The following is a 57,671-nucleotide window of genomic DNA, read 5'->3' as shown; positions in this document are numbered from 1 at the left end:
TTCGTCGACGGGCCCGACCACGCCCTCAACACCGGCCGACGCAGCATCACGCTGATCGTCCGCAACGCATCCGACCGCCCCATCCAGGTCGGCTCGCACTACCACTTCGCCGAAACCAATGCGGCGCTGGATTTCGACCGCGGCGCCGCGCGCGGCATGCGCCTGAACATCGCCTCGGGCACCGCCGTGCGTTTCGAGCCCGGCCAGCAGCGCACCGTCGAACTCGTCGACCTGGGCGGTGCCCGGGTCGTGCACGGCTTTCGTGGCCAGATCCAAGGAGCACTCTGATGGCGACCATGGGACGACGCGCCTACGCGGAAATCTTCGGCCCGACCACCGGCGACCGCGTTCGCCTGGCCGACACCGGCCTCATCGTCGAAGTCGAGAAGGACTACACGCTGGCCGCCGGCAGCTACGGCGAGGAAGTGAAATTCGGCGGCGGCAAGACCATCCGTGACGGCATGGCCCAAAGCCAGCGCACCCGTGCCGCGGGCGCCATGGACACCGTGCTGACCAACGCCCTCATCCTCGACCACTGGGGCATCGTCAAGGCCGACATCGGCCTGAAGGACGGCCGCATCGCCGCCATCGGCAAGGCCGGCAACCCCGACACCCAGCCCGGCGTCGACATCGTCATCGGGCCCGGCACCGAAATCATCAGTTGCGAAGGCAACATCGTCACGGCCGGCGGCATCGACAGCCACATCCACTTCATCTGCCCGCAGCAGATCGAGGAGGCACTGGCCTCGGGCGTGACCACCATGCTGGGCGGCGGCACCGGCCCGGCCACCGGCACGCTGGCCACCACCTGCACGCCCGGCCCCTGGCACATCGAGCGCATGATGCAGGCCGCCGACGCTTTTCCCATGAACCTGGGTTTTCTGGGCAAAGGCAATGCCAGCCAGCCCGAGGCGCTGCACGAGCAGATAGAGGCCGGCGTCGTCGGACTCAAGCTGCACGAGGACTGGGGCACCACGCCCGCGGCCATCAGCAACTGCCTGGATGTGGCCGACCTCACCGACACCCAGGTCGCCATCCACTCCGACACCCTCAACGAATCGGGCTTCGTCGAAGACACCATGGCGGCGACCAAGGGCCGCGTGCTGTGCGCCTTCCACACCGAAGGCGCGGGCGGCGGTCATGCCCCGGACATCCTGCGCGTGGTGGGCGAGTCCAACTTCCTGCCGTCGTCGACCAATCCCACCATGCCCTACACCGTCAACACGCTCGACGAACACGTCGACATGCTGATGGTCTGCCACCACCTCGATGCCGGCATCGCCGAGGACCTGGCCTTCGCCGAAAGCCGCATCCGCAAAGAGACCATCGCCGCCGAAGACATCCTGCACGACCTCGGCGCCATCAGCATGATGAGCAGCGACAGCCAGGCCATGGGGCGGGTCGGCGAAGTCATCCTGCGCACCTGGCAGACGGCGCACAAGATGAAGGCCCAGCGCGGCACCTTGCCCGAAGACAGCGCGCGCAACGACAACTTCCGCGTCAAGCGATACGTCGCCAAATACACCATCAACCCGGCGATCGCGCATGGCATGAGCCACGAGATCGGCAGTCTCGAAGTGGGCAAATGGGCCGACATCGTGATCTGGAAACCGGCCTTCTTCGGCGTCAAGCCGGCCATGATCGTCAAGGGCGGCTGCATCGCCATGGCGGCGATGGGCGACCCGAACGCCTCGATTCCCACGCCGCAGCCCGTGCACTACCGCCCGATGTTCGGCAGCTATGGCGGCGCACTGGCGCGGGGCTCGCTCACCTTCGTCTCGCAAGCCGGCCTGGCGGCGGGCGTCGGCGAGCGCTACGGACTGTCGAAGACGCTCAGCGCCGTTCGCGGCATCCGGCAGGTGCGCAAACAGGATCTCATCCACAACGGCTACGTGCCCAAGATGGAAGTCGATCCGCAGACCTATGCCGTGCGGGCCGACGGCATACTGCTCACCTGCGAGCCGGCGACCGTGCTGCCGCTGGCACAGCGCTACTTCCTCTTCTAGGAAGCACGGGCATGTCAGCGCGCGGGCGGCAAGGGGCAGCTCAGGTCGCCCTCCGGGCAGGCCAGGTAGGCCTTGAAGTCGGCATTGCGCGACTGCGTGAGCCGTGCCAGGCATTGCGCGGTGACCATGGGCTCGGCACTGCCGCCGGCCACGCCGGATGCGGCAAAACCGCATTCGGCGTCCCGGAACACCAGCCAGGACTTCTGGGTGCGCGACAGGCGCATCAAGGCACTCGACTGGCCCTTGAGACGCGCGCGCATGTCCTGGTAGAGGCGGTTGAGTTCCTGGTCGGCCGCACGGTGCGCGTCCGCGGCGCAGCGATTGAGCGCGGACTGCGTTGCCGCATCGGCACACGCCGTCGCGGCTGCACGAGCCGGAGCCTGCGCGTTGGCCGGCAGCAGCGGCAGCCCCGCCAGGCACAGCACCCCCACCCCGGCACCCCAGCGCAGGGCGCGACGACAAGCTGACCCTAAAGCCATGGATAAACTCTCCTGTTCACAGACCGGCCTGCCAGGCACGGCAGCCCCGATCGCTGTATCGTAGCGGATGGCCCGGTCACGGGCCTGCATCCCGTTGCCCCGCCCTTGCATCACGCCATGACCCAACTGATCAAAGTCAACAAACTCCTGCCCCAGGGCCACGGCCTGGCTCCCGTCCTGCTCAAGCGTGCCGCCACGGTCGAACTCGACTGGGATGTGCGCCAGAAAAGCCGTTTCGATGCGACCGACTCCCTGGGCCGGGCCCTGGGCATCTTCCTGCCGCGCGGCACCGCCGTACGCGGAGGCGACGTCCTGGTGGCCGAAGACGGCTCGCTGATCCGCGTCGCCGCGGCCCCCCAGCCCGTGCTGGTGATCACGCCCTGCAGCAGCCACGGCACACCCTTCGACCTGGTGCGTGCGGCCTATCACCTCGGCAACCGCCATGTGCAGATCGAGCTGACACCCACTCACCTGAAGATCGAGCCCGACCACGTGCTGGCCGACATGCTGCGTGCCATGCACCTCATCGTGCGGTCATCCACCGAGGCTTTCGAGCCGGAGGGCGGAGCCTATTCGTCTCATGGCGGCCATGGCCATGGCCATTCGCACGCGCATGAACATGAACATGAACATGGGCACGGTCACGGCCATGACCACGCTCATGACCACGGGCACCCGCAGGACGCCGCGCCGCATGTCCACGACGAGCACTGCAAACACGATCACGACGCCGATCACCCCCATGACCACCGGCACGACCATGGCCATCGCCACTGACAGCGCCGCCGGCAGCGCGATCGGCGGCACATCCGCAGCGCCGTCCGCTTCGGCCCTGTCCGTTGCCGCGTCGGCAGCCAACGGGATCGACACCCCAGCCGGCCGCGATGCCCACAGCCTGCTGCAACTGATCTGGCTGGCCTCGCCGGCCCTGCCCATCGGCGGATTCTCGTATTCCGAGGGGCTGGAGGCCGCCGTCGAGTGGGCCGGCGTCAACGGCGAATCGACCGCCAAGGACTGGATCGCCGGGCAGATGCAGCTCAGCGTGGCACGCAGCGACCTGCCCGTCATGCTGCAGGCCCTGTCGGCCTGGCGCAACCGGGACACGGCCCGTGTCCACGCGCTCAATGCCTGGGTGCAGCAGACCCGTGAAACCAGCGAGTTGCGCCTGCAGAGCGAGCAGATGGGCCGATCGTTCGTCGAGTGGCTCAAGCTGCACCACGCCGACACGGTGCAGGCCTTCCAGGGCCTCGATGCGACCTATCCCATTGCCTATGCGTTCGCTGCGGCGCGCACCGCCGCCAGCCCGGGCGATGTCGGCCTGTCCTATCTTTTCGGCTGGGCCGAGAACATGGTGGCCGCAGCCGTCAAGGCCGTGCCGCTGGGCCAGAGTGCCGGCCAGCGCATCCTGGCCGCTCTGGCGGCCGACATGCCGCGCACCGTGGCCCAGGCCCTGCGCGTGGACGACGACAGCCGCCAATCCTTTTCACCCATGCTCGCGATTCTCTCGGCGCAGCATGAAAACCAGTACTCACGACTCTTCCGATCATGACCGCCGCTTCCGCTCTCCACCATATTCCCAACCGCACCAAGACCCTGCCCCCGCTGCGCGTCGGCATCGGCGGCCCCGTCGGCTCCGGCAAGACCACGCTGCTCGAAATGCTGTGCAAGGCCATGCGCCAGCAGTACGACCTCGTCGCCATCACCAACGACATCTACACCAAGGAAGACCAGCGCCTGCTGACCGTCAGCGGCGCACTGCCGGCCGAGCGCATCATGGGCGTGGAGACCGGCGGCTGCCCGCACACCGCCATCCGCGAAGACGCCTCGATCAATCTCGAAGCCATCGACCGCATGCTGGGCCAGTTTCCCGATGCCGACGTGGTCTTCATCGAGTCCGGCGGCGACAACCTGGCCGCCACCTTCAGCCCCGAGCTCAGCGACCTCACGATCTATGTGATCGACGTCGCCGCCGGCGAGAAGATCCCGCGCAAAGGCGGCCCCGGCATCACCAAGAGCGACCTGTTCGTCATCAACAAGACCGATCTCGCGCCCTATGTGGGGGCCAACCTCGACATCATGGAATCCGACACCCGCCGCATGCGCGGCACGCGCCCCTTCGTCATGACCAATCTCAAGACCCAGTCGGGCCTGGCCGAAGTCGTGGCCTTCATCGAACAGCGCGGCATGCTGAAGGCCGGCTGAGGCGACCCAGGCCGGCATCCAGCCGGCATCGCGGCGAAGAAGGACCCGGCCTGCGCGTCAGCGGCCCGTGCCCTGGCCTGCCGCCGGCTTCCGATCGCTGACCGGCACGCCGTCGCTGCGCACCCGCTTGAGCAGCGCGCCGCAATCGCTGTCCTGCCCCGGTCCGGTCTCGATCAGGGGGATGATCGCCGCCAGCGGGTTGATCAGCCCCAGCAGGATGGCGCCGCCGCCGCGCAGCAGCAGGCGGCCCTTGTCCGGCGAGATGCTGGGATCGCTGAAGCTGCCTTTCACGTAGAACGGCACCCGCAGCGACAGCAGGCTGGGATCCTTGGCCACCGGCTTGATCGCCAGATCCAGGCTTTCCTGCTTGAAGTTGGCCCCGCCGGTCACCTGGATCACCGTGTCCTTGGTATCGAAGACCGCCGCGCGGGTGCTCAACAACCCGTCTTTCCAGCCGGTATCGATCAGGGCGCACTGGATCTCGACATTGCGATCGCCCCGCACCAGCAGGCCCAGCGACTGCGAGATGTCCAGCCCCACCACTTCGAGCAACAGATTGCTGACCGACCCGCGCCCCATGGCCAGTTGGACTTCGCCGTTGGCCGTGCCGAGCATCTCGGCAAACGACTCGCCCCGGCCATCGAGCGCAATGCGGCCATTGACCGACCCCAGTGCCGCCTTGTCGGTGTCGCGCACCTGCGGCAGCAGACGGGCAAGCTGCATGCGGCGGATGTTGATGCGTGCGGCCGCTGGCATGCGGGTCTCGCGGCCATCGATGGAGAAACTGCCCGACAGCGCACCGCCCGCCACGCCCAGCGAGAAAGGATCCAGCGTCAGCCGCTTGTTGTCGAGCTTGACGTGGAGGTTGAGGTCGTCGATCGGCCACTCGCCCACATTGCGAATGGCTCGGCCCTCGAACTTGATGTCGGCATCGAGCGTGTCCCACTTCTCGGAGCTGAATTTCTGCTGCGGCAGGATCTTGCCCGCGCTGCGCCCCGTCGCGCCCGCCGTCTTGGGTTTTTCCTTTTCGCTGCTCGGCGGCGGGGTCGATGTCGAAGGGGTCGGGGTGAGCCCGATGACCGGGCCGAGGTCCTTCAAGTCGAGCCGCTGCGAAATCAATTGACCCCGGATCAGGGGGCGCTGTCCATGCACTTCGCTGGGCTCGTAGGCCAGGCTGCCGCCGAGATCGCTGCTGCCCACCTGGCTCTTGAATTCTTCGTAACGCCAGATCTTGTCGTTCAGCCTCACCCGGCCGGACGTGCGGTACGGCGGGCTGTCGGGCAGGCCGACGCCCACGATGCGATACCACTCGCCCAACGACTGGCCTTGCACCGAAACCCGCAGATCGGCAGAGGTCGGGCCGGCCAGAGGCGCCAGCGTGCCGGCAGCCGACACCCGGGTGCGTCCCACCGTGGCCGACACATCCAGCCGATAGGGCTCGGTCATGGCCGCCAGCTTGAGCACATCGTCGCCCTCGGCCTGCGCCTGGAGCGGCAGGCCATGCCACGTGCCCTTGGCCGTGGCGCGGATACGCGACAGCGCTGGAGCCCCGCTGGCCTCACCGGTCTTTTCGGCCGACGGCGCCACCGGCTTGGCGTTCTGGCCAGCCGCTGCCGCATCCGCCGACTTTGCATCGGCCGTCTTCAGCTCGTTGACGGGCACCATCAAGGTCTGCAAGTCGACCTGCACATCGGTCTGCAGGTGCTTCTGCACAAAATGCAGACGCCCCTGATCCAGCATCACCCGGCCCAGTTGCACCGCCGATTCGCCGTCGCTCTGCTGGGTATCGAGATACCAGTTGCGCTGGTCGGTCTTCGACGTCTCCAGCCACAGGTCGGGCTTGAGCACACGGACCTCGGGGATGTCGACCCGCCGGCTCAGCAGCGGCCTCAATGAAATCCAGGCCTGAACCTGTTCGGCGGTGAGCATGTCGGGCCGCCCCGTCCAGTCGGGATTGGCAAACCGCAGGCCATTGACCTCGAACCAGGCGCGGTGCCAACCCCAATGCCACCAGATGTCGCCTTCGATCTTCAGCGCGCGTCCGGTCGCAGCCTGCACGCGCTGCTCGATGGTGCCGCGCAGCACATTGAGTTTCCAGGGGATGGTGAACGACCACGCGATCAGTCCCAGCACCAGGGCCAAGAACAGAATCCAGCGGAAGCGGCGTGTCTGATGTATTTTTTTCTGTCGTGCCATGGTGTCTCCAGCATGAACAGCCAAGCAACGACAGCCACGAGCCAGGAACGCACAGGAACGGCGGCGTGGCCGCCACCCGGGCGTTCACCTTGGCCTGATCGAACAGCCTGACCGGTGAAACGTGAGCCCTCGATTTCAGTATCGCCCTCGCGGCGCTTCTCCACCTATCGGCAACACGGCCCGCAGCCTGTAGGCAGGTGCCGACACCTCGCCCCAAACAAAAACGGCCTGCACAAGGAAGTGCAGGCCGTCGGGCAGGCAGGGGCGCAACGGCTCACGCGCGGCAGGACACAGAGTCCGTGCCCCGCCGGCTCATGCCTCGGCGTGCCGTCGCGGTCTCGGCGGACCCGCGACACGCCGTCGCATCGTCAGGCCAGCTTGATGGTGACGTCGATGTTGCCGCGGGTGGCGTTGGAGTACGGGCACACGATGTGGGCCGCATCGACCAGCTTCTGTGCGACTTCGCGGTCCACGCCGGGCACGGAGACGGTCAGTTCGACTTCGATGCCGAAACCGGTGGGAATGGCACCGATGCCGACTTGGCCGGAGACCGAGGTCTCGGCCGACAGCGCCACCTTCTCGCGGCCGGCCACGAACTTCAGCGCGCCCAGGAAACAAGCCGAATAGCCTGCAGCGAACAGTTGCTCGGGGTTGGTGCCTTCACCGCCGGCGCCGCCCAGTTCCTTGGGGGTGCTCAGGGTGACCGTCAGACGCTTGTCGGAGGTTTGAGCCTGGCCTTCGCGACCGCCGGTGGCAGTGGCTTGAGCAACGTACAGAACTTTTTCGATGGACATGGATATCTTCCTAATCAGAGGGACAGATGAGAGCTAAGCGACAACAGGACGACCCCCTCCGGCAGCCGACCGCGTCAAAGAGTGAATTGCGAGCCCGGCCAAAACCGAGCAGCAACCGGAGCATCGCGCATCCAAATATCCGGTGTCGGATATTAGTGGGGTGTTTTCGGCTGCGGTACATGCACCTTCTTCAAAACACACAAATGTTAACATAGTTAGCGATTGAATAGTGCACTATTCAATTGGATCGGGCTGAATCGCTGTACCGAATCGCGAAGTCACACAACAGCATCCCAGACATCTCCTGGCACGATGGCAAGCGCACTATTAACCAGGCAAAATACCTTCATCCATCTCAAAACAAGAAAACAACCGCCTCCAGGCAAGGTAAAGCCCCCATGAAATCGTCCGACCGCAGTTTCGTCCGCCGCATCGACCTCATGTCGCTGCAGCTGTTCGTCGCGGTGTGCGAGCTGGGCAGCATCGGGCGGGCCGCCGAGCGTGAATTCATCGCCGCATCGGCGGTCAGCAAGCGCCTGAGCGACCTCGAAGCCGCCACCGGCACCACCCTGCTCTACCGCCACAGTCGCGGCGTCCGTTTGACGCCCGCCGGCGAAAGCCTTCTGCACCATGCACGCACCGTGCTGTTCGGTCTCGAGAAGATGCAAAGCGAGCTCGACGAGTACACCGACGGCGTGCGGGGCCACGTGCGGGTCCACGCCAACATCTCGGCCATCGTCGAATTCCTGCCGGAAGACCTCGGCGACTTCATCCGCCGGCACGACGGCATCAAGATCGACCTCGAAGAGCACCTCAGCGCCGACGTGCTGCATGCGGTGGCCGAAGGCGCTGCCGACATCGGCATCTGCTATGCGGGCGGCAGCGCAGGCGGCCTGCAGAGCCTGCCCTACGGGCACGACCGGCTGATGCTCATCGTGCCGGCCTCGCACGCGCTGGCATCGCGCACCGACATCGACTTCCACGACGTGCTCGAGCACGACATCATCGGCCTGCATGCGGGCAGCAGCATCAGCCTGGCCATGCAGCAGGCGGCCGTTCGCGCAGGCCGGCCGCTCAAGCTCCGCATCCAGGTCACCGGGCTCGATGCGATGTGCCGCATGATCGACAACGGCATGGGCATCGGCCTGCTGCCCGATCGCGCATTTGCGCTGATGCAGGGCGTGGGACAGTTGCACGCCATCCGCCTCAACGACGCCTGGGCCGCGCGCGAACTGCGTATGGTGGCCCGTGATTTCGGCACCCTGCCCACACCGGCCCGCATGCTGGTCGATCACCTGAGCGCCGCCGCACGCCACGACCACGACCGCCTGCCGGCCAGCGACACCGTCACGCCGCCGGCCGGCAAAGCCGCCGCGTCCCAGGCTTCACGCCAGCCTGCACCGTCGCCTTCGGCCGGCGCGGCGCTGCTGCCGCAGGCCTAGTTCTTTCTCCTTTCTCTCCCCACGACCCCACACAACAAGGACCGCACCATGGGACGCACGCTTTACGACAAGATCTGGGACGAACACGTCGTCCACACCGAAGAAGACGGCACGGCCGTGCTCTACATCGACCGGCATCTGGTGCACGAGGTCACCAGCCCCCAGGCCTTCGAAGGCCTGCGCGAGACCGGCCGCAAGGTCTGGCGCGTGAGCTCCATCGTCGCCACCGCCGACCACAACACGCCGACCACCGGCTGGGAGCACGGCTACGACGGCATCACCGATCCGGTGTCCAAGGAACAGATCACCACGCTCGACAAAAACATCGCCTCGGTGGGTGCGGCCGCGTTCTTTCCGTTCATGTCCAAGCGCCAGGGCATCGTGCATGTCATCGGCCCGGAAAACGGCGCCACGCTGCCCGGCATGACGGTGGTCTGCGGTGACTCTCACACCTCCACGCACGGCGCGTTCGGCGCACTGGCCCACGGCATCGGCACCAGCGAGGTCGAGCACGTCATGGCCACGCAGACCCTGCTGGCCAAGAAGGCCAAGAACATGCTGATCAAGGTCGAGGGCACGCTGCCGCGCGGCTGCGGCGCCAAGGACATCGTGCTGGCCATCATCGGCAAGATCGGCACGGCCGGCGGCACGGGCTACACCATCGAGTTCGCCGGATCGGCCATACGCGCGCTGTCGATGGAAGGCCGCATGACGGTCTGCAACATGGCCATCGAAGGCGGTGCACGCGCGGGCCTGGTGGCGGTCGACCAGAAGACCATCGACTACGTGAAGGGCCGTCCTCTGGCGCCGCGCGGCCTCGAGTGGGATCACGCCGTGGCCTACTGGAAAACGCTGCACACCGACGCCGATGCGCACTTCGACGCCGTGGTGGAGCTCGATGCCGCCCTGATCCTGCCGCAGGTCACCTGGGGCACCTCGCCCGAGATGGTGCTGGCCGTCGATGCCGTGGTGCCCGATCCCGACAAGGAAAAGGATCCCAACAAGCGCAACGCCATCGAGCGCGCGCTGACCTACATGAACCTCCAGCCCGGCAAGCCGCTGGCCGACATCCACGTCGACAAGGTGTTCATCGGTTCGTGCACCAACAGCCGCATCGAGGACATGCGCGAGGCCGCCGCCGTGGTCAAGAAACTGGGCCAACGCGTGGCCAAGAACGTCAAGCTCGCGATGGTCGTGCCCGGCTCGGGCCTGGTCAAGGAACAGGCCGAGCGCGAAGGCCTCGACCTCATCTTCAAGGCTGCCGGTTTCGAATGGCGTGAACCCGGCTGCTCGATGTGCCTGGCCATGAACGCCGACCGTCTGGAACCGGGCGAGCGCTGCGCCTCGACCAGCAACCGCAACTTCGAAGGCCGGCAAGGCGCCGGCGGCCGCACCCACCTCGTGAGCCCGGCCATGGCGGCCGCCGCGGCCGTGCACGGCCACTTTGTCGACATCCGCCAGTTCGCCTGAGCCTGCACCGAACGGACACCTGCATCATGAAACAATTCACCATCCACCAAGGCCTCGTGGCGCCCATGGACCGCGAGAACGTCGACACCGACGCCATCATTCCCAAGCAGTTCCTCAAGTCCATCAAGAAGACGGGCTTCGGCGTGAACCTGTTCGACGAGTGGCGTTACCTCGATCCGGGCTACCCCGGCCAGGACCCGGACAGCCGCAAGCCCAACCCCGACTTCACGCTCAACCAGGCCCGTTATCAGGGCGCCTCCGTCCTGCTGGCACGCAAGAACTTCGGCTGCGGCTCCAGCCGCGAGCATGCGCCCTGGGCACTCGACCAGTACGGCTTTCGCTGCATCATCGCGCCCAGCTTCGCCGACATCTTCTTCAACAACAGCTTCAAGAACGGCCTGCTGCCCATCGTGCTGCCGGAAGCCACGGTGGCCCAGCTGTTCGACGAGCTGTATGCGTTCCCGGGCTACCAACTGACGATCGACCTCGAGCGCCAGGTCATCGTCAAGCCGCAGGGCGAAGAGATCCCCTTCGACGTGATCGCGTTCCGCCGTTACTGCCTGCTCAACGGCTTCGACGACATCGGCCTGACCCTGCGCCATTCCGAAAAGATCAAGGCCTACGAAGCCAACCGGCTGGCCACCAAGCCCTGGCTCGCCCACACCATGCAAGGCTGAACCCGGCCGGCAGCGCCTCGGGGCTGCCGGCCCCTGTCTCGTTTTTTCCCCTGTCTTCGCTGTCAATCCGGCCCCGTGCCGCAACACCATGAGCAAAACACACAAGATCGCCGTCCTGCCTGGAGATGGCATCGGAACCGAAATCGTCGCCGAGGCCGTCAAGGTTCTCCAGACACTCGACCTGTCGCTTGAGCTCGAACAGGCCCTGGTCGGCGGTGCCGCCTTCGATGCACACGGCCACCCGCTGCCCGAGTCCACCCTCAAGCTCGCGCAGCAGGCCGATGCCGTGCTGTTCGGCGCCGTGGGCGACTGGAAGTACGACCAGCTCGAACGCCAGTTCCGTCCCGAGCAGGCCATCCTGGGCCTGCGCAAGAACCTCGGTCTCTTTGCCAACTTCCGCCCCGCGATCTGCTACGAACAGCTCACGCACGCCTCGAGCCTCAAGCCCGAACTCGTGGCCGGCCTGGACATCCTCATCATCCGTGAACTGACGGGCGACATCTACTTCGGCCAGCCGCGCGGCCGCCGCACCGCCACCGACGGTCATTTCCCCGGTGCGCCCGAAGGCTTCGACACCATGCGCTACTCGCGCCCGGAAATCGAACGCATCGCCCGCGTGGCCTTCGAAGCCGCACGCAAGCGCAACAAACGCGTCACCAGCGTGGACAAGGCCAATGTGCTCGAGACCTCGCAGCTCTGGCGCGATGTCGTGATCGAGATCGCCAAGGACTACCCCGACGTCGCGCTCGACCACATGTACGTCGACAACGCGGCCATGCAGCTCGTCAAGGAACCCAAGAAGTTCGACGTCGTCGTCACCGGCAACCTGTTCGGCGACATCCTCTCGGACGAAGCCGCCATGCTGACCGGCTCCATCGGCATGCTGCCCTCGGCCTCGCTCAACAGCCAGCGCCAGGGCCTCTACGAACCCAGCCACGGCAGTGCGCCCGACATCGCCGGCAAGGGCGTCGCCAACCCCCTGGCGACCATCCTCAGCGCCGCCATGATGCTGCGCTACTCGCTGGGTGAAGAAGCCGCCGCCGACCGCATCGAACGTGCCGTGCAGCAGGTGCTGTCCCAGGGCCTGCGCACCGGCGACATCTACAGCGAAGGCACCACGCGCGTGGGCACCGTGCAGATGGGCGACGCGGTGGTTCAGGCCCTGCGCTGAAGCGCATCGACGGGGTTTGCCGGCCCCCGCGCGGCCAGGCGGGGCCTAGCGCTGCGTGAGCGACAGCGCCTCGTCCAGCGCGCCGACCAGCCAGTCGATGTCATGCGCCTGGAAAGCCAACGGCGGGCGCAGCTTGAGCACATTGCCATGCGGCCCGGCCACCGAGGTGAGCACGCGGCGCTCGCGCAGGTGCTCGACGACATCCAGCGCGCGGGCGCGGTCGGGCTGCCGGCTCAGCGGATCGCCGACGATCTCGAATCCGATGAACAAGCCCGCCCCGCGCACGTCCCCCACCCCGGAGTGACGCGTCGCCAGGCGGGCCAGTTCGGCCTGCAGCAGCCGGCCCACGTGCAAGCTGTGCGCCTGCAGCTTTTCCTCGTGGATCACGCGCAGAACCGCCTGCGCGGCAGCGATGGACACCGGGTTGCCGCCGAAGGTGTTGAAGTAGGGCAGGCTGTCGCTGAAAGCGGCCAGCACGTCCGATCGCGCAAACAGGCCCGAGACCGGAATGCCATTGCCCATGGGCTTGCCCGTGGTCACCACATCGGGCACGACGCCATGGCGCGCAAAACCCCAGAAAGCCTCGCCCGTACGGGCAAAGCCGGGCTGCACTTCGTCGGCGATGAACAGTCCGCCGTTGCGATGCACGACGTCCACGGCCTGTTTCAGGTAACCGGCCGGACCGGGCAGCACGCCATCCGAAGAAAAGATCGAATCGGCCAAGAAGGCCGCGAAGCGGATGCCGTGCGCGGCCAGGTCGTCGATCTGTTTCTGGATCTCGGCGACCAGCCACGCCCCCAGATCGGGCGCGTCCACGCGGTAGCGATCGGGCGCCGGCACCCGCCGTGTCGTGGAAGCCAGCGGCTGACCCGACCCCAGCGCGGGCGAGACGCCTGAGCTCAGCGCGCTGGTGCCGTGGTAGGCCTCGCGGCTGACCACGATGCCCGTGCCGCCGGTAGCGGCCCGTGCGACACGGATGGCCAGGTCATTGGCCTCCGAGCCCGTGCACATGTACATGGCCTTGTCGATCTCTGCCGGCAACGTGCCCAGCAGCGCCTCGGTGTAATCGAGGATGCCCTCGTGCAGATAACGCGTGTGGGTGTTGAGCTGCTGCATCTGTTCGTGCACGGCCGCCGTCACCGCCGGATGGCAATGGCCGATGCTGGCCACGTTGTTGTAGACATCCAGGTACTGCTGCCCCTGTGCGTCCCAGAGGTACTGCCCCTGACCCCGGACGAGATGAACAGGCCGGCGATAGAAAAGCCGGTAGGAATCGCCCAGCAGCCGCCCACGCCTCTGCGTCAGTGCTTTTGCCTGCGCATCCAGCGCCGCGGCGTCTTCGGCACGAAAGCTGTTGGTGTCCATGATGGTGGAGCGGGTAGCCAAGGTCATTGTCGGTCTGCAGGGAATGAAAGGCGCGAAGTGTCGCGCCCTGGAAGGGTGATCGGCGCGAAGCCTCAGCGGCCCGGTCAATCGCTGCCGGCCTTTCATGCGGCCGTCACAAAGCGTTGCCATATTGCGCACTTGTGCATTTTATTGTTTTTCAACAATTCGCACAAAGACAACGAAATACACAGGGCACGCGTGACCGGAAGCCGCCTGGGCGGTGGATCCGCTGCGCATGCCGACCCCGTCAATCCATCGCATGGAGCCCGTCATGACCCGTCTCACCCCATCCCGCCTGCACACCAGGCTTCTTCTCGCTGCCCTCACGATGGCAGCCGGCGCCGCGCATGCCGGCTCGATCACGGTCTACACCTCGCTGGAGGAAGACGAGATCAAGGACTACGTCGCCGCCGCGAAAAAGGACATGCCCGACATCGACGTCAAGGTGCTGCGCCTGTCCACCGGCGATCTCGGGCCGCGCATCCTGGCCGAGGCCGCCAACCCCCGTCACGATGTGATCTGGGGCTGGGCACTGACCAACATGCTGGACCCGCGTGTCGGCAGCCTGCTCGAGCCGTATGCGGCCAAGGGGTCGGACAAGCTCGACACACGTTACCGCGCCGGCGACGGCACCTGGTTCGCCGCCACCGGCTACATGGCTGCCTTCTGCGTCAACACCGAAGTGCTCAAGGCCAAGAACCTGCCGGTGCCCACCAGTTGGAAAGAGCTGGCCGATCCCCGCTACAAGGGTGAAGTGGTGATGCCCAACCCGGTGTCTTCGGGCACGGGCTACCTGCAGATCGCGGCACTGCTGCAGAAGGACGGCCAGGCTCAGGGCTGGAAGCTGCTGGAGTCGCTCGACGGCAATGTCGCCCAGTACATCAAATCCGGCTCGCGCCCCTGCAAGGCGGCGCGCGCGGGCGAGTTCGCGATCGGCACCTCGCTGGCCTTCGCGGCCATGCAGTCGATCGCCGAGGGCTATCCGGTCCGGATGGTGATTCCCAGCGACGGCGCGGGCTATGAACTCGAGGCATCGGGTCTGATGAAAAGCTCGGCCAACAAGGCCGATGCCCAGCGGTTTCTCGACTGGACGCTCACGCCCGGTGCCGCAGCGCTCTACGGCAAATACAAAGAAATCGTGACGATCGCCGGCGTGCCGCAATCGCAGGCCGCCCGTGCAGCGGGACTGCCGGCCGACCTCTCCAAGGTGCTCTACCCGATGGACTTCGCGAAATCCGCGAAGGAGCGGGAAACCACGCTGGCCGACTGGCAAAAGCGCATCGGCCGCTGAGCGGCTTCCCATCCATCGTCACACCCCCCATGAGATCCTCCATGAACAACAGCCCACGTCCCACCTGGCAATTGGCGGCCAGTTGCCTGCTGGCCGCCGGCGCCCTCGCCGCCTGCGGCGGCAGCGACGACAACGACACCGCCGAAGGACCGTCCCCCACCACGCCCACTTCGCCGGTCGTCTCCGATGAACCCGGCCGCAAGGTGCTGATCGTCGATGCCGACGGCATGTCCTACGCCTCGCTCAAGGAGGCACTCGCCAACGGCACTGCCGCAGGCTTCGACGGCCTGCAGGTCGCCCCTGCCTGGACCGGCGGCCGGACCGCCACCTTGACCGAGCAGGCGACCAGCGCCCGCCCCAGCTGGGCCAGCTTGCTGACAGGCGCCTGGGCCTTCTCGCACACGGTCAGTTGGGAGCAGGACCGCAGCGACAGCCTCTCGGGCACGACGCTGTTCAGCGCGCTCAAGGCCTCACGCCCCACCAGCCGAACGGCGCTGGTGGACGACAGCGCCGGTCATTGGGCCGCACTGCCCCAGGCGCAGCGCCAGGCCATCGACGGCCTCGGCGACTGCTCGGCTGCTGACGTCGACCCGACCTGCGCGGTCGACCGCGCGGCGGCCTTCGTGCAGCAAGGCTACGACCTCACCGTCGTGCACCTGGCCGCACCGCAGACCCGGCCCGCACAGTCGCTGGCCGCCATCGGCCAGGCGATCGCCACGCTGCGCGCTCAACTGGCGCAACGGCAGGCGGCCTATCCGAAGGAAGACTGGCTGGTTCTCGTGACCACGGGTTACGGCGCCGATCGCTACGGCAGCTCGACCGGGGCGCAGACCACGGGCAGCAAGACCATCTTCATCGCGGCCAATCAGGAACTCGCATCGCTCGGCGCTTCGGGCAGCGAGGCCCCGGCCGATCCGCAGGCGCTCTACCGGCATGCCGCCATCGTGGACATCGCGCCCACGGCGCTGCGCCATCTGCAGGTCGAGACCGAGGCCCAGGCCTATGCCTTCGACGGCCAGGCCCTGCAGGCCAGTCCGTCGATCCGCAACGCGACCGGCGCGGTGGGCCAAGACAAGGCCAGCGTGGAACTGGCCTGGGCGCTGGATTCGACCCCGGCCGGCCGCTTGCAGTTGCTGCGCGACGGCGTGGCCATCGCAGACCTGCCCGCCGATGCGCGCAGCTACATCGACGACGCCTTCGATGCCATCGAGGACGGCCAGCACACCTACCGCTACACGCTCGCCGCGGGCGACGCACGGCAGTCCTGGCCCGTGCGCATCGAGTACGTCAAGCCGATGGCACTGGCCGCCACGCTGACCACCGGCCTGACGTCGTACTACAGCTTCGACGGCGGCACGCCCGCCGATTCCCTGTCGCTGTCGACGCTCAGGCCTTGGGATGCGAATGCGGACGGCGGCTCCGCCATCGGCGACGACAACTACCTCGGCAAATGGAAAGCCAAGGCCTGGCGTATCGACACCAGCCGGGTCGGTGCCAACGGCGTCGCGGGCTACACATTGCGCCAGAACGGCGGCGACATCACGGACAACAACCAGTTCACCATCGGTCTGTGGTTCCGCACCACCGATCTGTGCAAGGCCAGCCTGAGCAACGGCGTGCCGATCGTCTCCAACAAGAACTGGAACAGCGGCGGCAACGCCGGCATCACCATCGGGCTCTGGAACGGCTGCGAAGTGCGCTTCAACCTCGGCGGCTCGGGCCGCATCGACAACTCGGGCAATGCCGTGAGCGACGGTCAATGGGCCTACCTCGCACTGGCCGTGGACCGCACCGCAGGCACCTTCACCAGCTATGTGTTCGATCCGGTCAAGGGCACGCAGAAGCAGTCCACGGCCTTTTCCGCAGCGCTGGGCGCGAAGGTCGCGGGCCTGGGCAACGGCTTCTCGCTCGCCGAGGACGGCACCGGCCGGTACATCACCGCCGAAAACTCCGCAGGTTCGCCACGCGGCACCCTGGATTTCAACGACCTCGCCTTGTGGAGCCGTGTGCTCACCCAGGACGAGCTGACCTCGATCTACCGCTCGGGACGTCCGCTGAGCACCCTGGTCGCCAACCCCTGATCGTTTCCTCCCCGCTGTCATTCATCCGATGAGAAAGACACTCCCCATGACCGCCCACCTTTCCGAACTCCTGCGCCGCCTGCCGACACCCGCCGTGTTGTGCCTGGCCGCGGCCTGCGCCCTGACCGCGTGCGGCGGCGGCAGCAGCGACAGTCCGCCGGACACCGAGACGCCGACGAATCCCACCCAGCCCGGCGAGCCGTCCACCCCTGCGCCCCAGATGCGATGCGCGCCCTGACCCCGGCGCCCCTCAGAACCCAGCGAGCGAAAAACCACCATGATTGACAACTCCAAACGCAAGTTTCTGCGTGCCGGCCTGGGCACGACCGCTGCCGCCAGCGCACTCAACCTGTTTCCGCCCAGCATTCGCCGTGCACTCGCCATTCCCGCCAACAACCGCACGGGCACCATTCAGGACGTCGAGCACGTGGTGATCCTGATGCAGGAAAACCGTTCGTTCGACAACTACTTCGGCACCCTGGCCGGCGTGCGCGGATTCGGCGACCGCATGACGATTCCCGTGCCCAACGGGCTCAACGTGCTGCAGCAGCTCAACGCCAACGGCAAAGCCATCCTGCCCTACCACCTGGACCAGACCCAGGGCAACGCGCAGCGCGTGAGCGGCACCCCCCACAGCTGGACCGATGCCCGCGACGCCTGGGACAAAGGCCGCATGTACCAGTGGCCGCGCTACAAGCAGCAGCAGTCCATGGGTTACTTCACCGCGCAGGAGGCGCCCTTCCAGTACGCGCTGGCCAACGCCTTCACGCTGTGCGACGCCTATTTCTGCTCGCTGCACGGCGGCACCAACTCGAACCGGCTTTTCCACTGGACCGGCACCAACGGCGCCACCGTGGGCGATGGCCGGGTCGTCGTCAACAACGTGTGGGACGGTCTCGACAGCACCACGAACATCGGCACCGGCGGCTTCTCGTGGACCACCTATCCCGAGCGGCTGGAAGAGGCCGGCGTGAGCTGGATGGTCTACCAGAACATGCCCGACAACTTCACCGACAACCCGCTGTTCGGTTTCCCGCAGTACCGCCGGGCCAACCTGGCCTCGGGCAAGCCGGTCTACCACGACAAATCGAACAACCCGGCCTACGATCCCGCCAGCGACAACACCGGCAACCCGCTGTACAAGGGCATCGCCAACACCATGCCCGACGGCGGTTTCCTCGCCAGCTTCAAGGCCGACGTACTGGCCGGACGCTTGCCCCAGGTCTCGTGGGTCATCGCGCCCGCAGCCTATTCCGAGCACCCCGGCCCCTCCAGTCCCGTGCAGGGCGGCTGGTACACCCAGGAGCTGCTCGACGCCCTCACGGCCAACCCCGACGTGTGGAGCAAGACCGTCTTCATCATCAACTTCGACGAGAACGACGGCTACTTCGACCACTACCCGCCCTCGTGCGCGCCCTCGCTCAAGGGCACCGACCCGTCGGATGCGCATGGCAAGTCCACGCTGTCGGCAACCGACATGTCCTACGAGTACTACATCGACCAGCCCGTCGCAGGCACCTCCATGCCCGCGCCCGATGCGGACTGCTACGGCCCCGGACCGCGTGTGCCGATGTACATCATCTCGCCCTGGAGCCGCGGCGGCTGGATCAACTCGCAGCACTTCGACCACACCTCGGTGCTGCGTTTCCTCGAGGCGCGATTCGGCGTGCGGGAAACCAACATCAGCCCGTTCCGCCGCGCGGTGTTCGGCGACCTGACGACGGCCTTCGACTTCGCCACGCCCAACGACGACGCGCTGCCGGTGCTGGCCGGACGCAAGACCCAGGAAGCCGCGGACGCGCTGCGCAACGCGCAGGCCGCGCTCTCGCAGGTGCCCTTGCCCTCGCCGCAGTCCCTGCCTGGCCAGGAATCGGGGACACGCCCCTCGCGCGCACTGCCCTACGAGCTGCACACGAGCGCACGCACGGACGCGACCTCGGGCGAAGTCCGCCTGATCTTCTCGAACACCGGCCAGCAGGCCGCCGTCTTCCACGTCTACGACCGCCTGCACCTCGACCGTGTGCCGCGTCGTTACGTGGTCGAAGCCGGCAAGCAGCTCGACGACGGCTGGGATGCCTGGAGCGCCGACGCCGGCCGCTACGACCTCTGGGCTCTCGGGCCCAACGGTTTCCATCGCGGCTTCAGCGGCGATCTCGCGGCCCAGCGCAGCAGCGGACGGCCCGACCCCGAAGTGCGTGTCTGCTACGACATCGCCAACGGCAATGTGTACCTCACCGTCATGAACGCCGGCGACGCGCCCGCCGCCATCCACGTCCGCCCCAAGGCCTACCGCTCCGACGGCCCGTGGAACGTCACGGTCGAGCCCGGCGTGGACCGCGACATCCACTGGGATCTCTCGGGCAGCGCGCAGTGGTACGACTTCGTCGTGACCTGTGCGCAGTTGCCGGGTTACGCGCGGCGTTTTGCCGGCCGCGTCGAAACCGGCCGGGCCGGACTGACCGATCCGGCCATGGGGCTGGGAGACCTCTGAGCCCGACGCGCCCCAAGCGTCCAGGAAGGATGTCCTCCTGAACGAGGCCGGCGGGCAGCGGCGGCGCACACCGCGCCGCTGCCCGCCGATTTGCCATCGCGGTTGGCCACCGCTTCCGCTCCACCGATCTTTTCCTCCGGACCATGTCCCTGCGCATCCAGAACCTGAACAAGGCCTTCAACGGCCAGCCCGCTCTCCGGCACATCGACCTGACCGTCGGCCCCGCCGACTTCGTCTGCCTGCTGGGCCCCAGCGGCTGCGGCAAGACCACCTTGCTGCGCATCGTCGCGGGCTTGCTGGATGCCGACAGCGGGCACATCACCCTGGACGGCCGGGACCTTGCCGCCATTCCGGCCCGCGCGCGCGGTTTTGGCCTCGTGTTCCAGTCTTACTCGCTGTTCACGCACATGACCGTGGCCGAGAACATCGGCTACGGCCTGCGCATCCGCAAGACCCCGGCAGACCAGGTCCAGCGCCGCATCGCCGAGCTGCTGCAGGTCGTGCGCCTGCCCGGCTTTGCCGAGCGCTATCCCGACCAGCTTTCCGGCGGCCAGCAGCAACGGGTCGCGATCGCCCGCGCCTTGGCCGTCGACCCCGCCCTGCTGCTGCTCGACGAACCGCTTTCCGCGCTCGATGCCCGCGTGCGGGCCGAACTCCGGCACGAGCTGCGCGAGGTGCAGCAGCGCCTGCGCATCCCCACCCTCATGGTCACGCACGACCAGGAGGAAGCCATGAGCATGGCCGACACCATCGTCTGCATGAACGACGGCCGCATCGAACAGGCCGGCTCGCCGCGCGCGCTCTACCTGCAGCCGCAGACCCGTTTCGTCGCCGACTTCATGGGCCACAGCAACCTGCTCGACGCCGAGGCCGCACGCCTGCTGCTGCCGAGCCAGGCTCCGGCACCGCAGGCGCAGCCGGGCCTGGCCCTGTGCGTGCGGCCCGAACAACTGCGCCTCGAACCGGCGCGCGACGCAGCCGGCCGCGTGCTGGCAGTCAGTTTCCTCGGCAGCATCCAGCGGATCCGGATCGAATGGCGGGGCCGCACCCTGCTGGCTCAAACGACGGGCGGTCTGGCGCTGCATGCCGGCGACCGCGTCCACGTGCAGCTCGACGACACGGCGGCTCCCGCCTGGGTCCCGGCCCCGTCGACCGGGGTGCCGGACAGGGCAGGAGCCGGGGCATGAACACCGCACATCCCTCGCCCGTCGCCTCCCGCCTTACACACCGCGGTTTCAGCGATGGCCACCGCGCGGACCGCTGGCTGCTGTATGCCTGCCTGGGGCTGCCCCTGCTGGTGCTGGTGCTGTTTTTCGGCCTGCCCATGCTCGGTATCGTCTGGCGCAGCCTGCTCGACGACAGCACCGGCACAGTCGGCCTGGCCAACTACCGCGCGCTGCTGGACTCGCCCGGCATCTGGCGCGCGGTGCGCAACAGCCTGGTGCTGGGTGCCGCCACGACCGGGGTCTCGGTCCTGCTGGGATTCATGCTCGCCTACGCCCTCGAGCGCACGGCCATGCCGGGCAAACGCGTGATCGGCGTGGCCCTGTCGCTGCCCGTGCTGGCGCCCTCGCTGGTGCTGGGCCTGGGGCTGATCTTCCTGCTGGGCCGCAACGGCCTGGCGGCCAAGCTGATGGGCACGCGACCCGACATCTACGGCTTCTGGGGCCTTCTGCTGGCCGATGCGCTCTACACCCTGCCCGCCGCCGTGCTCATCATCCGCGCGGCACTGCGCCACAGCGATGCACGGCCCTACGAGGCCGCCGAAATCCTGGGGGCAGGCGCCTGGCGGCAATTCCTCGACATCACGCTGCCCGGTGTGCGCTACGGTCTGCTCAGCGCGGCCTTTGTCGTCTTCACCCTCACGCTCACGGACTTCGGCAACGCGGTGGTCGTCGGCGGCGACTTCCCGGTGCTTGCCACCGAGATCTACAACCAGGTCAGCGGCCAGATGAAGTTCGGCATGGGTGCCGTGGTCGGCCTGCTGCTGCTGTGTCCGGCCGCACTGGCCGTCTGGATCGAACGCATGGCCTCCCGCCGGCAGGCGGGCTTGCGCCGCGACGGCTCGGGTGCGAGTCCCCTGCCGCGCCGCCGGGCCTGGCTCGACTATCCGCTGCTGGCGGGCTGTTCGCTGGTCGGCCTGTGCATCGCGCTGGTCATCCTCAGCGTGGTCGCGGCCAGCTTCATGCGGCTGTGGCCCTACCGGTTCGCGTTCACCCTGCGGCATTACGACATCGACCTGGCGGGCGGTTACGCCTCGCTGTGGACCTCGGTCTGGATTTCCGCTCTGGCTGCGCTGATCGGCACCGCGCTGCTCTTCGGCCTGAGCCTGGGCGTGCGCCGTCTGCCGGGCCGCCTGGCCGAAACCGCCCACCTGATCGCCTCCATGCCCGTGGCCGTCCCCGGCCTCGTGCTGGGACTGTCGTATGTGTTCTTCTTCAACACCCCGAGCTTTCCGTGGGGCATGCTGTACGGAACGGCGCTGCTGATCGCCATCTGCAACTTCACCCACTTCAGCACCCAGGGTTATGCGGCCATGACCACCGGCATGCGCCACGTCCCCACCGCCCTGGAAGACGCCGTCACCGTCCTGGGTGGAGGACTCGGCGCGAGCCTGCGCGATGTCTACCGGCCTGCCATGGGCCGTACGCTGCTGGCCATCGTGCTGTTCCTGTTCATGAACGCCATGGTGACGCTGTCCGCCGTGATTTTCCTGGTCACCCCCGACGTCCCGCTGGCCGCCGTCACGGTCATGCGCCTCGACGAGGCGGGTTTTACCTCCCAGGCGGCCGCATTCTCCACCTGCATCATGGCAATCGTTGCTACGATTGCCCTCCTCCTGCACGTCTTGGCCCGGCCCCGCGCCCGAAGCCTGCACGCGCGCCGATGACACTACACGACTTCACACCGACGCACCCATGCTCCAGGAAGCCAGGATCCATCGCATCAAGGCGCTGCTCGCCACCTTCGGCCAGGTCAGCACCGAACGCATCGCTCAGGACCTCGGCGTCTCGCGTGAAACCGCCCGCCGCGACGTGCTCGCGCTGGAAGCCGAAGGCCGGCTGCGCCGCGTGCACGGCGGCGTCGTCTGCGTCGTCGACGAAGGGCGCGAGCCCCCCCTGGCCGTACGCCAGGCCGTGCGGGCCAAGGAAAAACGCGCCATCGCACGCGCCGCCGTGCGGCTGGTCCAGCCCGGCCACACCTTGCTCATCGATGCGGGCAGCACCACCACGCTGCTGGCCGAGGAGCTGTCGTCCATGTCGGGCTTGACGCTCGTCACCAACGGCCTGAACGTGGCGCTCAAGCTGGCCGGCGCCGAAGGCGGACGCAGCGCCAATCAGATCATTCTGCTGGGCGGATCCATCAACGCCGAACTCGCGGCCACCCACGGCGACATCACCGTGGCGGAAATCCACCGCTACCACGCCGACATCGCCTTCACATCGCCCGTGGGCATCAGCGCGCAGCACGGCGCAACCAGCTTCGAACAGAGCGAGGCCGCCATCGCACGCGCCATGACCGCCCAGGCCCGCCGCGTCGTCATCCTCGCCGACCACAGCAAGATCGGCCAGCACAGCCGGCTGACCTACCGCTCCCTGGCCGACATCGATGCCGTCATCACCGATGCACGTGCCAAGACGCTGCCTGCGTTGGCGGAGATGCGGGCGGCAGGTGCCGAGGTGGTGCTGGCGTGAGCCACACCCGACCCGCGAGCCCGGGGACCGCGAGACCGGCGCCAGAGGCCTCGGGCTCGCAGACCCGCCGCCACCGTGCCCTTCATGCGGCCGCGCGGCTTTCAGGCCTCAATGAAAAGGCGCGGCCAGAAAAGCCGCAAGCGCCTCGGCGGCCTGCGAATGACGCGCAGTCGCCGGATGCGATGACGGATCGACCTCGCCGGGCAGCAGTTCCTGGGTGAAACGCCAGGCCACGGCGGCCGTCACGTCGGCCTGCGTCATGGAAGACGCATCCGCCGGCACGCGCTGCGCGGCCAGTTCGGCCTCCAGTTCCGCACAGGCGGCGGCCAGTTGCGCCTTGACCCGGGCCATCCAGGGTTCATGCCGTTTTTCTGCGGGACGAAGATTGCGCTCGTAGACGATCTGGACCGACTTCTCGCACGCAGCCAGACCGAGACCGACGATGCGCAGCGCACGCTGCCGCTGCCCTGCCTCGCGCGGCATGAGGCTGCGTCCGGCGACCGTTTCGACGTGATCGATGATGAGCGTCGAATCCATCAGCGTCCGGCCGTCGTCGCACACCAGCGTCGGCGCCTTGACCACCGGGTTGATCGCCTGAAACTGCGCGAAGGCGCTGAAGACCGAGATCGGCCGATGCACGAAGGGCTGCTCCAGCAGGTGCAGCGTCACGGCGACCCGTCTCACGTACGGGGAATCGAGCATGCCGATGAGTTCCATGTGTGTTTCCTGATCGACGACCTCTGCGCAACGTGCGCCAGATCGATTCGATCGTAGAGAATGACGGTCGCGCATCCAAGCGCAAACCATCGGAATACCGTCCCCGAAACCGATGGATCATCGGCATTCACGCACCGTCATCCATCGCCATGAAGCTGGACAAAAAAGACCTCCGGATCCTCGAGGCCCTGCAGCACGACGCAAGACAGAGCCTGGCTGCGATCGGCAAGCGCATCGGCCTCTCCCAGCCGGCGATGAGCGAACGTGTCCGCAAGCTCGAGGAAGCCGGAGTGATCGAAGGCTATGGCGCACGCGTCAATCTGCGCGCCATCGGCATCGGACTCCAGGCCATCATCCGCATCCAGACCACGCATGCAGGCATCCGCAAGTACGTCGAGCTGTTCGAGAACATGCCCGAGGTACTCGAAGCCGACCGGGTGACCGGGGAAGACTGCTTCATCGTGCGCTGCGCCATCGCCGAGCCGCAGGATCTCGAGCGTGTGGTCGACGCACTCGCCGTGCACGGAAGCGTCACGACCTCGCTGGTGCTGTCGAGCCCGGTTCGCAAACGGGTCACCGTGCGGGCAGCCGGCTGATCCCCCCGCCCTCGAGCTGTTGCGGCAACGATGCACGCACCGCAAAAACTGCAACACGTCGCCCGCATCCGCTAGAATAGGGGCCTATGTCGCTGAACCGCACCTCCGCACTCCACTCGCCCCAAGCCGGCGTGATGGCTGCCGTGGCCGCCGGTATCGCCACGACCACGAAAACGACGATTAAAGGCTGACCCAGCCCGGTTCGTCGCGCGCCCTCCCCGGCTCGACGAGCCGGGCGCACCAAAACCGCTGACGGCCCGGCCGCCAGTCGGGTCCTCGGGGAGGACTACTCAAACAAGGCGCTTTTTTCGATGGCTACCGCAAACTATCTCTCCAACGTGAAGCCCGTTGTCGGCCTGGTCGGCTGGCGTGGCATGGTGGGCTCCGTCCTGATCGACCGCATGCAGGCCGAGGGTGACTTCGACCTGATCGATCCGGTCTTCTTCTCGACGTCGAACGCCGGCGGCAAGGCCCCCGAGCAAGCCCGTACGGTCACCACGTTGCAGGACGCCTACAGCCTCGAAGCCCTGCAGCGCTGCGAAGTGGTCATCACCGCCCAGGGCGGCGACTACACCAACGACATCTTCCCCAAGCTGCGCGCCGCCGGCTGGACCGGCTACTGGATCGACGCCGCCTCGTCGCTGCGCATGAAGGACGATGCGGTCATCGTGCTCGACCCCGTCAACGACGGCGTGATCCGCCGGGCGCTGGACAAGGGCGTGAAGAACTACATCGGCGGCAACTGCACCAACTCCATCCTGCTGATGGGCGTGGGCGGCCTGTTCCGCGAAGACCTGGTCGAATGGGTCAGTTCCATGACCTACCAAGCCGCTTCGGGTGGCGGCGCCAACCACATGCGTGAACTGATCAAGGGCATGGGCGTGGTCTACGGCAGCGTGGCCGACGAACTCGCAACGCCCTCCTCGGCCATTCTGGACATCGACCGCAAGGTGGCCCAGACCATCCGCCAGGACGTGCCCACCGAATTCTTCGGCGCCCCTCTCGCCGGCGGCCTGATCCCCTGGATCGACGCCCAGCTCGAGAACGGCCAGTCCAAGGAAGAGTGGAAGGGCCAGGCCGAAGTCAACAAGATCCTCGACACGCCCCAGACCATCCCGGTCGACGGCCTGTGCGTGCGCATCGGTGCGATGCGCTGCCACAGCCTGGCGCTGACCATCAAGCTCAAGAAGGACCTGCCGCTCGAGCAGATCGAATCGATCATCAAGAGCGGCAACCCCTGGGTGAAGTGGGTGCCCAACGACCGAGCCGTCACCGTCAAGGAACTGACGCCGGCGGCCGTCACCGGCGGCCTGGAAATCGGCGTGGGCCGTGTACGCAAGCTCAACCAAGGCCCCGAGTACATCTCGGCCTTCGTGATCGGCGACCAACTGCTGTGGGGCGCGGCCGAACCGCTGCGCCGCATGCTGCGCATCCTGCTGGGCGCCTGATCGGGCCGGCCGCCCGGCGGCCGTCGATGAAAGCATGAAGAACGCCCCTGCACCGTTGACCGGTGCAGGGGCGTTGTCGTTGGCAAGCGGCGCCGCCGACCGCCACGCAGGCGGTCCCGGCGCCCGCGCTCCCGGTCAGTCCTCCAGCAGCGTCAGATCGCGCACGGCCCCCTTGTCGGCCGAGGTGACCAGCTTGGCATAGGCCTTGAGGGCCGCCGACACCTTGCGCGGGCGTGGCTTGACGGGTTTCCAGCCCTTGGCATCCTGCTCCTGGCGACGGCGCGCCAGTTCCTCGTCCGACAGCAGCACGTCGATCGTGCGGTTGGGGATGTCGATGCGGATCCGGTCGCCGTCGCGCACCAGGCCGATGGCACCGCCGGCCGCCGCTTCGGGCGAGCAATGACCGATCGAGAGCCCCGAAGTGCCGCCCGAGAAGCGGCCGTCGGTCAGCAGGGCACAGGCCTTGCCCAGGCCCTTGGACTTGATGTAGCTCGTGGGGTACAGCATTTCCTGCATGCCCGGGCCGCCCTTGGGGCCTTCGTAGCGAACGATCACGACGTCGCCGGCCTTGACCTTGTCGCCCAGGATGTTTTCCACCGCCTCGTCCTGCGATTCGGTGACGTGGGCCGTGCCCTCGAACACCAGGATGCTCTCGTCGACGCCGGCCGTCTTGACCACGCAGCCATCGACTGCGATATTGCCGCGGAGCACCGCCAGGCCGCCTTCCTTCGAGAACGCGTGTTCGTAGGAGCGGATGCAGCCCTCTGCGCGGTCGAGGTCGAGGCTGGGCCAGCGCGTGTTCTGGCTGAACGCGACCTGCGTCGGGATGCCTGCGGGGCCTGCCAGGTAGAAATTCCTGACGGCTTCGTCCTGCGTGCGCGAGATGTCCCACTGCGCCAGCGCTTCGCCCAGCGTCCGGACGTGCACGGTGGGCACGTCGGTGTGCAGCTTGCCCGCACGCTCGAGCTCGCCCAGGATGGCCATGATGCCGCCGGCGCGGTGCACGTCTTCGATGTGGTACTTGTTGGTGTTGGGCGCGACCTTGCACAGTTGCGGCACGACACGCGAGAGGCGGTCGATGTCGGTCATCGTGAAGTCGATCTCGGCCTCGCGGGCGATCGCCAGCAAGTGCAGGATGGTGTTGGTCGAACCGCCCATGGCGATGTCCAGCGTCATGGCGTTCTCGAACGCTTTGAAGCCCACCGAGCGCGGCAGGATGGCCGTGTCGTCCTGCTCGTAGTACTGGCGGGCCAGCTCCACGATGCGGCGGCCGGCGCGCTTGAACAGCTGTTCACGATCGGCATGCGTGGCCACCACGGTGCCGTTGCCGGGCAGCGACAGGCCCAGGGCCTCGGTCAGGCAGTTCATGGAATTGGCCGTGAACATGCCCGAGCACGATCCGCAGGTGGGGCATGCGGAACGCTCCACTTCGGCCACGTCGGCGTCGGAGTAATTGCTGTCGGCGGCGATCACCATGGCATCGACCAGATCGAGCTTCTTGAACTCGATGGCCTTGGTGACGGGGTTGGCCAGGCGCGTCTTGCCGGCTTCCATGGGGCCGCCGGACACGAACACCACGGGAATGTTCAGCCGCATGGCGGCGATGAGCATGCCGGGCGTGATCTTGTCGCAATTGGAGATGCACACCATCGCGTCGGCACAGTGGGCGTTGACCATGTATTCGACCGAGTCGGCGATGATGTCGCGGCTGGGCAACGAATACAGCATGCCATCGTGGCCCATGGCGATGCCGTCGTCGACGGCGATGGTGTTGAACTCCTTGGCCACGCCGCCGGCGGCCTCGATCTCGCGTGCGACCAGTTGGCCCAGGTCCTTCAGGTGCACATGGCCCGGGACGAACTGGGTGAACGAGTTGACCACCGCGATGATGGGCTTGGAGAAGTCTTCGTCTTTCATGCCGGTGGCACGCCAGAGCGAGCGTGCCCCCGCCATGTTGCGGCCGGCGGTCGAGGTTTTTGAACGGTATGCAGGCATCGTGGTTGTCTACGGAATGTCGATCACAGGAAAGGAAACGGGCCACGGGAATAAAGGCCCCACGCGCGCCCGTGCGAACAACCTCTTGAGCCGTGCTTTGGGCAAACCCGACAATTATCCCCCACCCCCGGGAACGTGTTCGGCAGGTTTTCATGGGACGCGTTGCCGCGGCGCGCGGTAGCATACCGCTTTTGCCTTCGTGGCCCTTGCCGGGCCGGACTCCCGATTCATGCGCATTGCCCTCGGCCTCAGTTACAACGGCGCCGCCTACGAAGGCTGGCAGAGCCAGCCCTCCGGCCGCACCGTGCAGGATCACCTCGAGCGTGCGCTGGGCCGGTTCGCGGGCGATGGCAGCGGTCCGCTGTCGACGCTCTGTGCCGGCCGCACCGACTCGGGCGTCCACGGCCTGATGCAGGTCGTGCACTTCGACACCGAGATCACCCGCGACGATTTTTCCTGGGTGCGCGGCACCAATGCGCATCTGCCGCCCGACATCGCGGTGCAGTGGGCACGGCGTGTACCCGATGCCTTTCACGCCCGCGGCAGCGCCACGGCGCGGCGCTATGCCTACGTGCTGCTGGAGTCGCCGGTGCGCCCCAGCGTGGAAGCCGGGCGCGTGGGCTGGGTCTTCAAGCCGCTGTCCCTGCCCGCCATGCAGGCTGCGGCCCGGCACCTGGTCGGCGAGCACGACTTCACCTCGTTCCGTGCCTCGGCCTGCCAGGCGCTGTCGCCCGTGAAACACCTGCGCCGAATCGACATCGGCCGCAAGGGCCAGCCCGACGGCAGCGCCTACTGGCGCTTCGAATTCGAGGCCAATGCCTTTCTGCACCACATGATCCGCAACCTGATGGGCAGCCTGATCGCCGTGGGTCAGGGTCAGCATGCCCCGGACTGGATGGCAGAGGTGCTCGCCGCCCGCAGCCGCGATGCCGCCTCGCCGACGTTTTCGCCGCATGGTCTGTACTTTCTGGGGCCGGTCTACAGCGAATCCTGGCACTTGCCCGCGCGCACCGCGGCCTTCGACTGGCTGCCCTGAACGCCTGCGGGCCCCGGCCATGGCCGGTGCAGCGCGGCATGCACTGCGCGACAATGTCTCCTGGGGCCTTGCCGCCTGGGCTCATGCCCTCCCGTCTTCTCCTATTTGTCCTTGCCACGCCATGACTGCTGACTTCTCTCCCGCGCCGGCACCCGGCGCTGCCCCCGGCCTTCGCCGTACACGGATCAAGATCTGCGGCCTGACCCGCGAGCAGGACGTGGCCGCAGCCGTGCAGGCCGGGGCCGATGCCATCGGTTTTGTGCTCTATCCCAAGAGCCCGCGCCACGTCAGCATCGAACGGGCACGCGAACTGGCGCGAGACCTGCCGGCGTTCGTCACGCCCGTGCTGCTGGTGGTCAACGAGACCCCGCAGTCCCTGCAGGACATCGTGCGCCAGATGCCCTGGGCCACGCTGCAGTTCCACGGCGACGAGTCGCCCTCGCAGTGCGAAGCGTCGGGACATCCCCACATCCGCGCCGCGCGCATTCCGCTCGACGCGGGCGCTGCGGGCTTCGATCTCGTAGAATATGCAAAGCAGCACGCCGCCGCCCAGGCCATCCTGGTCGATGCCCATGTCTCCGGGTATGGCGGCGCCGGCCTTTCCTTCGACTGGAACGCATTCAATTGGTCACATCCCGCAATCGCCGCCAGCTCTCGTCTCGTTTTGTCTGGTGGACTCACGCCTGCAAACGTGACCGATGGCATCTTGCAAGTCCGGCCCTGGGCCGTTGACGTGAGCTCCGGGGTCGAGGCCGCCAAAGGCATCAAGGACCCCGGCAAGATTCAGCGCTTCGTGGCCGCCGTGCGGGCGGCCGATGCGCTTGTGGCGCAATCCGCGTCTCTCGATTGATACGGAATCGACATCCATGTTTGAATACCAGCAACCCGATGCCCTGGGTCACTTCGGCATCTACGGCGGCAGTTTTGCGGCCGAAACCCTGAGCCAGGCGCTCGGCGAACTCAAGGACGCCTACGCCAGATACCAGAACGACCCCGACTTCCTGGCCGAGTACCACGACGAACTGGCCCACTACGTGGGCCGGCCCAGTCCGGTCTACCATGCCTCGCGCATCAGCCGCGAGCTCGGCGGCGCCCAGATCTACCTCAAGCGCGAAGACCTCAACCACACCGGCGCACACAAGATCAACAACGTGATCGGCCAGGCCCTGCTGGCACGCCGCATGGGCAAGCCCCGCGTCATCGCCGAAACCGGCGCCGGTCAGCACGGCGTGGCCACGGCCACCATCGCGGCTCGCTACGGCCTCGAATGCGTGGTCTACATGGGCAGCGAGGACGTCAAGCGCCAGGCCGCCAACGTCTACCGCATGAAACTGCTGGGCGCCACCGTGGTGCCCGTGGAATCCGGCAGCAAGACGCTCAAGGACGCCCTCAACGAGGCCATGCGCGACTGGGTCACGCACATCGAGAACACCTTCTACATCATCGGCACGGTGGCGGGTCCCCACCCCTACCCGATGATGGTCCGCGACTTCCAGCGCGTGATCGGCGACGAATGCCTGACCCAGATGCCCGAGTACGCGGGCCGGCAGCCCGACGCGGTCATCGCGGCCGTCGGCGGCGGCAGCAATGCCATGGGCATCTTCTACCCCTACATTCCGCATGAATCGGTTCGCCTGATCGGCGTGGAAGCAGCCGGCGAAGGCATGGACACGCCCCGCCACGCGGCTTCGCTCAACAAGGGCACGCCCGGCGTGCTGCACGGCAACCGCATGTACCTGCTGCAGGACGAAGACGGCCAGGTCCAGGAAACGCACTCGGTGAGCGCCGGCCTGGACTATCCGGGCGTGGGCCCCGAGCACTGCTACCTCAAGGACATCGGCCGCGCCGAGTATGTCGGCATCACCGACGACGAGGCCCTGGCGGCTTTCCACTACCTGTGTCGTGCCGAAGGCATCATTCCGGCGCTGGAATCCAGCCATGCGGCAGCCCACGCCTTCAAGCTGGCGCCCACGCTCGCCAAGGACAGCATCCTGCTGGTCAACCTCTCGGGCCGCGGCGACAAGGACATGCACACCGTCGCCGAGCGCGCAGGCATCACGCTGTAAGGAGCACCGCCATGAGTCGTATCCAAGCCTGCTTCGAGCAGTTGCAGTCGGCTGGCCGCAAGGCGCTGATTCCCTATGTCACGGCAGGCGATCCCTATGCCGACATCACGGTCGACCTGATGCTGGGCATGGCCCGCGCGGGTGCCGACGTGATCGAGCTGGGCGTGCCCTTCTCCGATCCGATGGCCGACGGTCCGGTGATCCAGAAGGCCTCCGAGCGTGCGCTGGCCAAGGGCGTCACGCTGGTCCGGGTGCTCGAGATGGTCAAGGCCTTCCGCACCCAGAACGACAGCACGCCCGTGGTGCTGATGGGTTATGCCAACCCGGTCGAGCGCTACGACCAGCGCCACGGTCCGGGCCGTTTTGCGCAGGACGCGGCCGAAGCCGGCGTCGACGGCGTGCTGATCGTGGACTACCCGCCCGAGGAAGCCCAGGATTTCACACGCGAACTGCAGCGGTACGGGCTGGACCCCATCTTCCTGCTGGCCCCGACCTCGACCGAATCGCGCATCCGCGCGGTCGCCGAGATCGCCTCGGGCTATGTCTACTATGTGTCGCTCAAGGGTGTGACCGGCGCGGGCACGCTCGACACCGAGGCCGTCGCACAGGCGCTGCCGCGCATCCGCGAACACGTCAAGGTGCCGCTGGGCGTGGGCTTCGGCATCCGCGATGCGCAGACGGCACGCGCCATCGCCGACGTCTCCGACGCCGTGGTCATCGGCAGCCGGCTGATCCAGCTCATCGAGAGCCAGCCGCACGAAAAAGTCGTGGGCACCGCGGTCACCTTCATCCGCGACATCCGCCGCGCGCTCGACGCCTGATCCCCTGTGCCGCCGCCGCCCCGAGGCACGGCGGCCCCGGGGCGATTAAAATAGCGGCCAAATGCCTCTTCCACCCTGGAGAGGCTGCGGCCCGGCCCCGGCCTTTTGTCTGTGCCGGGCGCGTGTTGCCCTTTTTTCATCTTGCCCCGATCACGGCGCTCCCTTGCGGGGGATACGCCGTCCCAACAGGAAAGCGAACGACATGTCCTGGCTCGAAAAACTGCTGCCCCCGAAGATCCAGCCCACCGACCCGGCCGAACGCCGTGCCATCCCCGAAGGCCTGTGGATCAAGTGCCCGAGCTGCGAAACGGTGCTCTACAAGACCGACCTGGAACAGAACCTCAACGTCTGCCCCAAGTGCGATCACCACATGCGCATCGGTTCGCGCGCCCGCCTCGACGGCCTGCTGGATGCCGAAGGCCGCTACGAGATCGGCCAGGAAGTCCTGCCGGTCGATGCGCTGAAGTTCAAGGACAGCCGCAAGTACCCCGATCGCCTCAAGGAAGCCATGGAGAGCACCGGTGAGACCGATGCGCTGGTGGTGATCGGTGGCTCGATCCAGAGCATCAACGTGGTGGTCGCCTGCTTCGAGTTCGATTTCATGGCCGGCTCCATGGGTTCGGTGGTCGGCGAGCGTTTCGTGCGCGGCGTCGAGACCGCCATCGAACAGAAAGTCCCCTTCATCTGCTTCACCGCCACCGGCGGCGCGCGCATGCAGGAAGGCCTGCTGTCGCTGATGCAGATGGCCAAGACCAATGCGTCGCTCACACGCCTGGCCAAGAAGGGCCTGCCCTACATCAGCGTGCTGACGGATCCGACCATGGGTGGCGTGTCCGCCGGTTTTGCCTTCATGGGCGATATCGTGGTGGCCGAACCCAAGGCGCTGATCGGCTTTGCCGGCCCCCGCGTGATCGAGAACACCGTGCGCGAAAAACTGCCGCCGGGTTTCCAGCGCGCCGAGTTCCTGCTGCGCAAGGGCGCGGTCGACTTCATCTGCGACCGACGCAAGCTGCGCGCCACGCTGGCGAGTTCGCTGGCGATGCTCCAGCGCATGCCGGCCGACGCCGTCGCCGAGGACTGAAGACCCCGGCACCCGCACCGCCGATCCGGCCATCGCCCCGCCCATCTGACTCCAGGACCTTTCCATGACTTCAGATGCGCGGGGTGTTTTTTCGAATGGACAGGCCGAGCGGTTGCCGCTGTTCCCGCTGGGCACCGTGCTTTTGCCCGACGGCGTGCTGCCGCTGCGGGTATTCGAGGTGCGTTACCTCGAGATGATCGGCCAATGCCTGCGCGACGGCCAGCCTTTCGGGGTGGTGCTGCTCGAACGCGGCACCGAGGTGCGCCGGCCGGGCCAGGCCGAACGGCTCGCGGGCGTGGCCACCTGCGCCCGCATCGTGGCGCACGAAAGGCCCCAGCCCGGCCTCATCCAACTGGTCTGCCACGGCTTCGAGCGCGTGCGGCTGCACCAGGCGCATCAGGAAAAGAACGGCCTGTGGGTGTCCCAGGCCACCGTCCTGCCGCAGGACGATCCCGGCTGGGGTGTCCTCCCCGACCTCGAACCGGCGGTTCACCTGCTGGCGCAATTGCTGGATCGCGCAGGCGGCTCGAAAGGCCGCGCAGCAGCCCAGCCGGCCGATCCGCACCCGCGGCCCCTGTTCGCCGGCCAGCCGCAACTGAAACAGCCGGGCTGGGTCGCCAACCGCTGGATCGAACTGCTGCCGCTCGACATGCGCCGCAAACAGCAGCTGCTCGAGGTCGACAGCCCCATCCTCCGGCTGGAACTCGTTGCCGACCTGCTGCGCCAGCACCGCCTCATCGAATGAGCTTTGTACAGTCCTGCCGGACTGCCCCGCCCCTTGCTTTGTCCGCCATGCCGTCCTTGCCCCCCGCCCAGCCCTCCGCACCCGACACCCCCACCGCCACGGCTTCGCCCTTCCAGCCGCAATCCAAGTGGCAGTTGTTCCTGGCCTTCTCGAGCCTGGCCATGCAAGGCTTCGGCGGTGTGCTGACCGTCGTGCAGCGCGAGATGGTCGAGAAGAAAAAATGGATGACGCCGGCCGAGTTCATCGAGGACTGGACGGTGGCGCAGATCCTGCCGGGCCCCAACGTGGTCAATCTGGCGCTGATGCTGGGTGACCGCTACTTCGGCTGGCGCGGTTCGCTGGCCGCCCTGGCCGGGCTGTTCGCGGTGCCGCTGGTGCTGGTTCTTTCGCTGACCCTGGCCTACGAGCAGTTTCTGCACGTCGAAGCGGTACGGGGAGCGCTCAAGGGCATGGGAGCCGTCGCGGCAGGCCTGATCATGGCCACCGGGGTCAAGCTGATCGGCTCGCTGCGGCTCAATCCCATGGGCATGACCGTCAGCGTGCTGTTCATGCTGGTCACTTTCGGCTGCGTGGCCTTGCTGCACTGGTCCCTGGTGTGGACGCTGCTGGGTGTCGGCAGCCCGGCCTACGCCTGGGCCTGGCTGCGCATCAGGCGGCTCGACGCCCAGCGCCGCGCTGCCGCACAGGCCGGCAACGGCGAGGGCGCGCCATGAACGCCGCGGCCTTGAGCCTCGCCGACTGGCTGGCCCTGTTCACCCATTTCCTGTCGCTGTCGCTGCTGGCCGTGGGCGGCGCGATCACCACCATTCCCGACATGCACCGCTACCTGGTGGGCGAGCAACGATGGCTCACCGACGCGCAGTTCACGCAATCGGTCGCGATCGCGCAGTCCTCGCCCGGCCCCAATGTGCTGTTCGTGGGCCTGCTGGGCTGGCACATCGGTTCGGCCATGGGTTGGCTGGGCGGCCTGCTCGGCATGGCGGTGTCGATGGTCGGCATCCTGCTGCCGTCGAGCGCATTGACCCTGGTGGCCGCGCGCTGGGCCCAGCACAACCGCGAGCGCCTGGGCGTGCGGGCCTTCAAGATCGGTCTGGCCCCCCTGACCGTCGGCCTCATCATCGCCACGGGCTGGGTGCTGATGGTGCCTGTCGCGCAATGGAGCACGGGCTGGCGTTCGCTGGTGGTGACCGCGGTGGCCCTGCTGCTGATGTGGCGCACCCGCATCCACCTGCTCTGGCTGATCGCCGGCGGGGCGCTGGCCGGCGCGCTGGGCTTCTATTAGGCCTCGAGTTTCTTGATCCAGGCGACGTAGCCGTCGACCCAGCCCTGCAGGAACTTGCGGGTGCCTTCGTTGTCGATGTGTCCCTTGTCGTCGATCAGGCCGTCCTTGAATTGCAGGAAGACCTCGGGGCCCGCATAGACCGAAACCTGCTGGCCGACCAGCACGCCGCGCAGGTGCTGCTGGGCGATGGCGGTGCCCACCCCGCTGGGCGAGGTGCCGATCACGCCCGCGGCCTTGCCCTGCCACGAGCTCTTGCCCCAGGGGCGCGAGGCCTGGTCGAGCGCATTCTTGAGCACGCCCGGAATGGAGCGGTTGTATTCGGGGGTGACGAACAGCAGACCGTCGGCGGCCTCGACCGCGGCCTTGAGCGCCACGACGGCATCGGCCTGATGGTCGTCGTCGTCCTGGTTGTAGAGCGGGAGCTGGCCGATATCGAGGTGCTCGAACACGAACTCCTCGGGCGCCAGAGCCGCCAGGGCCAGGGCCAGCCGGCGGTTGTAGGAATCCTTGCGCAAACTGCCGATCAGCACGGCGATTTTGTAGCTCATGAGTCGCACTCCTGTGTGTGTCTATTCCGCCCGGTGAACTTTCGATGGGCCGGCGTCCCGGGCCGTGTGCGCCGACTGCTGGCCAGTCTAGGCCAGTCGCTCCCCGAACCGCGTCGGAGAGCGCCCATGATGAGCCGGTCGGCCGCGTGCGGCAAGACTGTTCGGCGCACGGGGCCTTGACCGCAAATCGCCGGGACGGAAGACGAAACTTGGTACAGTCTCCCCCCTGGCGCCGGCCTCGGGCTGGCCACCCGCCCAACGGCCGTGCGCACGAACGTACGGCCCTCCATTCAAGGACAAAACCCCATGGCACGTACCGTCAAATGCATCAAACTCGGCATCGAGGCCGAAGGTCTGGACACACCCGTCTATCCGGGCGAACTCGGCAAACGCATCTTCGAGAACGTCAGCAAGCAGGCTTGGGCCGAATGGCTGCGCCAGCAGACCATGCTGGTCAACGAGAACCGCCTCAACCTCGCCGATGCCCGCGCCCGCCAGTACCTGGCTCGCCAGATGGAAAAACACTTCTTCGGCGAAGGTGCCGACCAGGTGGCCGGTTACGTTCCGCAAGGTCCGAACGAGTGATCGGGCGGATCGGACTCACGACCGGCCGGTGAACGGCCGCGTCGGTGTCCATCCCCTTCAGAGGCTGGCTGCGGCCAGCCTCTTTTGCTTCCACGCTTGTTTTTTTCCGTCCCTTCTTTTCCCCTCGACGTGCCCGCCGTTCCCCCCTCCTCGCCTCCGGACGCAGATGCCTTCGCACCCGTTCCCGCCTGGCCGCCGGCCACCGGCAGCGGTGCGCCGACCGAACTGCAGTGGGATCTCCAGCGCGGCGTGCCTTTTTCGCCGCGTTTCGGCGACATCTACCACTCCGAGGCCGGTGCGCTGCAGCAAAGCCGCTACGTGTTCATGCAGGGCTGCGAAGTCCAGACACGCTGGCGCCACCGGGACCGTTTCTGCATCGTCGAAACAGGTTTTGGCCTGGGCCTGAACTTCATGGCCACCTGGCTCGAGTGGCTGGCCGACGACGCGCGCTGCGCCCATTTGCACCTGGTGAGCCTCGAGGCCTATCCGGTGACGCCCGCCGACATCTTGCGTGCCGTGGCCCGCTCGCCGAGCCTGGCCGAGGTGGCCCACCTGGCGTCCCAACTGGCCGCGGTCTACCCCCAGCCGGCCGGGCCCGGCCTGCACCGCATGCTGTTCGTCCATCCGCGCGACGCCCGTCATTGCGTCACGCTCACGCTGGTGGTGGGCGATGCCGCGCAATGGCTGCCTCGTCTGCAATTGCAGGCCGATGCGGCCTATCTGGACGGATTCTCGCCCGCCAGGAACCCGGATCTCTGGCAACCCCGCGTGTTCAAGGGCCTGGCACGGCTGATGCGGCCCCAGGCCCTGCTGGCCACCTGGACCATCGCGGCCGCGGTGCGCAAGGGCTTGACCGAAGCCGGCTTCGTTCTGCAGCGACGCCCCGGCCTGCCGCCCAAGCGCGATGCGCTGCAAGGACGGCTGGTGCCCTGGCGCGACCGCGCAGCGCACGGGCTGGCGGCGCCCGCCGCGCCTGCCCTGGCCCCTCCGCCGCCGCCCACGCGGCGGCGAGCGCTGGTCATCGGTGCCGGGCTGGCAGGTGCGGCCTGCTGCTGGGCCCTGGCGCGGCGCGGCTGGTCGGTGACGCTGCTGGATGCCGCCAGCGGACCGGCACAGGGCGCGTCGGGCCTGCCCGTCGGTCTGTGCCTGCCGCACGTGTCGCCCGACGACGCCGTGATCTCCCGGCTGTCGAGGGCCGGCGTGGCCTGGATGCGGCAGACGCTGGCGCTGACCGGGCTGCCTGCCGCAGCCTGGCAAAGCGGCGAGATCTGGCAGGCCCTGCCGCGTCAGGACAGCGCTTCGTCACGCCACGCCGACGACGACGCAGGCTTGCCGGCCACGGACGGATCGCCGGCGGCCGAAGGCGCCCCGGTGTTCGTGCCCGACGCGACACTGCCCGGCGGCTACCGCGGAGCGGCCTTGCGCCATGCGCAGGGGCTGCGCATCCAGGGGGCTGCGCTCGTGGCGCACTGGCTGGCGGCCAGCCCCGGACTGACGATGCACTGGCATCAGGCCGTGGCCGCACTGCGCCCACTGCCCACCCCGGCGACGCCAGGCCCAGCCGCCGCCGATACGGCCCCGGTCTGGCAGGCGCTCGACGCCCAGGGCCGACCGCTGGCCGAAGCCGAGCTGGTGGTGGTCGCCACCGCCATGGACAGCCTCGGCCTGCTGGATTTCGGAACCGCGCCGGATGCCTCCGCGCTGGCCCCCGTGCGTGGCCAGATCACGCTGGGCCGGGCCACCGGCCAGACACCGGCGCCACCGCTCACGGGCAACGGGCATTTCATCGGCAATTGGCCCGGTTCGGCCAGCGCCGCACGCTGGGATTGGGCCATGGGCTCGAGTTTCGAGCGCGGCGACACGGACATGCAGCCCCGCCCGAGTTCGGATCTCGACAACCTGGCCAAGCTGCAATCGCTGGCGCCGGAATGGGCCCAGGCCCTGGCGCCGCAGTTCGGCTCTGCCCTGCAGAGCCGCGAGCCCGGTCTGTCGCCCTGGGTGCAGATCCGCGCGACCACGCCCGACCGCCTGCCCCTGGCCGGCCCCCTGCCCGACCTGGCCGCACTGGGCACGCAGCGCCCGGGCGGCGGGCTGCGCCTGTCCGAACTGCCCCGGCTGGCGGGTCTCTACACGCTCAGCGGCCTGGGCGCGCGCGGGCTCAGCCTGGCCGCCTTGTGCGCCGAACACATCGCCAGCCATGCCGGTGGCGATCCCTGGCCGATCGAACGCCAGTTGGCCGATGCCGTGGACCCGGCACGCTGGGCTCTCCAGCAGAACCGTCGGCCGCACGGCTGACGATCCCCGATCACCGTCCAGCCGGAACCGCCGGCGGCGGCCGGCGGCGGCCGGGCATCGCGACCCGACGCACGGTCCGTGTCCGCGCCTCGCAACACCTTGCGGCGTGCGCCTCGCCCGCCCCACGGTGCCTGGCGCCCGTTCACGTTACCATCGCGTGCTCCAGGTATCCGCCATGCACAAAACCGTCTTTGCACGCTGGGCCGCGACACGCCGCAACCGCCAATTGATTTCGCGCATCCTGCCCGCCCTCTGTGCACTTCTGCTGCTCATCGGCCTGGGCGGCACGCTGCTGGTCAAGAATGCCCTGAGCCAGGATACGGACGTCCAGCAGCGCTCGCGCACCTTCATCGCCCGCACCTTCGACCAGGTCCGCAACGAGCTGGCTCGCAACACCATCAACTACAGCAAGTGGGGCGAGGCCTACCGCAATCTGCATCTCAAGGTCGACAAGAACTGGGCCGACGATCAGCGCAATGTCGGCGACATTCCCTATGACCTCTACGGCTACAACGGTGCGCTGGTGATCGGTCCGCAGGACCACACCGTCTACGCCGTCATCGACGGCCAGGCCGCCTCCGTGCAGGCCGGCGACTGGCTCGAAGGCGACGTCGCCGGCCTGGTCGCCGCGGCCCGCGAGCCCAGCCAGGAAAACTTCAGCGTGGTGCGCGCTTTCCGCGTGGGGGGCGTGCCCGCCCTCGCTGCCGCCGGGACGATAACGCCAGGCTGGGATCCCTCGATCCAGCGCACCACGGGGCCTGCATCGGTGCTGCTGTTCGTCACCGTGCTCGACGCCGGCAAGCTGACCCATCTCAGCGAGACCTACGGCCTGCCGATCCTGACCCCGTCGAACGCCCCGTTGCCCGGCCAGGAATCGATGCCGCTGCTGGACTCCGGCATCCAGATGAACTGGAATCCACCGCAACCCGGCCTGGCATTGCTGAAGCAGACGCTGCCGCTTTTCGGCGCCGGCGTGCTGGCTCTGGCCATCGTGCTCACCCTGCTGCTGCGGCACGCGCTGGTGTCCGCACGCCAGCTCGATGCCCAGTTCGACGCGGTGCGCGCCAGCGAAGCCGAGCTCAGAAGCAGCGAACGCCGCTTCCGCGACATTGCCGAGGCCTCGTCCGACTGGCTCTGGGAAGTGGATGCCCAGGGCCGCCTGACCTACCTCTCCGAACGTTTCACAGAGGTCACGCGGGCTCGCCGGGAAGACTGGCTGGGCCAGCCCCTGGCCGACCTGCTGCAGTCCCAGGGACTCTCGCTGCACCGATGGCTGCAGGCCCAGGCCCGGCCGGGCAAAGGCGAGCGCGACGCGCTTCTGTGCCACTACCACGACAGCACCGGGCGGCGCCGCATCTGCACCGTCACCGCCCGCGCCATCCGCGGCGAGGACGGCGAAGCAACGGTCGGCCATCGCGGCACGGCCACGGACATCACCGACGAGGTCGAAGCCCAGGCCGAGGTCCGCCATCTCTCGCTGCACGACGCGCTCACCGGCCTGCCCAACCGCCGCAGGCTTCATCAGTTCCTCGACCAGCACCTGGCAGACCCGCAACCCGACCCGAACCTGGACCCGGCGTCCGCTGCGGTCGTGCGCCCCGCGACGCTGACGCTGCTGAGCCTGGATCTCGACCGCTTCAAGCCGGTCAACGATGCTTTCGGCCACGCCGCCGGCGACCAGGTGCTGCAGGACGTCGCCCGCCGCCTGAGGCTCCACGCCGGGCCCGAAGGCCTGGTGGCGCGCCTGGGCGGCGACGAGTTCGTGTTGGCACTTCCCGGAATCGAAGACATGCAGCAGATCACCCGGATCTGCACCGCGCTGGTGGATGACCTGTGCCGGCCCTTTGTGCTCGGCCCGCAGCAGGTCTACATCGGGACCAGCATCGGCATCACCCTGGCGCCCACCCATGCGAGTACCACCGAAGAACTGCTGCGCCTGGGGGATATCGCGCTCTACCAGGCCAAGGCGGCCGGTCGCAACACCTGGCGGGTCTACACCGCGGCCATGAACACGCAACTCGTCGAGCGCCGGCACCTCGAGGACGACCTGCGCCGGGCACTGAACGAAGGCCAGTTGCGCCTGCACTACCAGCCCCGCTATGCCACGGCGGACGGCACGCTCCGCAGTTGCGAGGCGCTGGTGCGCTGGCAACATCCGCAGCGTGGACTGCTGCCGCCCGACCTGTTCATTCCGCTGGCCGAAGACACCGGCCTCATCCAGCCGCTGGGCCGCTGGGTGCTCGAAACGGCCTGCCGAGAAGCCGCCCGGTGGCCGGACGACATCGGTGTTTCGGTCAATCTATCGCCCGGGCAGTTCGGCGAACACAGCGACATCCCCGGCGATGTCGCCCGTGCGCTGCATGCCAGCGGACTGCCGGCCCACCGCCTCGAGCTCGAGATCACCGAACGCGTGCTGCTGGCGCACGACCAGGCTGCACTGGCCACGCTGCAGGCGCTCAAGGATCTGGGCGTCCGCCTGAGCCTGGACGACTTCGGCACCGGCTTTTCATCGCTGGCCTACCTGCGCCGCTACCCGCTCGACGGCATCAAGATCGACCGCAGCTTCATCGCCGAGCTCGCCAGCAGCGGCAACGACCGGGCCATCGTGCAGGCCCTCGGCGACCTCGGCCGTTCGCTGGGCATCACCGTCACCGCCGAAGGCGTGGAAACGCCCGAGCAGCTCGCCTGCCTGCGCCTGCACCCCTGCGACGAAGTGCAGGGCTTCCATTTCAGCCGGCCGCTGCCCGCGCAGGCGCTGGCCGAGCTCTTTGCGCTGGCGCGGCAGCCCGGCAATCGCATGCCCGCCGGTTGAAAAAAAGCCGCATGGCCCAGGCCACCGGCCTGCAAGCCGGCGCCCCGCGCCATGCGGCTGCAGGTCGGGCCCGGGGGCCGACGGCCGTCAGAACGACAGCACTTCGCTCACCGGATCGTCGAAGGCCGCGACCTGTCCCGCCTTCGGGCTGGCGACCGGGATGCGGGCGCCCTGCCGCACAAAGATCGGCAGGTGTTCCAGCGGCGCCTCGACCGTGTGCTCGCGTCCGGCCTCGTAAGGCTCGCGGGTGTCCAGCGCAAACCAGCGTTCGCCGGCCGGCAGTGCGGGCAGATAGACACGACGCGTTACCGCGCCTTCCTCCACCACGGGCGCGACCAGCAGCCAGTCGCCCAGCATGAAGTCGTCGCTGTCGGTCAGACAGGCCACATCGTCCGGGAAGTTGAAGAAGGTGGGACGAATGATGGGCACATGCGTCTGCGACGCCTGCTCGAAGCACTGCCACAGGTAGGGCATGAGCCGGTAGCGCAGGCCGATGGCATTGCGCACCGCGTCCTCGACCTCGGCATGCATCCACGGCAGGTTGGTCACGCCCCCCTCTTTCCACGAATTCATCACCATGCGCGGATTGAGACTGCAGGCCTGGACCCAGCGCAGCAGCAGTTCCGGACTGGGAACCGGGCCATAGAAGCCCCCCACGTCGTGCCCGATGTTGAACATGCCCGACAGACTCATCTGCAGGCCGGTGCGGATGTTCCACTTCAGCGTGGCCCAGCTGGTGGTGTTGTCGCCCGACCAGGTCTGCGCGTAACGCTGCAGACCGGGAGGGCCGGCGCGCGTGATGGTGTAGATGGGCTCGTCGTCGCCCTGCGTGCGCGCATGTTCCTGCTGGGCCTCGAAGGTGGCGCGGGTCATGAGCAGGCCGTGCAGCGGACGGCTGCGGTGCATGGGCATGGGCTGGCCCCAGCCGTCCGAATACGCATCCTCGGCCTGAATCGCGTACTCGTTGTTGTCGTTCCAGCCGACATCGATGCCGCGATCCAGGATCTCGGCCTTCAGTTGCGACTTCCACCAGGCGACCGCGCCTTCGCGGGTGAAGTCCAGGTGCGAACCCTGGCCGTCCCAGTAGGGCTCGAGCACGGGCTTGCCGTTGTCCCGGTGCTGCAGGAACGCACCCTCTCCCGCCAGTTTCTCGTAAGACGGGTGGTCGTCGAGCAGACAGGGCTTGAGGTTGGCCACGATGCGCATGCCCGCCGCGTGGAACTTGGCGTTGACGGCTTCGGGATCCGGGAACTTGCTGCGGTTCCAGGTGAACACGTAGCGCTGCTTGCCGCGGCTCGAATAGCCCGAGCCGTAGTGGAAGGACGAGATCGGGATCCGGCGGCTCACGCATTCGTCGATGAAGGCGTCGAGGCGGACCTGCGCATCGGGTGCATCGGGCAGGCCCATGGCCGTCTGCGCGTAGCCGACCGACCAGCGCGGCGGCAGGTGGGTGCCGCCGATGAGCTGCACGAACTGCGACACCACCTCGGCCGGCGTGCGGCCCACCATGATGTAGTAGTCGAGATCGCCGTCGTCGATGTCCAGCGTGCGAAAGAAGTCGTGATAGTTGTCGTGCTCGCAGCCCAGATCGAACGTGCAGGCCGACAGCGTGTCGTAGTACACGCCCGTCCACAGGCCGTCGACCGTGCGTGTCATGAGGAAAGGCCAGTGCTTGTAGAGCGGATCGCCGTTGCGGGGGTCGTAGCCCAGCGAATCCTGGCCCATGCAGCGCAGGCGGCGCCCGTGCAGATTGAGCGGACCGGTCTTGTCGCCCAGGCCGAAGTACTGCTCGCTCGGATGCCGCACCACGCAGTGCCGGACCAGGCCGGTGCGGCGCTCGCCGAGGTAGGCGCTCGTGCCGCGGTCGCGCAGGTAGATGCGGCCGCTCTCGGGATCGGACCACTCCAGGCCCACGGCCCGGCCCGGGCCGCCGTGCAGGCGAACCGCCAGTTGGCCGGTCTGCAGCAGCGGCTCATCGGCGGTCTGCGCGATCGCGGGCCGCGCGAAGCCGTCGAGACTGGCACGGTCGCGTCCGGTCCACGGCACATCCTGCCCGGCCACCGGGCTGATGGCCCAGGTGCGCGGCTCCTTGTAGCCCTGCGCGGTCTCCCACGTCACACGGGCCATGGTAGGGGTCAGGAAGGCCAGCTTCAGTTGGCCGCCGCCGTCCAGGGGGGCACGCGCATCGGCATCGGCCTGGCCGGGATCGAGCTGCCAGCCCGAGGTGCTTAACGGAGTCATAGAGTCTCAAGTCCTTTTACAGTCGTTGGTCGTTGGAATCGAAGGCATGGACATTGCCGGCGTCTGCCGTCATGTGGATCACGTCCTGCGGCGCATCGTTGCGGTCGCCGGGCAGCAGCAGCTCCACCGGCGTCTGGTCGGGCAGCCTGGCCTGCACCAGTCGCTGCGCGCCCAGGTACTCGCTGCCCGCAACCGTCAGCGCCAGCCCCTGTCCGGCGGGCGCCGGGACCCAGTGTTCGGGGCGGATGCCGATCTGCTTCGCCGCAGCCGGCACCGCGGCCGCCAGCGCCGGGCAGGCCCGCACCAGCTCGGCCGGCAGGAAGTTCATGCGCGGGCTGCCGATGAAGCCGGCCACGAAGGTGTTGCAGGGCTTTTCGTACAGCACCTGCGGCGCACCGATCTGTTCGATGCGGCCGGCGCGCAGCACCACGATCTTGTCGGCCATGGTCATGGCCTCGACCTGGTCGTGCGTGACGTAGATCATGGTTGCACGCAGCCGCCGGTGCAGCTCGCGCAGCTCCGAGCGCATGGAAATGCGCAGTTCGGCGTCCAGGTTGGAGAGCGGCTCGTCGAACAGGAAGATCTTGGGATTGCGCACGATCGCACGCCCGATCGCCACCCGCTGCCGCTGCCCGCCCGACAGTTGCGTGGGCTTGCGCGCCAGCAGTTGGTCGAGCCGCAGCAGCGCAGCCGCGCTGCGCACTTTCTGCTCGATCTCGGCCTTGGGCACCTTGGCGTTCTCCAGGCCAAAAGCCATGTTGTCGTACACCGTCATGTGCGGATAGAGCGCGTAGGACTGGAACACCATGGCACAGCCGCGATCGGCCGCCCCGACGTCGTTGACGCGCTGGCCGTCGATCAGCAGATCGCCGGATGTCGGCATGTCCAGCCCCGCGATCATGCGCAGCAGCGTGGATTTTCCGCAGCCCGACGGGCCCACGAACACCACGAATTCGCCGTCCTTGACCTGCAGGTCGACCCCCGGGATCACGCGGGTCTGGTCAAACGTCTTTTCTATCGATTTCAGTTCTAGAGTGGACAAGATGGAGTCCTTGCAAAAGGGAAGAGGCCCGGCTTACTTGACGCCGGCGCTGGCGATGCCCGTGGTGATGTAGCGCTGCAGGAACGCAAACACCAGGGTCACCGGCAACAGGGTGATGACCGTCATGGCCAGCAGGTAATGCCACTGCGTATTGAGCTCACCCTGGAAGGAGTTGAGCGCCAGCTGCAGCGTGAAGAATTCGCTCTTGGAGAGCACGATCAAGGGCAGCAGGAAGTCGTTCCACCGCCACATCACCGAAAAAATCGCCAGCACCGCCAGCGCAGGGGCCGACAGCGGCAACACGATGCGCCAGTAGATGCGCCACTCGCTCGCATGGTCCATGCGCGCCGCCTCGATCAGTTCGTCCGGAATGGTCAGCATGTACTGACGCAGCAGGAAGACCCCCGTCGGCGTCGCCACGGCGGGCAAGATCACCCCCCACAGGCTGTTGAGCAGCCCGGTCTCGTTGATCACCAGGAACACCGGCACCAGGATGATGGTGGGCGGAATCATCAGCGTGGCGATGATCAGCAGGAACACGGCTTTCTGCCCCGCGAAGCGGTACTTCGACAGCGCGAAGGCCGCCATCGAGTTGAACAGCAAGGTCAGCAGGGTCGCCACCACGGTGATGAAGACGCTGTTCCACAGGTAGGTGCCGAAGGTGAACTTGTGGAAGATGTCGACGTAGTTGTTCCAGGCGAACGACAGTTCGTTGACCGGCTTGCGCTGGTTGATGTTGACCCGCACCGTGTCGTCGGGTGCCGCCGGATCCACCATGTTGGCCATGATGCCGATGCGGTTGACCTGGGCGAGCTCGCGCACGCCGCCGTCCGGCGTCCTGACCTCGAACAGCGGCAGCGGCTGCTCGTGCCCCTCCACCTGCACCACCTTCTGCGCGTAGGGCAGGAAGGTGGGCGGGAACTGGCCGATCGAGGCCTCGGTCTTGAACGACGACATCACCAGCCACAGCACCGGCCCGAACATCGTCAGCAGGCCCACGAACAGGTAGGCATAACTCATCACGTCGGTCCAGTGCAGCCGGCGGCGTCCACGGGTACGGAGAAGGAATTCGGTCACACGCATGTCAACGTCCTTTGCGGCCCTGCTCGCTTGCGCGAGTCAGCCGCAGTTGCGCCAGGGTCAATACCACCAGGAAAGCCGCCAGCGCAAGCGACGCCGCTGCCGCCAGGCCGTACAGATGGATCTGTTCGGCAAAACCGGTCTGGTAGATGAATTGCACGATGAAGGTGGTGGCCGAGCCCGGACCGCCTCCCGTCAGCACAAAGACCTCGTCGAAGATCTGGATGGCCCGGATCGCCGCCAGCACCACGACCACGATCAGGTTGGGCATCAGCAGCGGCAGCGTGATGCGCGTGAGCGTGCGCCACGGTCCGGCGCGGTCCATCTCGGCGGCCTCGTACATGTCGCGCGGAATGGCCTGCAGACCGGCCAGCAGGATGAGCGTGTAGAAGCCCATGTGCGCCCAGATCGAGACGAAGATGGTCCAGAAGAAGGCCCAGCCTGCATCGGTCAGCCACTCGACCGGCTGCATGCCGTAGGCAGCCAGCCCCGCGTTGAGCACGCCCTGGTTCTGCAGCACCCACTTCCAGATCAGTGCGACCACCACCGGCGACAGCAGCACCGGATAGAAGAACACGCCGCGCCAGAATCCGCGCCCCATGATCTTGCGGTTGAGCACCAGCGCCGTCAGCACCGAGAACACCAGCATCAGCGTCACCTGCAGCACGCTGAACTTGAGCGTGTTCAGGATGGCCCGCCAGAACACGTCGCGGTTGCAGGTCGAGATGTCCAGGTAGTTGCCGCACTGGAACAGGGTCTGGAAGTTCTCGACGCCCGTGAACGGCCGCTCCAGCGGCATGAGCTTCACGCCGCCCGATGTCGCATAGAAGAAGTTGATGACGATGGGCAGGAACGTGAACAGCCCGAACACCAGCAGGTTGGGGCCGACGAACAGCCATCCCAGCCGGGACAGGCCCAGCCAGCGCTGGCAGAGCCGGAAGAACGGCTCCAGCAGGTTGAAGAAAAAGGAAAGCAATCTCATGGACAAATCCCGGTGGCTGCGAGACGGCGCCCTGCCGTCCCGCAGCACAGGTCTGGAGGGAGTGAGTGAAGAAACGAACGGCGAAGAGACCTCGCCGGCACAGCCGGATTCGGGTTTATTTCTGCGCCTGCTTCAGGGCGTCCTGCATGTCGGTGCGGATGCGGGCGACCGCATCGGCCGTCGACATCTCGCCGACGATGGCCTGGGTGACCCGCGTGACGGTCGGCAGCATGACGGCGCGGTTGTACTTGTAGCCCTGCAACTGATAGGCCGCCGGCGCCAGGCTCGCCACCGTGCCGCCGATCGCCGTCAATGCCGCCTGCGCCTGCCCCTTGGCGCCCGGGTACTGCACGCCCTTGGCCACCAGTCCGGCGTGGGCCGGAATGTTGTTGGTGCGGCTGGTGAACTCCGCATAGGCGGCTTCCGAGGCCATGAAGTCGAGGAAAGCCGCCGTTTCCTTGGGCGACTTGGTGGTCTTGAGCGCAACCCAGGCTGCGCCGCCGGGCATGCCCGAACAGGCCGCCGGACCGCAGGGGTTGGGCACCGCCACCCAGTCGAAGTTGTTGCCCACCTCGCGCTGCAGACGGCTCACCTGCCAGCTGCCCGACAGCACCATGACCACGTTGGCGTTGATGAACTCGCCGATCGAGTCCGCATAGGTCGAGCCCCCCGTGCCGGCCCAGACATCGCGCAGCATGGTGCCGTCCTTGTGCCAGCCGACGAATTTCTCGACCGCCACCCGATAACCGTCGTCGATGACCGGCTCGCCCTTGGCGTCGAACAGCTTCGCGCCGTAGCTCACGGCCGGACCGGCGAAACGATGGCCCGAGCGGTCCCACGCCATGCCGGCCTTCACCTGGGTCGCCTTGGCCACCTTGCGGGTCGCCTCGGCCCATTCGTCCCATGTGGCCTTGGGGCCGGGCAGCGGCACATTGGCCTGCTCGAACAATGTCTTGTTCACGAACGGTGCGGTCAACGTCAATTGGGACATGAAACCGTAGATGCCCTTGTCGCCCGGTGTCGGACGCAGCCACTGCGAGGTCGATGCGAACTGGGTGTCCCAATACGCACGGTCCTTGAGGTAACCCGAGATGTCCAGGTAGTACTTCGACAGGCCGTTGAGATCGGTCACCCGTGCAATGTCCGGCCCCTGCCCCGCAGCCAGTTGCACCGGCAGCTGTTCCAGGATGGTCTTGAACGGCACGTTGTCGACGATGATCCGGGTCCCGGGGTTCTGCGCCTCGAACCGTTTGGCGAGCTCGGCCGTGACCTCGCACTCCACGCTGTCCTGGTAACACATCACGCGCACATCGGCGGCGGCGGCGCCGGAAGCCGAAGCGGCCAGGGCCATCGTCAGCATCACGGGCCGGATGGAAGGGTGGTATTTCATGGTTGTCTCCTGAGTCGATTCCAATGGTCGGGGGCGGGCTCAGGCATCGAGCCCGCGGATCTTGTTGTCGTGGTGGCCAGCCTCGGCGGGACTGGCTTTTTCTTCTGTCTTCTCTTCGGCCCTGCGGTCACCGGCATCCGCATCGGCATGCGCTTCGGCATCCGTACCGGCGTCGAGCACGTATTGCCCGCACAACGCGACGAAGGCCTGCAGCGCCGGGTCGTGCCCGGTTTGTTCGTGCAGGATCTGCGCAACCCGGGGCGCGATCCGGCGAGCCAGTCGCGCATCCAGAAACAGCATGCGCCAGCGCCGCGCCAGCATGTCTTCCACCGTCACGGCCTGCTCGTGGCGGGCCGCGTAGCGCACCAGAGCGGCCGTCAGGCCGAGGCCGAGCGCCTCGTCGTTGCCCGGCAGCAGGGCCACCGCGTCGGCTTCGGTCCCCAGCAGATGCAGACCCGGTGCCTGCCGGATCGACGCCACCTCAGACCGCGAAGGCGCACCGAACAGCCGGTGCGTGCGGGTCTGCGCCGACGGCCGCACCGCGACACCGGCCTCGGCTTCGTCGCGTGCCAGTTCGGCCAGGACGTCCTCGGCCATGCTGCGGTAGGTGGTCCACTTGCCGCCGGTGACGGTGATGAAGCCCGCGGCCTCGCGCAGGATGACGTGCTCGCGTGAGAGCTGTGCGGTCGAGCCGCCTTCGGTGCCGCCCAGATCGACCAGCGGCCGCAGGCCCACCCACACGCTGCGAACCTGCGTCCGGTCGAGGCGGATCCCCAGAGACCGGCGCGCCTCGCCAAAAATGAAATCCAGTTCCTCGGCCTGCGGGCGCGGCTCCAGCGGCGCATCGGCGCGCGGCGTGTCGGTGGTTCCGATCACGGTCGATCCCAGCCAGGGCACCGCGAACAGCACCCGGCCATCGGTGGTCCGGGGCACCAGCACGGCGGACTCGAGCGGAAGCACCTCGCGCGGCACCACCACGTGAACGCCCTGGCTGGGCCGCACGATGGGCCGCGGCGCCGCCGCGCCGGCCTGCTGCAGCGCCTGGGCCCGCACGCCGTCGACCCAGACCCCGGCCGCGTTGACCACGGCGCGTGCGCGCAGCGTGGCCCGTTCCCCCGTGAGTGCATCCCGCACACCCGCCTGCCAGCCCCGGCCGTCCGGATCCCGGTGCAGCGATTCGAGCGCGGTGTGGTTGCGCATCTGCGCACCGGCCGCCTGCGCGGTGCGCGCCAGAGCCAGCGCCAGGCGCGCATCGTCGAACTGGCCGTCCCAATACTCGACACCCGCGACCACACCGGGCAGCGGCGGCATGCGGCTGGCCAGGCCGGCCACGCTCAGCAGCCGGCTCGCACCCAGGCTGTAGCGCCCGGCCAGCCATTGGTAGGCCTTGAGGCCCAGCGCCGTCACGGCCCAGGCCAGCCAGCGTTTTTCGGCCACGACAAAAGGCAGGGGCTGGGCCAGGTGAGGCGCCAGATCCAGCACGGTGGCGCGCTCGCGCAAGGCCTCGCGCACCAGACCGACCCGGCCTTGCGCCAGGTAACGCACGCCGCCATGCAGCAGCTTGGTCGAACGCGACGACGTGCCGCAGGCATAGTCGCGCGCTTCGATCAACGCCACCCGACGGCCTTCGAGCGCCGCCTGCAAAGCCACGCCCAGGCCCGTGGCTCCGCCACCGACCACCAGCAGGTCCCAGCGTGTCTCCGCCAAATCCGATAGTTCAATTCTGATCATAAAACGTCGAAAAGAACGATTTCTTTGTTTTCTTTTTTGATGATTTGCGAGTTTTTATCTTATTTCTCTCAAAAACACTCCCTATCGAAATCCCTAATGCGCGAATCTGTACTTTTGGTAATAGTTCACGCCCATGGCACTCAATCCACGGCAACTTGCGATGCTGCAAGCGGTACGCGAACACGGCAGTCTCAAGACCGAGTCGCTCGCCGAGCAGTTCGCCACCACCCTGCAGACCGTCAGGCGCGACATCCAGCGCCTATCCGAAGCGGGCGCACTCGAACGTTTCCACGGCGGCGTGCGGGCCATCGATTCCAGTACCCGCAACACGGCCCATGCCGAGCGCCAGCGCAGCCGGGCGCAGGCCAAGCAGCGCATTGCCCGCGCTGTCGCCGCGGCCATTCCCCACGGCGCCAGCCTGTTCATGAACATCGGCACCACGGTCGAGGCCATTGCCACCGAGCTGCTCCATCACCAGGGCCTGCGTGTGGTGACCAACAACCTCCACGTCGCCAGCACCCTGGCCGGCAACCCCAGTTGCGAAGTGGTCATCGCCGGCGGCAGCGTGCGCCACGAAGACCTGGGCGTGGTCGGCGAGGCCGCCCTGTCCTTCATCCACCAGTTCAAGGTCGACATCGGCCTCATCGGCATCAGCGGCATCGACGCCGACGGCACGCTGCGCGACTTCGACATGCGCGAAGTCATGGTGGCGCGCGCCATCGTCGAACGCTCGCGGCAGGTCTGGCTGGCGGCCGACCACAGCAAGTTCGGACGCGCGGCCATGATCGAAATGGCACCGCTGCGCCTGGTCCACACCGTCTTCACCGATCAGCCACCCGAGCCGGCCTTCGAGCGCCTGCTGCGCGACATCGACGTGCGCTGCGTGGTCGCCCCCGCCGAGCCCGGCAAGGAAACCCAGACATGACTCCCGGACCCTACATCCTGGCCCTCGACCAGGGCACCACCAGTTCGCGTGCACTCGTCTTCCGCAAGGACGGCAGCGTGCACAGCACCGCTCAGCAGGAATTCGAACAGATCTATCCCCAGCCCGGCTGGGTCGAGCACGATCCGCGCGTGCTGTGGGACAGCCAGTTGCGCACCGCGCGCGAAGCGCTGTCCCGGGGCGGGCTGACCGCCGCCGACGTGCGCGCCGTCGGCATCACCAACCAGCGCGAAACCACGCTCATCTGGAACAGGAAGACCGGTCTCCCGCTGCACAACGCCATCGTCTGGCAAGACCGCCGGACCGAGCCCCAATGCGAAACCCTGCGCCAGCAGGGCCTGGAGCCCCGCATCCGCGAACTCACCGGGCTGCGGGTGGATGCGTATTTTTCGGCGACCAAGCTGCGCTGGCTGCTCGACCATGTCGAAGGCGCGCAAGCCCAGGCCGAGGCCGGCGAACTGGCGTTCGGCACCGTCGACAGCTGGCTCATCTGGAACCTCACGGGCGGCAAACGGCACGTGACCGACGTCAGCAACGCCAGCCGGACTCTGCTCTTCAACATCCACACCGCGCAGTGGGACGACGAACTGCTGGCACTCTTCCGTGTGCCTCGCGCGATGCTGCCCGACGTGCTGCCTTCGCAGTCGCTGTTCGGCCATGTCGCGCCCGGCCTGCTCGACGACGGACGCCACGCCCTGCCGATCGGCGGCGTGGCCGGCGACCAGCAATCCGCACTGCTGGGCCAGCTGTGCCTGCGGCCGGGCGACGTCAAGAACACCTACGGCACGGGCTGTTTCATGCTCATGCACACCGGCCAGACCGCGGTCGCCAGCGAGAACGGACTGATCGCCTCGTGCGCCGCGCAGCACGATCCGCATTCGCCACCCGGTTACGTGCTCGAAGGCAGCGTCTTCATCGGCGGTGCCGTCGTGCAATGGCTGCGCGACGGCCTCAAGGTCATCCAGAGCAGCGCCGAAGTCGAAGCCCTGGCGGCCAGCGTGCCCGACAGCAACGGCGTCACGCTCATCCCGGCCTTCTCCGGCCTGGGGGCGCCCTACTGGCTGCCCGACCTGCGCGGCAGCATCCAGGGCCTGACCCGCGGCACCACCGTCGCCCACATCAGCCGCGCCGCGCTCGAGAGCATCGCCATCCAGTCCACCATGCTGCTGCATGCCATGCAGCGCGACGCGCATGCGCTCACCAACCTGAACGTGGAATCGCTGCGCGTCGACGGCGGAGCCTGCGCCAACAACCTGCTCATGCAGTTGCAGGCCGACCTGATCGGCATGCCGGTGCTGCGCCCCCGGACCATCGAGACCACCGCGCTGGGTGCCGCCCTGCTGGCCGGCCTGCAACAGGGCGTGTTCCACGACGCCGAAGACCTGCGCGACAACCTCGCCATCGAACGCACCTTCGAGCCCCGCTGGAGCCGCGACCAGGCCGAGACCCTGCTGCACACCTGGGACCGGGCGGCCCGGCGCTGCGCCTGAACCAGCGGCCGGCCACGATCCGGCGGCAGGCCCACGGCGGGAGCCGGTGCGGTGCCGGCGATTCTTCGCATCTCTCCCCGCAAAAAAACGGCCGGCCCTGCTGCAGTGCATCGACTGCGACAGGGCCGGCCGTCAGTCAGGCAGCGTCTTCCACGCGGCCTGCTCCTGCGCGGTTCGTCCTCAGGCCGTCACGGCCTCGGCTGCCACCGCATCCGCAGGTGCGGTCTCGCGGATCAGGTGGTCGAACGCACTCAGCGCGGCCTTCGAACCCTCGCCCATGGCGATGATGATCTGTTTGTAGGGCGTGGTGGTGACGTCGCCGGCCGCGAACACACCCGGCAGCGTGGTCTCGCCGCGCGCATTCACCACGATCTCGCCGAACTTGCTGAGCTCCACGCCACTGTCCTTGAGCCAGCTGCTGTTGGGCACCAGGCCGATCTGCACGAACACGCCCTCGAGCGCCACGCGGTGGCTGGCGCCGGTCGCCCGGTCGGTGTAGACCAGCCCGTTGACCTTGGTGCCGTCGCCGGTCACCTCGGTGGTCTGGGCCTGCGTGATCACCTCGACATTGGCCAGGCTGCGCAGCTTGCGCTGCAGCACCGCATCGGCCCTGAGCTCGGCACCGAACTCCAGCAGCGTGACATGCGCAACCAGACCGGCCAGGTCGATCGCCGCTTCCACACCCGAGTTGCCGCCGCCCACCACGGCCACCCGCTTGCCCTTGAACAGAGGACCGTCGCAATGCGGGCAATAGGCCACGCCCTTGTTGCGGTACTCGGCTTCGCCGGGCACGTTCATCTCGCGCCAGCGCGCACCGGTGGCAATCACCACGGTCTTGCCGGTCAGGCGGGCACCGCTGGCGAACTGCACTTCCACACCTTGCGCGGTGCGGCGCAGCGACTCGGCGCGCTGCAGGTTCATGATGTCCACGTCATACGCCTTGACGTGCTCTTCCAGTGCCGCGGCCAGCTTCGGGCCTTCGGTCTCCTTCACCGAAATGAAGTTCTCGATGCCCAGCGTATCCAGCACCTGGCCGCCGAAACGCTCGGCGGCCACGCCCGTGCGGATGCCCTTGCGTGCGGCATAGATCGCGGCAGCGGCACCGGCCGGGCCACCGCCCACCACCAGCACGTCGAACGGCGCCTGGGCGTTGAGCTTTTCAGCGCCGCGCGCTGCCGCCCCCGTGTCCACCTTGCCGAGGATCTCTTCCAGTCCCATGCGGCCCTGGGCGAACGGTTCGCCGTTGAGATAGACGGTGGGCACCGACATCACCTGGCGCTGCTCGACCTCCTTGGGGAACACGCCGCCGTCGATGGCCACGTGACGCACGTTGGGGTTGAGCACGGCCATGAGGTTGAGCGCCTGCACGACATCCGGGCAGTTCTGGCACGACAGCGAAAAATAGGTCTCGAAGTGCAGCGGTCCCTGCAAGTTGCGCACCTGCTCGATCACCTCTTGCGCCGCCTTGGAGGGATGGCCGCCGACCTGCAGCAGCGCCAGCACCAGCGAGGTGAACTCATGTCCCATGGGCAGACCGGCAAAACGGATGCCCGGCACGCCACCCGGCTGGCTGATGCTGAACGAGGGCTTGCGCACATCGGCGTCTTCGCCCCGGCGCACCACCAATGTGATCCGGTCCGACAGGCCGTCGATGTCCTGCAGCAGTCCCAGCGTTTCCTGCGACTTGGGCGTGTCGTCGAGCGAGGCCACGATCTCGATGGGTTGGCTCACGCGCTCGAGGTAGGTCTTCAACTGGGCTTTGAGGTTGGCATCCAACATGGTGTGATTCCTTGCAACGAGAGTGATGGGAAAGAACCGCGCGGGTCACGGACCGGCGCCGGTTCGGACGGCACATGCATCAGGTTTATCGAAATACGTAGCAATAAACCTAATGAATACGCCGTACTTATGAAAACTACGGCTCAAAAAAAGCTGGGCGACACGCGCCCAGCTCGAGGGCGCGATGTTTAGATCTTGCCGACCAGGTCCAGCGAGGGAGCCAGGGTCTGTTCGCCTTCGGTCCACTTGGCCGGGCACACTTCGCCGGGGTGGTTGGCCACGTAGATGGCGGCCTTGACCTTGCGCAGCAGTTCCTTGGCGTCGCGGCCGATGCCTTCGGCGGTCACTTCGACAGCCTGGATCACGCCTTGCGGATCGATGATGAAGGTGCCGCGGTCAGCCAGGCCTTGACCGGCGCGCAGCACGTCGAAGTTGCTGGTGATTTCCCAGGTCGGGTCACCGATCATGGGGTACTGGATCTTGCCGATGGCGGGCGACGTGTCGTGCCAGGCCTTGTGCGAGAAATGCGTGTCGGTGGACACCGAGTACACCTCGACGCCCAGCTTCTGGAACTCGGCGTAGTTGTCGGCCAGGTCTTCCAGCTCGGTCGGGCACACGAACGTGAAATCGGCGGGATAGAACACCACCACGGCCCACTTGCCCTTCAGGGATTCGTCAGAGACGTCGATGAACTTGCCGTTCTGATAGGCCGTTGCCTTGAAAGGTTTGATGGGGGTGTTGACCAGAGACATGTAGAGAACTCCTGAGGTTTGAGAAAAAGGGGATATGAACTTGCGGTACCTGAAATGGTAAGTCCATCCTGATTATTATAGAAATTGATTGATCTTATCAAGTCAATTGCTTTTAACGATAGTCGGACACGGCATCGCGTCACAGGCCCGTCAAATCCCCAGAAATCCGGTGTCTTTTCATATTGAGACACATAACGCGTATGATTCGCATCCTCTAGAGTAATGCTCCTATTTTTGGATTATGAATTGAGCTGTACCAATGTCATATCCAATATTTCGAGAATCGTTCCTAGAACGATTTTGGAGCCAAAACCGATATTTCAAACCGAGGAGCGACATCCATGCCTATTCCCCATCCCCTGCGTCCAGCCGCTGCCGCCGCACTGCTGACTCTGCTCGGCAGCGCCGCGCACGCTCAGGCGGTCTCCGAACCGGCCCAGGCCCATGCCGCTGCCGCCGGCAGCCCCACGCTGTCGACCGTCGTCGTCACGGCATCGGGCTCGGCCACCGAACTGCGGGATGCGCCTGCCAGCATCAGCGTCATCACGCGCGAGGACATCGAGCGCAAGCCTGTCGGCAGCCTGGGTGAACTGCTCTCCACCATTCCCGGCGTGACCGGCGGGCTGAGCGCCACCGGCCCGCAATCCAAGATCAAGCTGCGCGGCCTGCCCGACAAGTACACCCTCATCCTGATCGACGGCAAGCGCCAGGGCAGTTCCTCGGGTGTCAACTACCGCGACGACCTGGGCCAGCAGGATCTGGACTGGATATCGCCGGAAATGATCGAGCGCATCGAGGTGGTGCGCGGCCCCATGTCCTCGCTCTACGGTTCGGAAGCCATGGGCGGCGTGATCAACATCATCACGCGCAAGGTGGCCAAGGTCTGGTCGGGTTCGGTCTCGACCCACTACACCCAGCCCGACAGCCGAGACCGGGGCGACACGGCACAGGTCGGCTTCAACATCAGCGGCCCGGTGACCGAGGACGTGGGCGTGCGCCTGGGTGCCAACATCACGCGCCGGGCATCGGACGAGGGCAACGACGGCTTCTCGCCCAGCGGCTACCAGGTCACCTCCGGCTCACGCAACCAGAACGTGAACGCACTGGTCAACTGGAAGGTCACCCCCGACCACACGCTGACCGTCGAAGGTTCGCGCGGCGACCAGCGCGCCAGCGGCTCCAGTGCCGTCGATGCCGACGGCGATCCGCTGGTCTACGGCTGGGGCCTGTCCAAGCTGGTCCACGACTACTACGCCGTCTCGCACGAGGGCCGCTACGGCCGGGCCACCTCCAAGGTCAACCTCTACCGCAACAGCTACAAGGACAAGGGCGAAGGCACCATCGGCAACACCTCGAACGAAACCACGCTGGACGGCCGTTTCGACGTGCCCTTCAAGCTCGGCATCGACCAGGCACTCACGGTCGGCCTGCAACTGAAACGCGAGGAACTGACCAACGGCGACACCATCGGCACCATCCCGATCGACTTCGCCGGCAACGCGGTGAGCGGAAGCAAGCTCAAGGCCACCAACTGGGCCTTGTTCGGTGAAAACCAGCTCTACCTGCTGGATCCGCTGTCGCTGACCCTCGGCCTGCGCATGGACCACCACGAAAAATACGGCAACAACTGGAGCCCGCGCGCCTACCTGGTCTACCACCCGGCCGAGGCCTGGACACTCAAGGGCGGCGTCTCGCGCGGTTTCCGCGCCCCCAACCTGAAGGAAAACTCACCGGGCGCAGCCACGCAGTCGGGCGGCCGGGGCTGCACCAGCCTCGCCGGTCTCGGCTGGAACTACAGCCAGCGCAATGCGGACGGCACGACCGGCTGCTACATGGTGGGCAACCCCGACCTCAAGCCCGAGACCAGCACCAGCGCCGAACTGGGCGTCGGCTTCGATCGCAACGACTGGTCGTTCGGTGCCACCTATTTCCACACCAACTTCAAGAACAAGATCGACTACGCCCCGCTGGGCTACCTCAACGGCTACTGGTGGACCCGCATGGCCAACGCCCAGAAGGCCCGCACGCGCGGCGTGGAAGCGACCGCAACGGTGCCGGTGCTGCGCAACCTGCAGTGGAAAACCAATGTGACCCGCATGCTCGAGTCCAAGAACCTGACCACCGGTGCCGACCTGCTGGCCGTGCCCAAGCTGACGGTCTACTCCACACTGGACTGGCAAGCCACGCACCGCTGGAGCGTCGGCCTGAGCGCTCAGCACACCGGCAAGAAACTCAGCATCGGCACCACCAGCAGCACCTACGCCAAGGCCTACACCACCTATGACCTGACCACCCGCTACGTGCTCAACGACCAGATCACCCTGCGCGCCGGGGTGCTCAACCTCACGGGCAAGGAAACGCGCGAAGGCAACGACTTCGACATCGGCGGCCGGGCCTACTTCATGGGCATGACGGCGCAGTTCTGATCCCGGACCGAGAGGCCGTGACCGCACCGCCTCTCGGCGATCCGCGGAAGCTCAGGCGCGGCGGGCCGGCCGTTCCGGTCCCAGCGCCTGCTTGCGTGACCAGCCCCACAGGGCCGCGCCGGCCAGGATCATGGGCAGGCACAGCCACTGTCCCATGCTCATGCTGAAGGCCAGCAGGCCGAGGTAGCTGTCGGGCTCGCGGAAGTACTCGGCAATGAAACGGAAGGTGCCGTAACCCACCAGGAATGCGGCCGAGACCTCGCCCGTGTGACGGGGCTTGCGGGCATACAGCCACAGCAGAACGAACAGCAGCAATCCCTCCATCAGGAACTGGTAGATCTGCGAGGGATGGCGCGGCAGATTGGAGCCGCTCTGCGGAAACACCATGGCCCAGGGCAGCGAGGGAT

Annotated in this window: 48 protein-coding genes (2 of these 48 cut by a window edge); 32 read left to right on the top strand and 16 right to left on the bottom strand. The window is 67.2% G+C overall.

Features of this window, described 5'->3' with window-relative positions; all coding sequences use genetic code 11:
* Positions 1 to 288 carry the 3' portion of an urease subunit beta gene (locus tag EC845_RS11890; protein ID WP_123298311.1) on the top strand. The gene continues 18 nt to the left of window position 1, outside the view, so only the last 288 of its 306 coding nucleotides appear in the window; its start codon lies beyond the left edge, outside the window; the stop codon is at positions 286 to 288.
* Positions 288 to 2,006, top strand: coding sequence for an urease subunit alpha (gene ureC, locus EC845_RS11885; RefSeq protein WP_123298310.1), 1,719 nt, complete (start codon positions 288 to 290; stop codon positions 2,004 to 2,006). The genes EC845_RS11890 and ureC overlap by 1 nt, the downstream gene beginning before the upstream one ends.
* Positions 2,007 to 2,020: 14 nt before the next feature.
* Here the strand turns inward: ureC and EC845_RS11880 are convergent, their stop codons facing one another.
* On the bottom strand, positions 2,021 to 2,485 hold the full coding sequence (locus EC845_RS11880; RefSeq protein WP_158615685.1) for a lysozyme inhibitor LprI family protein: 465 nt from the start codon (positions 2,483 to 2,485) through the stop codon (positions 2,021 to 2,023).
* Between the two features lie 126 nt (positions 2,486 to 2,611).
* Between EC845_RS11880 and ureE the strand changes: the two genes are divergently transcribed.
* Genes ureE through ureG form a run of 3 tightly spaced genes read left to right on the top strand, consistent with a single transcriptional unit; the run spans position 2,612 to position 4,687 of the window.
* Positions 2,612 to 3,262 carry an urease accessory protein UreE gene (ureE, locus tag EC845_RS11875; protein ID WP_123298467.1) on the top strand — a complete coding sequence of 217 codons (651 nt, stop codon included), beginning with the start codon at positions 2,612 to 2,614 and terminating at the stop codon, positions 3,260 to 3,262.
* On the top strand, positions 3,246 to 4,034 hold the full coding sequence (locus EC845_RS11870) for an urease accessory protein UreF (RefSeq protein ID WP_123298466.1): 789 nt from the start codon (positions 3,246 to 3,248) through the stop codon (positions 4,032 to 4,034). The genes ureE and EC845_RS11870 overlap by 17 nt, the downstream gene beginning before the upstream one ends.
* Entirely contained in the window at positions 4,031 to 4,687 is a 657-nt protein-coding gene (ureG, locus tag EC845_RS11865; protein WP_123298308.1) for an urease accessory protein UreG, read from the top strand. The genes EC845_RS11870 and ureG overlap by 4 nt, the downstream gene beginning before the upstream one ends.
* A gap of 57 nt (positions 4,688 to 4,744) precedes the next feature.
* Here the strand turns inward: ureG and EC845_RS11860 are convergent, their stop codons facing one another.
* A complete protein-coding gene (locus EC845_RS11860) occupies positions 4,745 to 6,883 on the bottom strand; it encodes an AsmA family protein (RefSeq protein ID WP_123298307.1) in 2,139 nt (712 codons plus the stop codon).
* Between the two features lie 368 nt (positions 6,884 to 7,251).
* Positions 7,252 to 7,677: an organic hydroperoxide resistance protein gene (locus EC845_RS11855; protein ID WP_123298306.1), complete on the bottom strand. Its 426-nt coding sequence runs from the start codon at positions 7,675 to 7,677 to the stop codon at positions 7,252 to 7,254.
* Between the two features lie 398 nt (positions 7,678 to 8,075).
* On the opposite strand from EC845_RS11855, the gene EC845_RS11850 reads away from it, so the two are divergent.
* The 4 genes from EC845_RS11850 (at position 8,076) to leuB (ending at position 12,437) form a co-directional block, all read left to right on the top strand.
* Positions 8,076 to 9,119 (top strand): LysR family transcriptional regulator, encoded by a 1,044-nt coding sequence (locus EC845_RS11850; protein ID WP_123298305.1) that lies wholly within the window; start codon positions 8,076 to 8,078, stop codon positions 9,117 to 9,119.
* A 48-nt stretch (positions 9,120 to 9,167) separates the two neighbouring features.
* Positions 9,168 to 10,589: a 3-isopropylmalate dehydratase large subunit gene (leuC, locus tag EC845_RS11845; RefSeq protein ID WP_123298304.1), complete on the top strand. Its 1,422-nt coding sequence runs from the start codon at positions 9,168 to 9,170 to the stop codon at positions 10,587 to 10,589.
* Positions 10,590 to 10,615: 26 nt separating this feature from the next.
* Positions 10,616 to 11,266, top strand: a complete 651-nt coding sequence (leuD, locus tag EC845_RS11840; RefSeq protein ID WP_123298303.1) for a 3-isopropylmalate dehydratase small subunit — start codon at positions 10,616 to 10,618, stop codon at positions 11,264 to 11,266.
* A gap of 88 nt (positions 11,267 to 11,354) precedes the next feature.
* Complete coding sequence (leuB, locus tag EC845_RS11835) at positions 11,355 to 12,437, top strand: 3-isopropylmalate dehydrogenase (RefSeq protein ID WP_123298302.1); 1,083 nt, start codon at positions 11,355 to 11,357, stop codon at positions 12,435 to 12,437.
* A 45-nt stretch (positions 12,438 to 12,482) separates the two neighbouring features.
* On the opposite strand, the gene EC845_RS11830 is transcribed toward leuB, so the two are convergent.
* Positions 12,483 to 13,823, bottom strand: a complete 1,341-nt coding sequence (locus tag EC845_RS11830; RefSeq protein ID WP_123298465.1) for an aspartate aminotransferase family protein — start codon at positions 13,821 to 13,823, stop codon at positions 12,483 to 12,485.
* Between the two features lie 271 nt (positions 13,824 to 14,094).
* On the opposite strand from EC845_RS11830, the gene EC845_RS11825 reads away from it, so the two are divergent.
* From EC845_RS11825 to EC845_RS11795, 7 genes are all read left to right on the top strand, one after another.
* Positions 14,095 to 15,114 carry an ABC transporter substrate-binding protein gene (locus EC845_RS11825; RefSeq protein ID WP_123298301.1) on the top strand — a complete coding sequence of 340 codons (1,020 nt, stop codon included), beginning with the start codon at positions 14,095 to 14,097 and terminating at the stop codon, positions 15,112 to 15,114.
* A 41-nt stretch (positions 15,115 to 15,155) separates the two neighbouring features.
* Positions 15,156 to 17,195, top strand: a complete 2,040-nt coding sequence (locus EC845_RS11820; RefSeq protein WP_158615684.1) for a LamG-like jellyroll fold domain-containing protein — start codon at positions 15,156 to 15,158, stop codon at positions 17,193 to 17,195.
* Positions 17,196 to 17,241: 46 nt separating this feature from the next.
* The gene (locus EC845_RS11815) at positions 17,242 to 17,433 is read left to right on the top strand and encodes a hypothetical protein (RefSeq protein ID WP_123298299.1); all 192 of its coding nucleotides are present in this window, start codon (positions 17,242 to 17,244) and stop codon (positions 17,431 to 17,433) included.
* 39 nt (positions 17,434 to 17,472) lie between these two features.
* On the top strand, positions 17,473 to 19,686 hold the full coding sequence (locus EC845_RS11810) for a phosphocholine-specific phospholipase C (RefSeq protein ID WP_123298298.1): 2,214 nt from the start codon (positions 17,473 to 17,475) through the stop codon (positions 19,684 to 19,686).
* Positions 19,687 to 19,829: 143 nt separating this feature from the next.
* Complete coding sequence (locus EC845_RS11805) at positions 19,830 to 20,873, top strand: ABC transporter ATP-binding protein (protein ID WP_123298297.1); 1,044 nt, start codon at positions 19,830 to 19,832, stop codon at positions 20,871 to 20,873.
* Positions 20,870 to 22,576 carry an ABC transporter permease subunit gene (locus EC845_RS11800; protein WP_123298296.1) on the top strand — a complete coding sequence of 569 codons (1,707 nt, stop codon included), beginning with the start codon at positions 20,870 to 20,872 and terminating at the stop codon, positions 22,574 to 22,576. The genes EC845_RS11805 and EC845_RS11800 overlap by 4 nt, the downstream gene beginning before the upstream one ends.
* 28 nt (positions 22,577 to 22,604) lie before the next feature.
* The gene (locus tag EC845_RS11795) at positions 22,605 to 23,381 is read left to right on the top strand and encodes a DeoR/GlpR family DNA-binding transcription regulator (protein WP_123298295.1); all 777 of its coding nucleotides are present in this window, start codon (positions 22,605 to 22,607) and stop codon (positions 23,379 to 23,381) included.
* Between the two features lie 108 nt (positions 23,382 to 23,489).
* On the opposite strand, the gene EC845_RS11790 is transcribed toward EC845_RS11795, so the two are convergent.
* Positions 23,490 to 24,098, bottom strand: coding sequence for a glutathione S-transferase (locus EC845_RS11790; protein ID WP_123298294.1), 609 nt, complete (start codon positions 24,096 to 24,098; stop codon positions 23,490 to 23,492).
* Positions 24,099 to 24,247: 149 nt separating this feature from the next.
* Between EC845_RS11790 and EC845_RS11785 the strand changes: the two genes are divergently transcribed.
* Together EC845_RS11785 and asd are read left to right on the top strand one after the other, a co-directional pair.
* Positions 24,248 to 24,694, top strand: a complete 447-nt coding sequence (locus EC845_RS11785; protein WP_123298293.1) for an Lrp/AsnC family transcriptional regulator — start codon at positions 24,248 to 24,250, stop codon at positions 24,692 to 24,694.
* Positions 24,695 to 25,005: 311 nt separating this feature from the next.
* Positions 25,006 to 26,142 carry an aspartate-semialdehyde dehydrogenase gene (gene asd / locus EC845_RS11780; protein WP_123298292.1) on the top strand — a complete coding sequence of 379 codons (1,137 nt, stop codon included), beginning with the start codon at positions 25,006 to 25,008 and terminating at the stop codon, positions 26,140 to 26,142.
* A gap of 135 nt (positions 26,143 to 26,277) precedes the next feature.
* Here asd and ilvD read toward each other — a convergent pair whose 3' ends face one another.
* A complete protein-coding gene (gene ilvD, locus EC845_RS11775) occupies positions 26,278 to 28,137 on the bottom strand; it encodes a dihydroxy-acid dehydratase (RefSeq protein WP_123298291.1) in 1,860 nt (619 codons plus the stop codon).
* 229 nt (positions 28,138 to 28,366) lie between these two features.
* Between ilvD and truA the strand changes: the two genes are divergently transcribed.
* The 8 genes from truA (at position 28,367) to EC845_RS11735 (ending at position 35,168) form a co-directional block, all read left to right on the top strand.
* Positions 28,367 to 29,173, top strand: a complete 807-nt coding sequence (gene truA / locus EC845_RS11770) for a tRNA pseudouridine(38-40) synthase TruA (RefSeq protein WP_123298290.1) — start codon at positions 28,367 to 28,369, stop codon at positions 29,171 to 29,173.
* 121 nt (positions 29,174 to 29,294) lie between these two features.
* Positions 29,295 to 30,023 (top strand): phosphoribosylanthranilate isomerase, encoded by a 729-nt coding sequence (locus EC845_RS11765; protein ID WP_123298289.1) that lies wholly within the window; start codon positions 29,295 to 29,297, stop codon positions 30,021 to 30,023.
* A gap of 16 nt (positions 30,024 to 30,039) precedes the next feature.
* Positions 30,040 to 31,239, top strand: a complete 1,200-nt coding sequence (trpB, locus tag EC845_RS11760) for a tryptophan synthase subunit beta (RefSeq protein WP_123298288.1) — start codon at positions 30,040 to 30,042, stop codon at positions 31,237 to 31,239.
* A gap of 11 nt (positions 31,240 to 31,250) precedes the next feature.
* Positions 31,251 to 32,060 carry a tryptophan synthase subunit alpha gene (gene trpA, locus EC845_RS11755; protein WP_123298287.1) on the top strand — a complete coding sequence of 270 codons (810 nt, stop codon included), beginning with the start codon at positions 31,251 to 31,253 and terminating at the stop codon, positions 32,058 to 32,060.
* A gap of 202 nt (positions 32,061 to 32,262) precedes the next feature.
* On the top strand, positions 32,263 to 33,141 hold the full coding sequence (accD, locus tag EC845_RS11750) for an acetyl-CoA carboxylase, carboxyltransferase subunit beta (RefSeq protein WP_123298286.1): 879 nt from the start codon (positions 32,263 to 32,265) through the stop codon (positions 33,139 to 33,141).
* A gap of 64 nt (positions 33,142 to 33,205) precedes the next feature.
* On the top strand, positions 33,206 to 33,886 hold the full coding sequence (locus EC845_RS11745) for an LON peptidase substrate-binding domain-containing protein (protein ID WP_123298285.1): 681 nt from the start codon (positions 33,206 to 33,208) through the stop codon (positions 33,884 to 33,886).
* A gap of 47 nt (positions 33,887 to 33,933) precedes the next feature.
* Positions 33,934 to 34,599, top strand: a complete 666-nt coding sequence (locus EC845_RS11740) for a chromate transporter (RefSeq protein WP_123298284.1) — start codon at positions 33,934 to 33,936, stop codon at positions 34,597 to 34,599.
* Positions 34,596 to 35,168: a chromate transporter gene (locus tag EC845_RS11735; protein ID WP_123298283.1), complete on the top strand. Its 573-nt coding sequence runs from the start codon at positions 34,596 to 34,598 to the stop codon at positions 35,166 to 35,168. Before EC845_RS11740 ends, EC845_RS11735 begins: the two co-directional genes overlap by 4 nt.
* Here EC845_RS11735 and EC845_RS11730 read toward each other — a convergent pair.
* On the bottom strand, positions 35,165 to 35,716 hold the full coding sequence (locus EC845_RS11730; protein WP_123298282.1) for an NADPH-dependent FMN reductase: 552 nt from the start codon (positions 35,714 to 35,716) through the stop codon (positions 35,165 to 35,167). The genes EC845_RS11735 and EC845_RS11730 overlap by 4 nt on opposite strands.
* Before the next feature lie 306 nt (positions 35,717 to 36,022).
* On the opposite strand from EC845_RS11730, the gene EC845_RS11725 reads away from it, so the two are divergent.
* From EC845_RS11725 to EC845_RS11715, 3 genes are all read left to right on the top strand, one after another.
* Positions 36,023 to 36,301, top strand: a complete 279-nt coding sequence (locus EC845_RS11725) for an oxidative damage protection protein (protein WP_123298281.1) — start codon at positions 36,023 to 36,025, stop codon at positions 36,299 to 36,301.
* 129 nt (positions 36,302 to 36,430) lie between these two features.
* The gene (gene mnmC / locus EC845_RS11720) at positions 36,431 to 38,596 is read left to right on the top strand and encodes an FAD-dependent 5-carboxymethylaminomethyl-2-thiouridine(34) oxidoreductase MnmC (protein WP_158615683.1); all 2,166 of its coding nucleotides are present in this window, start codon (positions 36,431 to 36,433) and stop codon (positions 38,594 to 38,596) included.
* A 175-nt stretch (positions 38,597 to 38,771) separates the two neighbouring features.
* Positions 38,772 to 41,408 carry an EAL domain-containing protein gene (locus EC845_RS11715; RefSeq protein ID WP_123298279.1) on the top strand — a complete coding sequence of 879 codons (2,637 nt, stop codon included), beginning with the start codon at positions 38,772 to 38,774 and terminating at the stop codon, positions 41,406 to 41,408.
* 87 nt (positions 41,409 to 41,495) lie between these two features.
* On the opposite strand, the gene EC845_RS11710 is transcribed toward EC845_RS11715, so the two are convergent.
* From EC845_RS11710 to EC845_RS11685, 6 genes are all read right to left on the bottom strand, one after another.
* A complete protein-coding gene (locus EC845_RS11710; RefSeq protein ID WP_123298278.1) occupies positions 41,496 to 43,649 on the bottom strand; it encodes a TIM-barrel domain-containing protein in 2,154 nt (717 codons plus the stop codon).
* A 16-nt stretch (positions 43,650 to 43,665) separates the two neighbouring features.
* The gene (locus EC845_RS11705) at positions 43,666 to 44,691 is read right to left on the bottom strand and encodes an ABC transporter ATP-binding protein (RefSeq protein ID WP_123298277.1); all 1,026 of its coding nucleotides are present in this window, start codon (positions 44,689 to 44,691) and stop codon (positions 43,666 to 43,668) included.
* Between the two features lie 33 nt (positions 44,692 to 44,724).
* Entirely contained in the window at positions 44,725 to 45,774 is a 1,050-nt protein-coding gene (locus EC845_RS11700) for a carbohydrate ABC transporter permease (protein WP_123298276.1), read from the bottom strand.
* 1 nt (position 45,775) lies between these two features.
* A complete protein-coding gene (locus EC845_RS11695; protein ID WP_123298275.1) occupies positions 45,776 to 46,753 on the bottom strand; it encodes a carbohydrate ABC transporter permease in 978 nt (325 codons plus the stop codon).
* 115 nt (positions 46,754 to 46,868) lie between these two features.
* Positions 46,869 to 48,143, bottom strand: coding sequence for an ABC transporter substrate-binding protein (locus EC845_RS11690; protein ID WP_123298274.1), 1,275 nt, complete (start codon positions 48,141 to 48,143; stop codon positions 46,869 to 46,871).
* 39 nt (positions 48,144 to 48,182) lie between these two features.
* Positions 48,183 to 49,874 carry a glycerol-3-phosphate dehydrogenase/oxidase gene (locus EC845_RS11685; RefSeq protein ID WP_123298273.1) on the bottom strand — a complete coding sequence of 564 codons (1,692 nt, stop codon included), beginning with the start codon at positions 49,872 to 49,874 and terminating at the stop codon, positions 48,183 to 48,185.
* A gap of 133 nt (positions 49,875 to 50,007) precedes the next feature.
* On the opposite strand from EC845_RS11685, the gene EC845_RS11680 reads away from it, so the two are divergent.
* Together EC845_RS11680 and glpK are read left to right on the top strand one after the other, a co-directional pair.
* Positions 50,008 to 50,799: a DeoR/GlpR family DNA-binding transcription regulator gene (locus tag EC845_RS11680; RefSeq protein ID WP_123298272.1), complete on the top strand. Its 792-nt coding sequence runs from the start codon at positions 50,008 to 50,010 to the stop codon at positions 50,797 to 50,799.
* A complete protein-coding gene (gene glpK, locus EC845_RS11675) occupies positions 50,796 to 52,307 on the top strand; it encodes a glycerol kinase GlpK (protein WP_123298271.1) in 1,512 nt (503 codons plus the stop codon). The genes EC845_RS11680 and glpK overlap by 4 nt, the downstream gene beginning before the upstream one ends.
* A 180-nt stretch (positions 52,308 to 52,487) precedes the next feature.
* On the opposite strand, the gene ahpF is transcribed toward glpK, so the two are convergent.
* Both ahpF and ahpC read right to left on the bottom strand, forming a co-directional pair.
* A complete protein-coding gene (gene ahpF / locus EC845_RS11670) occupies positions 52,488 to 54,086 on the bottom strand; it encodes an alkyl hydroperoxide reductase subunit F (protein ID WP_123298270.1) in 1,599 nt (532 codons plus the stop codon).
* A gap of 188 nt (positions 54,087 to 54,274) precedes the next feature.
* Complete coding sequence (gene ahpC, locus EC845_RS11665; RefSeq protein WP_123298269.1) at positions 54,275 to 54,838, bottom strand: alkyl hydroperoxide reductase subunit C; 564 nt, start codon at positions 54,836 to 54,838, stop codon at positions 54,275 to 54,277.
* A gap of 341 nt (positions 54,839 to 55,179) precedes the next feature.
* Here ahpC and EC845_RS11660 point away from each other — a divergent pair, with 341 nt between their 5' ends.
* Positions 55,180 to 57,264, top strand: a complete 2,085-nt coding sequence (locus EC845_RS11660; protein WP_123298268.1) for a TonB-dependent receptor domain-containing protein — start codon at positions 55,180 to 55,182, stop codon at positions 57,262 to 57,264.
* Between the two features lie 51 nt (positions 57,265 to 57,315).
* Here the strand turns inward: EC845_RS11660 and lgt are convergent, their stop codons facing one another.
* Positions 57,316 to 57,671, bottom strand: partial view of a prolipoprotein diacylglyceryl transferase gene (lgt, locus tag EC845_RS11655; RefSeq protein ID WP_123298464.1) — the 3' portion only. 469 nt of this gene lie beyond the right edge of the window; 356 of the gene's 825 nt are visible here — the last part of the coding sequence; the start codon falls outside the window, past its right edge; the stop codon is at positions 57,316 to 57,318.

Source organism: Comamonas sp. BIGb0124, assembly GCF_003752175.1.
GTDB lineage: Bacteria > Pseudomonadota > Gammaproteobacteria > Burkholderiales > Burkholderiaceae_C > Comamonas_F.
The sequence above is the reverse complement of the archived record's forward strand: the minus strand, read 5'-3'. Positions and strand labels throughout refer to the sequence as shown.

Coding starts and splice junctions, on each gene's coding strand:
- asd (WP_123298292.1), top strand. CDS start 25,006: ATGGCTACCGCAAACTATCTCTCCAACGTGAAGCCCGTTGTCGGCCTG.
- EC845_RS11795 (WP_123298295.1), top strand. CDS start 22,605: ATGCTCCAGGAAGCCAGGATCCATCGCATCAAGGCGCTGCTCGCCACC.
- EC845_RS11725 (WP_123298281.1), top strand. CDS start 36,023: ATGGCACGTACCGTCAAATGCATCAAACTCGGCATCGAGGCCGAAGGT.
- ureC (WP_123298310.1), top strand. CDS start 288: ATGGCGACCATGGGACGACGCGCCTACGCGGAAATCTTCGGCCCGACC.
- EC845_RS11870 (WP_123298466.1), top strand. CDS start 3,246: ATGGCCATCGCCACTGACAGCGCCGCCGGCAGCGCGATCGGCGGCACA.
- EC845_RS11730 (WP_123298282.1), bottom strand. CDS start 35,716: ATGAGCTACAAAATCGCCGTGCTGATCGGCAGTTTGCGCAAGGATTCC.
- glpK (WP_123298271.1), top strand. CDS start 50,796: ATGACTCCCGGACCCTACATCCTGGCCCTCGACCAGGGCACCACCAGT.
- EC845_RS11700 (WP_123298276.1), bottom strand. CDS start 45,774: ATGCGTGTGACCGAATTCCTTCTCCGTACCCGTGGACGCCGCCGGCTG.
- EC845_RS11880 (WP_158615685.1), bottom strand. CDS start 2,485: ATGGCTTTAGGGTCAGCTTGTCGTCGCGCCCTGCGCTGGGGTGCCGGG.
- EC845_RS11800 (WP_123298296.1), top strand. CDS start 20,870: ATGAACACCGCACATCCCTCGCCCGTCGCCTCCCGCCTTACACACCGC.
- trpB (WP_123298288.1), top strand. CDS start 30,040: ATGTTTGAATACCAGCAACCCGATGCCCTGGGTCACTTCGGCATCTAC.
- EC845_RS11660 (WP_123298268.1), top strand. CDS start 55,180: ATGCCTATTCCCCATCCCCTGCGTCCAGCCGCTGCCGCCGCACTGCTG.
- EC845_RS11695 (WP_123298275.1), bottom strand. CDS start 46,753: ATGAGATTGCTTTCCTTTTTCTTCAACCTGCTGGAGCCGTTCTTCCGG.
- EC845_RS11745 (WP_123298285.1), top strand. CDS start 33,206: ATGACTTCAGATGCGCGGGGTGTTTTTTCGAATGGACAGGCCGAGCGG.
- EC845_RS11810 (WP_123298298.1), top strand. CDS start 17,473: ATGATTGACAACTCCAAACGCAAGTTTCTGCGTGCCGGCCTGGGCACG.
- EC845_RS11820 (WP_158615684.1), top strand. CDS start 15,156: ATGAACAACAGCCCACGTCCCACCTGGCAATTGGCGGCCAGTTGCCTG.
- EC845_RS11850 (WP_123298305.1), top strand. CDS start 8,076: ATGAAATCGTCCGACCGCAGTTTCGTCCGCCGCATCGACCTCATGTCG.
- EC845_RS11735 (WP_123298283.1), top strand. CDS start 34,596: ATGAACGCCGCGGCCTTGAGCCTCGCCGACTGGCTGGCCCTGTTCACC.
- EC845_RS11690 (WP_123298274.1), bottom strand. CDS start 48,143: ATGAAATACCACCCTTCCATCCGGCCCGTGATGCTGACGATGGCCCTG.
- trpA (WP_123298287.1), top strand. CDS start 31,251: ATGAGTCGTATCCAAGCCTGCTTCGAGCAGTTGCAGTCGGCTGGCCGC.
- EC845_RS11805 (WP_123298297.1), top strand. CDS start 19,830: ATGTCCCTGCGCATCCAGAACCTGAACAAGGCCTTCAACGGCCAGCCC.
- ilvD (WP_123298291.1), bottom strand. CDS start 28,137: ATGCCTGCATACCGTTCAAAAACCTCGACCGCCGGCCGCAACATGGCG.
- EC845_RS11685 (WP_123298273.1), bottom strand. CDS start 49,874: ATGATCAGAATTGAACTATCGGATTTGGCGGAGACACGCTGGGACCTG.
- truA (WP_123298290.1), top strand. CDS start 28,367: ATGCGCATTGCCCTCGGCCTCAGTTACAACGGCGCCGCCTACGAAGGC.
- ahpF (WP_123298270.1), bottom strand. CDS start 54,086: ATGTTGGATGCCAACCTCAAAGCCCAGTTGAAGACCTACCTCGAGCGC.
- ahpC (WP_123298269.1), bottom strand. CDS start 54,838: ATGTCTCTGGTCAACACCCCCATCAAACCTTTCAAGGCAACGGCCTAT.
- ureG (WP_123298308.1), top strand. CDS start 4,031: ATGACCGCCGCTTCCGCTCTCCACCATATTCCCAACCGCACCAAGACC.
- EC845_RS11715 (WP_123298279.1), top strand. CDS start 38,772: ATGCACAAAACCGTCTTTGCACGCTGGGCCGCGACACGCCGCAACCGC.
- EC845_RS11815 (WP_123298299.1), top strand. CDS start 17,242: ATGACCGCCCACCTTTCCGAACTCCTGCGCCGCCTGCCGACACCCGCC.
- EC845_RS11740 (WP_123298284.1), top strand. CDS start 33,934: ATGCCGTCCTTGCCCCCCGCCCAGCCCTCCGCACCCGACACCCCCACC.
- leuD (WP_123298303.1), top strand. CDS start 10,616: ATGAAACAATTCACCATCCACCAAGGCCTCGTGGCGCCCATGGACCGC.
- EC845_RS11790 (WP_123298294.1), bottom strand. CDS start 24,098: ATGGAACTCATCGGCATGCTCGATTCCCCGTACGTGAGACGGGTCGCC.
- EC845_RS11825 (WP_123298301.1), top strand. CDS start 14,095: ATGACCCGTCTCACCCCATCCCGCCTGCACACCAGGCTTCTTCTCGCT.
- leuC (WP_123298304.1), top strand. CDS start 9,168: ATGGGACGCACGCTTTACGACAAGATCTGGGACGAACACGTCGTCCAC.
- EC845_RS11710 (WP_123298278.1), bottom strand. CDS start 43,649: ATGACTCCGTTAAGCACCTCGGGCTGGCAGCTCGATCCCGGCCAGGCC.
- accD (WP_123298286.1), top strand. CDS start 32,263: ATGTCCTGGCTCGAAAAACTGCTGCCCCCGAAGATCCAGCCCACCGAC.
- EC845_RS11855 (WP_123298306.1), bottom strand. CDS start 7,677: ATGTCCATCGAAAAAGTTCTGTACGTTGCTCAAGCCACTGCCACCGGC.
- EC845_RS11785 (WP_123298293.1), top strand. CDS start 24,248: ATGAAGCTGGACAAAAAAGACCTCCGGATCCTCGAGGCCCTGCAGCAC.
- EC845_RS11765 (WP_123298289.1), top strand. CDS start 29,295: ATGACTGCTGACTTCTCTCCCGCGCCGGCACCCGGCGCTGCCCCCGGC.
- EC845_RS11680 (WP_123298272.1), top strand. CDS start 50,008: ATGGCACTCAATCCACGGCAACTTGCGATGCTGCAAGCGGTACGCGAA.
- leuB (WP_123298302.1), top strand. CDS start 11,355: ATGAGCAAAACACACAAGATCGCCGTCCTGCCTGGAGATGGCATCGGA.
- EC845_RS11860 (WP_123298307.1), bottom strand. CDS start 6,883: ATGGCACGACAGAAAAAAATACATCAGACACGCCGCTTCCGCTGGATT.